Genomic DNA, 57,671 nt, shown 5'->3' with positions numbered 1-57,671 from the left:
CCGAAGGAGGACGGCACGCCCACCCCGGCCCACCGGACGCTCGACCTGTACTTCGACTCCTACGACGACGCGTCGAAAGCGGTCGCCGGCGAGGAAGCGGGCGCCTTCTTCGGCCAGCTCGGCGCCACCGGAGCGACGTTCACCGGGCTCTTCTCCGACGTCGAGAAGGCGTGACCACCACCGTCCTCGTCGCCGGCGCGACCGGTGACCTCGGCGGACGCATCGTCCGGGCACTCCGGCGGCACGACACCCACGTCCGGGTCCTGACCCGGCCCGGATCCACGGCGACCCCACCGAACGAGGGCGACGACCACGTCGAGGTGGTCCGGGCCGACTACGGAGACCACGCCGCCCTGACGGCGGCGCTCGCCGGGGTCGAGGTCGTCGTGTCCGCGGTGAGCGGCACGCGCTTGGTCATCGTCGATGCGCAGCGTGCGCTGCTCCGGGCAGCGGTGGACGCCGGTGTCGAGCGGTTCATCCCGTCGGACTACGCAGCCGACTACCGCTCGATCACCCCGGGGACGAACCGGAACTTCGAGCTCCGGCGCGAGTTCGCCGCCGACCTCGATGCCGCCCGCATCCGGGCCACCTCGGTGCTGAACGGCGCGTTCACCGACATGCTCACCGGGCAAGCACCGCTCATCCTGTTCGACCGGCAGCGGGTGCTCTACTGGTCCTCGGCCGACCAGGTGCTCGACTTCACCACGAAGGACGACGTCGCCCGCACCACGGCGCTCGTCGCGCTCGACCCCGACGCACCGCGGTTCGTCGAGGTCGCGGGGGACCGGGTGACCTCGCGGAGCATCGCCGACACGATGTCCCGGCTCACCGGCAGGCCCTTCCGGCTGCAGTGGGCGGGAACCGCGTCGACGCTCTCGGCGATGGCCCGGGTCGGACGACGCCTGTCGAAGGCCGGCGACGACGAACCGTTCCCGGCGTGGCAGGGCATGCAGTACTTCGTCAGCATGTTCAGCGGCGAGGCCACGCTGCACCACGTCGACGACGAGCGGTACGGTGCAGAGGGCTGGACGACGGTGCGGGACGTGCTCGCCGAACACGTCGGAGCCGGAGCCCTCGACGGAGCCTGAGCCCCGAGCCTGATCCCCAGAACGGAAGCGACCCGATGACCGACACCACCTGCCACATGTCGATCTCCCTCGACGGGTTCGTCGCCGGGCCGGACCAGGGGCTCGACCAGCCACTCGGACGCCGGGGCGGCGAGCTGCACACCTGGCACATGCCCGGCGCCGACGTCGGTGAGGCGGACCGCACCGCCGCCGGGTGGCTCATGCGTCCCCGCGGCGCGTACGTGATGGGTCAGAACATGTTCGGACCGCCCCGCCACGAGCGACCGGACGACTGGACGGGCTGGTGGGGTGACGAACCGCCGTACCACGCCCCGGTCTTCGTCCTCTCGCACGCCGCACACGACCCGATCGCGCTCGACGGCGGCACGACCTTCCACTTCGTCACCGACGGCTTCGACGCCGCCTACGCCCGAGCCGTCGAGGCGGCCGGCGACGCCGGTGTCGACATCGCCGGCGGTGCCGCGACGGTTCGCCAGGCGCTCGCCGCGGGCGTCGTCGACGAGCTCACACTCGACATCGCCCCGGTGCTGCTCGGCTCCGGGGAGCGGATCTTCGAGGACGGCGCCGAGACGTTCGACTTCGTGCCGGTCGACGTCCTGCACTCGCCGCTCACGACCCACATCCGGTACCGCCGCCGCGCCTGAGCACCACCGCAGACCGCACGCGCACGCGACCGCGCGCGCACACGCGCCCGCGCACGAACAACGCACGCGCACGCCGACGCACCGAGCCCGTCACGACCCGTCCGGCACCGTCACGATCCGGTTCTGGTACGCCCAGACGACCGCCTGCAGGCGCGAGCGCACCCCGAGCTTCGGCAGCATCCGGGCGAGGTGCGACTTCACCGTGGACACCTCGACGACGAGCGCGGCGGCGATCTCCTCGTTCGACATCCCCTGGGCGAGCAGCAGGAGGACGTCGCGCTCGCGAGCGGTGAGGACCTCGTCCGCCCGGTCACCGGACACCGGCTGCAGGCTCCGCCGAGCGACGAACTCGCGCAGCACCCGTCGGGTGAGCGCCTGGTCGATGGTGCCGTTGCCCGCCGCGACCTGCCGCACGGCACCGACGATGACGTCCGGCTCGGCGTCCTTCAGCAGGAAGCCGGACGCACCCGCCTCGAGCGCCCCGAACACGAGGTCGTCGAGGTCGAACGTGGTGAGCACGAGCACCGGGACCGCCGGGTCCGCCCCGGGGCCGCAGAGTTCGCGCGTGACCTCGATGCCGTTCCGCACCGGCATCCGGATGTCGAGGCAGGCGACGTCGGGCCGGGTGCTCCGGGCGAGCGCGAGCGCCTCACCGCCGTCGGCGGCGACCGCGACGACCTCGATGTCCGGTTCGGCGGACAGCAGCGCGGTGACGCCGGCTCGCACCAGCGGCTGGTCGTCCGCCACGAGCACCCGGATCACCCGGCCACCTCCGGAGCGTCGGCCGACGCGTCGGCGTCGGGCCGTGCCTCCCGGCCCGTCACCAGCTCGACCGTCCAGCCACCGTCTCCGGTGGGACCGACCTGGAGGCGCGCCCCGACCAGTTCTGCCCGCTCGCGCATGCCACGCAGTCCGTTCCCACCCGCGGGCGAGCTGCCGGCGGACGGTGCGGTGGGCACCCCGTTCTCGACGCGGACCGTCAGCTGGTCGGGGTCGCGGTCGTCGACGGTGACCGTGCACGGCCCACCGGCGGCGTGCAGGGCGACGTTGGCAAGCGCCTCCTGCACGGTGCGGTAGGCGACGAGCTGGGTGAGCGGGCCGATGCCGTCCGCCAGCGGGTGCTCGCCCGGCAGGACGGCGAGGGTCACGGCGCTCCGCAGTCGGGCGTGCTCGACCAGGTCGACGATGCCGGCGACGGTCTCGACCGCGGTCTCGGCGGGGGAGTCGTCGCGGAGGAGTCCGACGAGGCGCCGGAGGTCCTCGAGGACGGCCGTGCTCTGCTCCCGCACCTGCCGGACGCCCTCGTGCGCGCCGTCCGGATCGGTGTCGATCTGGCGGTCGACGACGGCCGACATCAGGGCGATCCCGGACAGGTGGTGGGCGGCGATGTCGTGGAGTTCCCGGGCCATGGCGGCGCGCTCGCGCGACACGGCGGCCTCGACGCGGGCGTCCTGCTCCCGAGCGACGGCGGCGGCTTCGGCGCTGCGCGCGTCGGCTGCCGCGCTCCGGGCGTCGGCCGCTGCGCTGCGGGCGTCCGCCTCGGCACTCCGGGCGTCCGTCTCGGCACGACGGGCTGCGCGGAGCTCGCGGCGGGACCGGACGACGAGCGTCACGACGAGGGGGAGGGCGACCGCTCCGACCGCCTGCAGCACGCCCTGACCGGCCGCGGCTCCGAGCCCGGACGCCAGGCCGCTGCGCACCCCGCCGGAGCCGACGGCCGACGAGGCCCCGGTCCCGATCGCCACGAGGACGGCGGATGCGGTGACCGCCGGCCAGAGCCGGGGCAGCGGGATCCGGAGCGTGGCGAGCACGACGGCCACGACGACGGGCAGCGCGGTGAGGCCGTACGCGCTGCTCGGTGCCACGAGGGCGAGGAGGATCGGCAGGGCGCCGACCACCAGCAGCACGGAGCGGGGCGCCCGGCGGGCGCCGAGCAGCACGGCCGACTGGGCGACCAGGGCGATCGCGAGGAGGGTCCACGCCGTCCCGCCGACGTCGGGGAACCCGGGGCCGGTGCCCGAGGTGCCCGCGGTGTCCGGGTCGAGGGCGTCGAGCGGCGGCAGGCCGAGCAGGAGCCCGAGCGTGACCACGGCGGTGCCGGCGGCGACGAGCAGGTCGGTCCCGCGGCCTCGTCGGACGGGCACGCCGCGTGCGTCGCGTCGGTCGGGCGCGTCAGCGGGTGCCATCGTTCGATCCTACGAGTCGAGGCGTGCCGACGGCGGCGGTCCCGGTCCCGGTGCTGCCGTCGGTGTCGGTGTCGGCGCCGGTTGCGATCCCGCCGCGACCGCCGCGTCCGCCGCCGGGGGAGCCGAGCCGCCCCCGTGTCGCCACGAGCAGGACGAGCGCCGCGACGGTCGACACGATCGCGAGGCCGTGCATCATCGTCCCGGCCGTCATCCCCGGGTACATGTCGGCCCAGAGCGTCGAGATGGTGTTGTTGACGCCGACGTGCAGCAGCAGGGCGACCGGCAGGCTCTCGCCCGTGCGGTTGAACACCCACGTCATGACCACGTTGAAGGTGATCGTGAAGAGGGCGAAGACGAGCGGCTCCGTCCAGTGCGCGTCCGGCCAGCCGCCCCAGTCGCTGAGGTAGAGCGGCATGTGCCAGAGCGCCCACAGCGGACCGAGGACGGCCGCGGCACCGAGCGGGCCGAACCGCTCCTGCAGCCGGGGCAGGGCGAAGTCGCGCCAGCCGGGCTCCTCGGACAGTCCGGTGGAGAACAGCTGCACGACGAGCCCGGGCACGAGGGCGAGCAGCGCGAGCGCACTCGGCGCCTGCACCTGACCGCCCGCGAAGGGCAGCCCGGTGGCGACGATGAGCGCGGGCACGCCGACGAGGGCGAGGGCGTACCAGTACCAGGCGACCCGCCAGCGCCAGAGCCGACCGACCCAGCGGCGGAGACCGGGTCGGCCGTCCGCGATCGCGGTGACGAGGAAGGCGCCGCCGAGCGGGCCGAGCAGCGCCCCCGGCAGGACGCCGGTGAACTGCGCGGTGCCGAGGAACTCGGGGAAGTGCAGGTCCCAGACGCCGAGGCCGTGCGGCGACAGGACGTAGGGGATCCACGCCAGCCAGCTGAGGCCGAGGGCGAGGGTGGCGAACGCGGCGAGCGGGTGCCGTGCGACGACGCCGCCGATCCCCGTCCGACGGGCTGCGCGTGTGCCGGTGGTGTGCCGGTCTTCGGTGCTGATCGTCATGGCGACGACGCTACGAACGGCGCTGCCCCCGGACGACCGACGGAGGGACGCACTCCGCGGGGTTCCTCCGAAAGGATGCACCGCCGTGGACGCGGGACCACATGACGGGAGGCGCGGTGCCAGCTGGCACCGCGCCTCCCGTCAGCACTCCGTCAGTCCCAGATCGAGACCCAGTCGATGTCGACGTGGCCGCTCGCGGACGCCGGCACCTCGCCGCCGATGGCGGTCTCCGCCTGCAGCGTCACGCGCATCGGCTCCGTCGGGACCGCGCTGTGCGTCGTCGAGACGAGCGCGCCGTCCCAGTAGAACCGGACCGCGCCGTGGTCCCACTCGGTGGTCGCGACGTGGTAGCCGCTGCTCTGCGTCGACGCCGAGTGCTGCTGGATCGAGCTGTCGAACGTCATCATGCCGTTGCGCAGCGTGCCCGGGATCGCGGACGCCGGTCGGACCGTGCTGCCGAGGTCGCCCTCGGGCCAGTCGATCTCGCCCTCGTTCCAGTCGTTGCTGCTCGGCCAGAGCATCCCGACGAACTTGTAGCCCTCGGTGTTCGTGGTCTTGTACCGGATCGACACGCGGCCCGTCGTGTGCGGCTGGTAGTCGTCCGGCAACACCGTGGCGACGAGCGGCTGCCCGTCCTCGGAGTGCAGCCAGAAGTCGAGGTTCCCGTTCGACACGCTGAGCACCTTGTCCGGCGCGTAGTACCCGCGTCCGCTGGTGTCGCTGTAGCCCGAGTACGCCCCGAGCCGCGGGTAGGCGCTGAGAACGCTGCCGAGGCCGGCGTCGGTCGTGAAGTCATCGGCGTACGACTGCTTCCACGTCCGCCCGTTCGACGTGACGTCGCCCCGCGGCACCGACGTCGAGTCAGTCGCGGTGGCGGCCTGAGCGGCGGCTGCCGACGTGGCGGTGGCGGTGGCGGTCGGCGTCGGTCGTGCGGTGATCCGAGCCGACGCGGTCGACGACGACGCCGACGGTGACGCCGTCCACGGAGCAGCCGTCGGGGTGGCGTGCGCGGTGCTCGTGGCCGAGGGCTCGCTGGTCGGCGTCCCGGTCGCCGACCGTGCCGTGGCCGCTCCTCTGGTCGCGGCATCGGTCTCGTTCGCGTGCTGCGTGAGCCCGAGCACGAGGGCTCCGCCCGCGACGATCGCCATGCCGGCGACGACCCGCCGCGTCCTGATCCGTCCGTTCTGTTCGCGAGCGCCCCTGCGACGCCCCTTCCCCCTGTTTTCCCCCTGCCCCCCGTGGAGTTCCCTGTCGTTGTCCCTGGTCAACACGTGGCCCTGTTCCTCCTGAGGTTGGTGGTGCGACGCGGAACCGTAACCCGTCCGGTCCGCAGTCCGCCGGTGGATCGTCCAGGCTCGGGATGAGGGCGGCTCGTGGATGCCGCCCGATCGGCCCCCGAACGAGGGACACGTCACTGAATGAACGTTCAGGTGAATTTCCGGCCCCGCCTAGGCTGGGGTCTCGTGTTCGAACTCCACCACCTCACCGCGCAGGAACTCTGGGACTGGATCCGACGGGGCGACGCCACCGCCCTCGAGGTCACCGAGCACTACCTGGCGCGGATCGCCCGGCTCGATCCGGCGCTCGGCGCCTTCGTGACGGTCACCGCCGACGCCGCACGCGACCGTGCCGAGCACCTCGGTCACCGCGTCCCGACGTCCCGACCGCTGTGGGGGCTCCCGTCTGCTGACAAGGACCTGTACGACCGTGCCGGGGTCCGGACACGGCACGGCACCACGAGCCTGCCCGAGCGTCCCGCGCCCGTCGACCACCCGCTCGTCGCGGCGCTCGACGCCGCCGGCGCCGTGAGCCTCGGCAAGACCGCGTCGCCCGAGTTCGGGATGTCGTCGTCCTCCGAGACCCGCTTCGGCGTGACCCGGAACCCGTACGACACGAGCCGCGCGCCCGGCGGGTCGTCGAGCGGCGCGGCGGTCGCCGTCGCCGCCGGACTCCTGCCGGCCGCTGTCGGCACGGACGGCGGCGGATCGGTCCGGATCCCGGCCGCGGCGACCGGGCTCGTGGGGCTCAAGCCGAGCCGCGGGCGTGTGCCGTCGATGCCCGGACGCTCGGGCGTCGGCGGCCTGTCCGTCGCGGGCCCGATCACGCGGACGGTCGCGGACGCGGGCATGCTGCTCGACGCGCTCGTGGCGCCGACCGGACTCCCGGAGCCGCACCCGTACGCGCTCGTCACGCCCGACGTCGGCGAGGGACCGTTCACCGCCGCGGCCGTCCGGGGTGAGGGGCGCTTCGTCGTCGGACTGCTCGAGGGCTCCCCGTGGGACGACACCGTCGACGTGGTGGTCGACCCCGCGGCACGCGCCGCCGTCGAGACCGCCGTCCGGGTGCTCGGCGAGGTCGGACACGGTGTCGAGGACGTCCGGATGCCCCGGGCGCCCTACGCCGACGCGTTCCGGGTGGCGTGGGAGTCGAGCGCCGCCCGGTTGCCGATGGTCCCCGGGATCGACCTGACGGAGTTGACGCCCCTGGTGTCGTGGCTCGTCGACCGCGGCCGCACCCTGACCGGCACGCAGGTGCTCGACGCGATGACGGCGCTCGACACGTTCTCGGCCGCACTCATCGGCACGTTCGACCGGTTCGACGCTGTCCTCACGCCGACCCTCGCGCTCACGCCGCGGCCGCTCGGCTGGTACGGGGACGACCCCGAGGAGGACTTCCGCCGCCAGTGCGCGTACTCACCGTGGACGTCGATGGCGAACGTGGCCGGACTGCCGGCGATCACGCTGCCCGTCGGGGTGACGGACGAGGAGCACCCGGACGGCGCCGGACTGCCGATGGGTGTGCAGCTCATCGGGCGTCCCGGTGGCGAGCGGGTGCTCCTGGCGATCGGCGCGCAGCTCGAGCGGCGGCTCCGGTGGCAGCGGCGGCACCCGGCGGCCTGGACCGCCTGAGCGGACGGCGCCGGGCGCTGGCGTGCGTCGAGCCCCTCGGGGACGGCGAGCCCCTCGGGGGCGGCGAGCCAGTCGGGGGCGGCGAGCCCGTCGGGGGCGCCGAGCCCGTCGGGGCGCCGAGCCGGTGCGACATCGTCGTGGTCGTACGACGTCGGAGATGTCGCTCCTGCGCGTCCGCAACGGTTGCGCGCGCGGGGGAACGACATCGTCGCTGTCGTACGACGTCGACGATGTCGTTCCGAGTCCGCACCCGACGACGCACCACAACCCAGCGCTACGGCAGCGTCGGCGCCGCCTCCACCAGGGCCCGGGTCACCGGGTGCTCCGGCGCGTCGAGCAGGGACACCGGCCCGTGCTCGACGATCCGCCCCGCGGACATCACCGCCACGGTGTCGCACAGCCGCTGCACCACGCCGATGTCGTGCGACACCAGCACCAGGGTCAGCCCGAGGTCGTCGGCAAGCGACCGGAACAGGTCGATGACGCGGGCCCGCACCACGACGTCGAGGGCGCTCATCGGTTCGTCGCCGAACAGGATCCGCGGGGAGTGCACCACCGCTCGTGCGATCGCGATGCGCTGGCGCTGCCCGCCGGAGAACTCGTGCGGGTACCGGTCGACGGCGTCGGCGGGCAGGTCGACCCGCTCCAGGACGTCACGGACCAGCTCGCGGTGGTCGCCGTCGATCCGCAGCGCCCGGAGCGGTTCCGCCACGATCGCACCGACGCGCATCCGCGGGTCGAGCGAGGCGTACGGGTCCTGGAAGACCACCCCGGTCTCGCGACGGAACCAGCGCATCGCGGCCGCTGATGCGGACGCCACCACCGGACGACCGGACGCGGTCACGGTGCCGGCGGAAGGCGCCTCCAGGCCGGCGAGCAGCCGCACCAACGTCGACTTGCCGGAACCGGACTCGCCGACGATCCCGAGACGCGCGCCGGGCGCGACGGACAGGTCGACCCCGTCGACCGCGGTCCGGACGGGGCCTGGCTCGAACGGGCCGCGGCGGGGGAGTCGGTAGGTGCGGTGCAGGCCCTCGGCGTGCAGGACGTCGGTCATGCGGAGTCTCCGGTCCGTGGGGCACGGCGGGCGGTGGCGCGGGCGGCGTCGACGAGCGCGGCCGTCGCGGGGTGCTGCGGCGCCGCGAGGAGTCCGGCGACCGAGCCCTGCTCGACGACCCGGCCGGCGTCGAGGACCACCGCGGTGTCGGCGATCCGTGCGAGGACGGCGAGGTCGTGCGTGACGAACACCATGCCCGCGGTGAGGCCCTCGAACAGCTCGAGGATGCGCGCCTCGGTCGTGACGTCGAGCGCGGTGGTGGGTTCGTCGGCGACGAGGTAGGACGGCTGTCCCGCCATCGCCATCGCGATGCAGATCCGCTGCCGCTGCCCACCGGACAGCTGGTGCGGGTACTGCCGCACGAGCGACTCGGGGTCCGGCAACCCGACCCGGACCGCCAGGTCGAGCGCCCCTGCCGCTGCCGCGCTTCGGTCGAGCCCGCGGTGCAGCCGCAGCGGTTCCGCGATCTGCGCGCCGACGCGACGGAGCGGGTCGAGCGCGGTGCCGGGTTCCTGGAAGACCATCCCGATGCCGGCGCCGCGGTGGCGGGCCCGCTCACGGTCGGGCAGGCCGACGAGCTCGGTGCCGTCGAGCCGGATGCTGCCCGTGACGCTCGCCCCCGCGGGCTCGAGACCCATCAGGGCGAGCGAGGTCATCGACTTGCCCGACCCGGATGCGCCGATGACGCCGACGCGACGGCCGGGAGGCACGGTGAACGTCACGTCGTCGAGGATCGTCCGACGGTCGATGCGGACCGTCAGTCCGCGCACCTCGAGCCCGGAGGCTCGGGTGCCCGACGTGGTCGCGTCGCTCATGCGGTCACCCCCGTGCTCGTCGGCGTCGGGTCGTCCGGCGTGCGGGGCGTCGCCGCACCACCGGCCGCACGGTCGCTCGTGGTCAGGCGCGGGTCGGTCGCGTCGCGGACGGCGTCTCCGAGCAGCGACAGGGCCGCGACGACCAGGGCGATCGCCGCACCGGGCCAGGTCGCGCTCCACGGGTGCACGCCGATGTACGTCTGCAGGTCGGACAGCAGGCTGCCCCACGAGGCCGTGTTCGAGCCGGCGCCGTAGCCGAGGTACGACAGGCCGGCCTCGGCGAGGACGGCGGTCGCCATCGCGAGCGACAGCTGCACGGTGAACAGGGGCGCCGCGTTCGGCACGAGGTGGCGGAACAACACCCCGGCACCGCCGACGCCCGACGCCCGCGCCGCGGTGACGTAGTCGCTCCGGGCGATGCGGCGGATCTCCCCGCGGGCGACCCGGGCGATCGTCACGCCGAAGGACAGGCCGACGCTGACGATCACGACGCCGAGCGACCCGCCGGCGATCGCGGTGAGGAGCATCGCGGTCAGGAGGGTCGGGAACGCCACGAGGATGTCGAGCAGGACCGCGGTGCCCTCGCGGACCCAGCGCGCGGTGAGCGAGCCGATCGCGGTGAGGACCATGCCGACGACGCTCGCGATCACGCCGGAGCCCACCGCGACGAGCACGGTCGTGCGGGTGCCGGCGAGCAGGTAGCTCGCGATGTCCCGACCGGAGGCGTCGGTGCCGAACCAGTGCGCCGGGCTCGGTGGTTCCCACTGGTGGAAGGGGTCGGCGCGGAAGGGGTCCTGCGGCGTCCAGACGAGCGACACCGCGGCGAGGACGAGGAGCAGGCCGAGGACGACCACGGCGAAGACCCCGGTCGGTCGGGCGACGAGTCGGCGGATCACGCGGACACCCCGTTCATCCGGACACCTCGCGCTGGCGGGGGTCGAGCGTGCGGTGCACCACGTCGACGGCGAAGCCCACGAGCAGCACCAGCCCGGTGAGCACGAGCAGCTCCGACTGCACCTTCGTGACGTCCCGTCGGCCGACGTCGGTGACGAGCATCCTGCCGACGCCGGGGAGCGAGAAGAGCTGTTCGACGACGACTGCCCCGACGAGCAGGCCGGCGATCTGCACACCGAGCACGGCCAGCACCGTCAGGGCCACCGAGGGGAGCCCGTGGCGGAGCAGCGCCTGCGTGCGGGTGAGCCCGATCGCCGCGGCCGTCCGGACGTGGTCGGCGTCGAGCACGCTGAGCGTCGCCGACCGGGTGAACCGCAGGATCACGGCACCCTCGACGGCGCCGATCGTCAGCGCGGGCAGCACGAGCGCCGCGAACGCCCGTCCGGGCTCGTCCCACCCGTCGAGCGGGAAGCCCTGCGTCGGCAGCCAGTGCAGCGTCACGGCGAACAGCGCCACGAGGAGCATGCCGGCCCAGACGATCGGGATCGAGGCGACCGCCTGCGCCAGGAACGCGATCACGGCGCCGCCCGGACGCCGACGGAGCACCGCCGCGAGCACGCCGAGCGGCACCCCGATGACGAGCGCGGCGACGAGGGACATGCCCGCGAGCGGCAGCGTGACGCCGAGCTTCTGGGCGATCTCGGGTGCGACCTGCCCGTCGGTGACGAGCGACCGGCCGAGGTCGCCGCGGAGGAGCCCGCCGATCCAGTCGAGGTACTGCACGACGACCGGTCGGTCGAGCCCGAGCTGCTGTCGGAGCTCGGCGACCTGCGCCGGCGACGCCTGCGTGCCCGCGACGATCTGCGCCACGTCCCCCGGGAGCACCCGGAGCGTGGCGAAGATGATGACGCTGGCCACCAGCAGGCCGACGACGAGCAGGAGCACCCGCCCGATCAGGAACCGGGTCACGACACCGGCGCTCCGGGAACCGTGGTCCCTGCCAGGATCACTTGACGGCGAGCTTCGACAGGTCGAGGCGCGAGTTCGTGCCGTCGTAGGGAAACCCGGTGACGCCCTTCCGGACGGCCGTGATCGACGTCGCCGTGTAGAGCCACTCGCCGGCCGCGTCCTCGCTGACGATCTTCGCCGCCTTCTGCAGGTCGGCGACCTTGGTGGCCTGGTCGGTCGCGGCGACCGAGTCGGCGTAGAGCGACTGCACCTCGGCGTTGTCGTACCCGAAGTAGTAGTCCGGGTTCGCCCAGTTGCCGAAGTCGCGCGCCTCGACGTGGTTCACCATCGACAGGTCGAAGTCGCGGGTGCCGCTCTTCGGCGCCTCGAACACCTGCGACAGCCACGTGGCGAAGTCGACCCGCTTGACCGTCAGCGTGATGCCGACGTCGGCGAGCTGGGACTTCAGCACGTCGCCGATCGTGGCGGAGTAGATGTTCGCGTACGTCAGCGTGAGGTCGAGCTTCGGGTGCCCTGACTCGGCCAGGAGCTTCTTCGCGTTCTCGGGGTCGTACGCGTCGATGTCGGTGAGGTCCTGGTAGCCCGGGTCGAGCTCCGGGATCGGACCGCCCTGCTCGACACCGGTGCCGCCGATCGCCTTGATGATCGCCTTGGCGTCGATCGCCTGACGGATCGCCTGACGGACGCGCTTGTCGGTGAAGGGCGCCTTCTGGTCGTTGAACGCGAGCGTGTACTTGTCGGTCGTCTTGCCGGTGTGCAGCGAGATGTCCGAGCTGTTCTCCAGCTGGCTCTTCAGCGTGCCGTCGACGGAGGTCTGCACGTCGAGGTCGCCGTTCGCCATGGCGTTCACCGCGGTGGACGGCTGGGTGATGTAGCGGAAGACGACCTTCGCGACCTTCGCCTTGGTGCCCCAGTAGTCGGCGTTCCGCGCGAAGGTCAGCGAGTCGCCCTGCTTCCAGCTCGCGACCTCGTACGGGCCGGTGCCGTTGGCGGAGTCGGACAGGTCGTTCTTCGCGGCTTTCTCGAGCACGAGGCCGGCGCGCCCGGTCAGGTTCCAGAGCAGGTCGGAGTCGGGCTTGGCGAGCTTGAGCTCCACCACACCGGAGGACGGCGAGGTGATCGACGTCACGTTCGCGAGCTGCGCGGAGTCGACGTACGACGCGTTCGACTTGACCTGCTGCAGCGACCAGACGACGTCGGCGGCGGTGACGTCCTTGCCGTCCTGGAAGGTGGTGCCGTCGCGCAGTGTGAACGTGTACGTCAGGCCGTCGTCCGACACCGCGTGCTTCGACGCCAGCACGTCGCGGACGCCGCCGTCCGCCGTGCGGCCGACGAGCCCCTGGTAGACGTTGTCGATGAGCACCTGGTCGAGGGCGGCACCGGACTGCGTGCGGATGTCGAGGCTGGTGGGTTCGAGGACGAGGCCGACGCGGACGGTGGCGTCGGTGCCGCCGTTCTCCGTCGAGGATCCGGAGCATCCGGTCAGCACGAGGGCCGAAGCGACGACGACCGCGGTGGCGGCGACGACCGCGCGGCCGAGACGTGCGGTGCTGCGGGCGGGGAGCGGACTCATGGGTGGTGGGTTCCTTCCGGCGCGGTGGCGACGGTCGTCGCGCGCGCTTGCACGAGGTTAGCGGCGGCCGGGGTGCTCCGGCGACGGTTGTTCGATCGGATGCAACAAACCGTTACCTTCCGCCCATGCCCGGATCGCTGCGGCCAGTTCGAGGGGTGCCTGGTTCTGGACGGCGTGCCGGGCCGTGACCGTGACGATCTCGGCCTCGGGCAGGCGCTCGGCGAACTGCGTGTGCAGCTTCGGGGACACGTACCCGCGATCGCCCCGGACGAGCAGCACCGGCACGTCGAGGGCCTCGAGGTCGGGCCACGCGTCCGCGAAGCGCCCCACCGACGAGGTGCGTCCGGCGGGCAGGTGCGGGAAGTGGTGGCGCCGGACGAGCCGGCCGTCCGCGCCGAGCCTCGTGGTGTGCCGGGCCTCGCGGAGGAGCACCTGACGGTCGTCCCCGACCCGGGCCTCGACGGCACGCTCGACCACCTGGTCGAGCGACGTGAACGGCTCCTCGTCCTCGAGGGCACGGGCGATCCGGTCGACGGCCCGCTGGGCGAAGTCCGGCGACATGTCGACCAGGACGAGACCGGTGACGCGCTCTGGGGCGGTCGCGGCGAGCCGGGCGGCGAGGATCGCGCCGAGGGAGTGGCCGACGACGATCCCGGGCGGGACGTCGAGCGCCCGGAGGGCCGCGAGGACGTCCGGCGCCGTGGCACCGGCACCGTAGTCCGCGTCCTCGCGCCACCCGGACCGGCCGTGGCCGGGGAGGTCGACGGCGACCGCCGGCTCGCCGACGGCGAGCGCGGTCTGGTCGAAGCTGTGCGCGTCGATGCCGAGCCCGTGCAGGTAGGTGATCCGCGCCTCCCGACCGTCCGCCGTGTCCCACCGGATCGCGGCGATCTCCTGTCCGGCGGTGGTGCGGACCACCTGCCTGGAGGCGCGCATCGGCGCCGTCACGCCGCTCGCGCGAGCGAGGTCGGCCAGGTCGTGGAATTCGTCGTCGGCATCGGGCACGGGGACGATCCTCGCACCGTGCGGACCCTTGGGGCTCTTAGGTAAGGCATGCCATACTTGGGTCGTGGCAGCCCGGTACCGTGTCTTCTCCGTCCGCGTGGCGGCCGTCACGTCGCTCACCCCGCACTTCGTCCGGGTGACCCTGACGGGCGACGTCCTCGCCGAGTTCTCGTCGGTCGGTCTCGACCAGCGCATCAAGATCGTGCTGCCGATCCCCGGCCACGGCTTCACCGACCTGCCCGACGGCGAGGACTGGTACGGGGCCTGGCGTGCCCTGCCGGACGCGATCCGGAACCCGCTGCGCACCTACACGGTCCGGTCGTTCCGGCCGGACGCCCGCGAGCTCGACATCGACTTCGTCGCGCACGGCGACACCGGACCCGCCTCGCGCTGGGTCTCGGCGTGCCGGGTCGGCGACGAACTCCGCATCGTGGGGCCCGCCGTGCCGTCGTCGCCCGCCGAGCTCCCGACCGGCGCGGCCGAGTTCGACCCCGGCGCCGCGGACCGGATCCTGCTCGCCGGTGACGAGACCGCCGCCCCCGCCATCTGCGCCATCCTCGAGGCGCTCGACGTCGCCACCGTCGGCCACGTCTTCATCGAGGTCCCGACCGACGCCGACCGGCTGCCGGTGTCCGCGCCCGCCGGCGTCGAGGTCCGCTGGATCGCTCGGAACGGTGCCTCGCACGGCGTCCGGATGACCGACCACGTGCACGCCTGGGCATCGACGGTCGCCGCCGGGCCCGCGTGCGGCGGCGACGGAACGGACCTGCAGGACGTGGACGTCGACGAGCAGGTGCTGTGGGACGTCCCCGATGCCGAGGCGTCGCGGCCCGTGTACGCCTGGATCGCGGGTGAGGCCGGCTGCGTGAAGGAACTCCGACGCCACCTCGTGCGCGGGGTCGGGCTCGACCGGGAACAGGTCGCGTTCATGGGGTACTGGCGGCACGGCAAGGCCGAGAATTGAGCCCTTCCGTCGACGGTGCCGGGCCTGCGTCGTCTGTGCCGGCGACCGCGCTCGGGGCCCGGGGGCTGACGCTCGCGTACGACGACCGCGTGGTGGTGTCGGCGCTCGACGTCGACATCCCGGACGGTGAGCTCACCGTCATCGTCGGGCCGAACGCGTGCGGAAAGTCGACGCTGCTGAAGTCGTTCGCCCGGACGCTCAAGCCGACGGCGGGCACGGTGTACCTCGACGGGGCCCCGATCTCGTCGCTCCGCCCCAAGGCCGTCGCGCGCCGCATCGGGATGCTCCCGCAGACGCCGATCGCGCCGGACGGCATCACCGTCCGCGACCTCGTGTCCCGCGGGCGCTTCCCGCACCAGGACCTGCTGCACCCGTCCTCGGGGTCGGACCGCCGTGCCGTGCAGGCCGCACTCGAGCAGACGTCGACCGTGTCGCTCGCCGACCGCGGCGTGGACGAACTCTCCGGCGGGCAGCGGCAACGCGTCTGGATCGCGATGGTGCTCGCGCAGGAGACCGACATCGTCCTGCTCGACGAACCGACCACGTTCCTCGACATCGCGCACCAGTACGACGTGCTCGAACTGGCGTCGGCGTTGCACGCGGCCGGTCGCACGGTCGTCGCGGTGCTGCACGACCTCAACCAGGCGGCGCGGTACGCCACCCACGTGATCGCGATGCGGGACGGGTCGATCGTGGCCTCGGGGCCGCCGGCGTCGGTCGTGACCGAGGAGCTGGTCGAGGACGTGTTCGGGCTGCCCTGCGTCGTCGTGACCGACCCCGAGACCGGCACGCCCCTCGTGGTGCCCCGGCGCCGCGCGGCCTGACGCGCGCGGGCGTGCGGCGCGCGCCGCGCGAGCGGGCGCGACACGCGGCTCGCGTCCGCCGAGCGGGCGGAACCTGCCGCTCGCCCTCACCGAACGGGACGTATCCCGCCCGCTCGGGCTCCGCGCGCCGCCGCGCGAGCAGGCACGACATGCGGCTCGCGTCCGCCGAGCGGGCGGAACCTGCCGCTGTCCCGCGTCGAACGGGACGTACTTCGCCCGCTCGGGCCGACGCGTCCGGTGAGCAGGGGACGCCGGACTTGAGGCGAAGGGCGGGCTCGCGCCGTGCCTCCCGTCCGGCCGCGCCTGCCAGCTGAGCGGGCACGACATGCCGCTCGCGCCCGCCGAGCGGGCGGGACCTGCCGCTGGCCCGCGTCGAACGGGACGTATTTCGCCCGCTCGCGGAGGCGGGGGCGGGGCGGGGGCGCGGGCACGGCGCGGGCGCGTCAGCGGTAGTTGCCGTCCTCGAGCCCGGCCTCGATCTCGAACCGGTTCCGCAGGGGGTCCCGCCCCGCCAGCGCGTACACGAGGGGCATGAGCATCCCGTAGCGCCGCCACTGGTCGACGTGCACCCGCTCGTGCCGCAGGACCCGTTCGCCGTCGTTGTCCCGCGTCAGGTACACCGACCCCACGCAGGTGCCACCACGGCGGAAGACCCACCGCGGCAGCCCGGTGCAGACGATCAGCCCGTCGACGACCCGCACCTCCCCGGTGGACAGCGGGACGCCGACGACGAGACCGACCGCGGTCGCGAACGCCCAGCCCGCCCGGGACACGGGGGAGTCGAGCAGGGGGTTCCGCACCGCTACTCCGGGCGGCCGTAGGTCTCGAGCAGCCGCAGCCAGATCTCGTTCATGGTCGGGTAGGCGGGGACGGCGTGCCACAGGCGGTCGACCGGGACCTCGCCCACGACGGCGATCGTCGCGGCGTGGAGCATCTCGGCGACGTCCTGTCCGACGAAGGTCACACCGACCACGACGCCACGGTCCTCGTCGACGACCATCTTCGCGCGCCCGGTGTACCCGTCGGCCTGCAGCGAGGCGCCCGCCACGTTGCCGAGCTCGTACTCGACCGCCCGGACGTTCAGGCCCTGTTCGCGGGCCTTCGCCTCGGTCAGGCCGACGCTCGCGACCTCGGGGTCGGTGAAGGTCACCTGGGGGACCGCCGCGTGGTCGGCGGTGGCGACGTGTGCGCCCCACGGCTCGGTGTGCAGCGGGGTGCCCTGGTGCCGGGCGGCGATCGCCTCGCCGGCGGCGCGGGCCTGGTACTTGCCCTGGTGGGTGAGGAGTGCCCGGTGGTTGGCGTCGCCGACGGCGTACAGCCAGTCGGTGCCCTGCACGAGCATGGTGTCGTCGACCTGCAGCCAGTCACCGGGGGTGAGGCCCACGGTCTCCAGCCCGAGGTCCTTCGTGTGGGCCGAACGACCGGTCGCGGCGAGCACTTCGCTCGTGACGACCGTCGTCCCGTCGTCGAGCGTGGTCGTCACGAGTCCGTGCTCGTCGCGGTCGACACGCGTGGGGTTCACACCGGTGCGGACGTCGACGCCGAGCTCGCGCATGGCGTCGGTGACGAGCTCACCGGCGAACGGCTCCATCCCGCCGAGCAGTCCGTGCCGGGCGACGAGGGTGACCTTCGACCCGAGGGAGGCCCACGCGGTCGCGAGCTCGGAGCCGGCGACACCGCCGCCGATGACGAGCAGGCTCTCCGGGACCTCCTTCGCGCTGGTGCCCTCGCGCGTGCCCCACGGCTTCGCGTCGGCGAGACCCGGCACGTCGGGGAGCGCGTGCAGCGAGCCCGTCACGAGCGCGATGGCCGCCGCTGCCGTGTAGGTCGTGCCGTCGACCTCGAGCGTCTTCTCGCCGGTGATCCGGGCGTGGCCGCGGATCAGGTCGATGCCCGCGGACTCGAGCCACGAGACCTGGCCGTCGTCCTTCCAGTCCGAGGTGAACGAGTTCCGTCGGGCGAGCACGTGCGCGGCGTCGAGGTCGCCCGTGACCGCCTGCTTGGCACCGTCGAGTCGCTTCGCCGCAGCCAGGGCGTGCCCGCTCCGCAGGAGCGCCTTCGAGGGCATGCACGCCCAGTAGGAGCACTCACCGCCGACGAGCTCGGCCTCCACCACGGCGACGCTCAGGCCGCGCTTCTTGGCGTAGTCCGCCACGTTCTCGCCGACTGCGCCGGCGCCGATCACGATGAGGTCGTAGTCCGTCATACGGCCGAGCGTACGCGCGACGGCATGGGTCACGCCGAGCGACGTGTGCCCCGGTGGCGTCCGTCAGGCCGTCCGGGAAGCGCTCGTCAGCGCGCCTAACGCACGGAGGATCACGCCGAGGTCGTCGACCGCGCGGTCGGGGTCCACCGGCGCGAACCCGGTGAGTGCCGCGCCCGCGAGTCGTCGCCCGCGCGTGGCGGCCTGGATCCGCTCGACGAGCCCGGCGCCGTCGAGGCCGAACGGCACGGGTTCGAGCAGTCCGTCGACCTCGGACGGGTCGAGAACGTCGAGGTCGACGTGCACGAAGACCGCCCCGGCGCCGGTTGCGGCGACCGCCGCCGCGATCGCGTCCGGCGTGGCGGCGTCGACGTCGAGGTGCACGATGCCGGCGCGGTCGAGGGCGTTCGTCTCGGCGTCCTCGACACCGCGGACCCCGGCGACGACGACGGACGTCGGTGCGAGGGTGGGCAGCGCGGGGAAGAGGTCGTCCGGACGGTCGACCAGGATCCGGAGCACCGCGGTCTCGGCGGCGAGCGGCTGGGCGCGGTTCAGGGCGCGGAACCCGCTCGACCCCGCGATGCGCACGAAGGCGGTGTCGGCGCCGAGGCCGACCGTCGCGCCGAGGACGCTCGCACCGTCACCGCCGACGACGAGGACCGGTTCGCTCGCGACGGTGGTCTCCTCGGCCACCCGCTCCGCGACCGCGAGCACCGAGGTGTACCGGGCGACGGCGGTCTCGAGCCGGTCGCCGGCTCCGGCGGGGACGTCGACCACGGTGGTGGATGCGCGGGGGAGGTCGGCCGCGATCGCGGCGGCACCGTCCCCGAGGCGCATCGCACGGGACGACGCCGAACCCTGCCACTGACCGACCACGAGGAAGTGCATCGTGCCAGTCTGTCAGGCGCGGTCCGGCGTCGTTCCGAACGGTGTGTCAGAGGCTCGACGAACCGCCGGACTTCAGGGCGGCGAGGCGCGCTTCGACCTCGGCGTCCTTGCCCACGTCCTCGAGGCTCTCGAACTGGGCGTCGAGGCTCGACGACTGCAGCTCCTGCTGGCCGAGGACCTTCGCCTCTTCGCGGCGGACCTTCTCCTCGAAGCGACCGAGGTCGCTCGTCGGGTCGAGGACGTCGATGTTCCCGAGCGCGTCGTTGACCTTGGACTGCGCCTCGGCCGTCTTCGAGCGTGCGACGAGGTTGTCGCGCTTCGAGCGGAGCTCCTCGAGCTTCTGCTCCATGCCGGCGAGCCCGGCCTTGAGCTTCTCCACCGCCTCGTTCTGCGAGGCGAGGTTCGGCTCGGCGTCCTTGACCTCCTGCTCGGCGGCGATCTGCTTGCCGATCGCGATCTTGGCGAGGTTGTCGAACTTGTCCGCCTCGGCCGTCTTGCCCTCGGCGCGGTACTTGTCGGCCGCGGTGGAGGCGTTGGCGGCCTTCTGCCCCCACTCGACCGCGGCCTTCTTGTCCTCTTCGTGGTCCTGCTCGAGCAGTCGGACGTTGCCGATCGTCTGCGCGATCGCCGTCTTGGCGTCGGCGATGTTGTTCGTGTAGTCCCGTACGAGCTGGTCGAGCATCTTCTGCGGATCCTCGGCGTTGTCGATGAGCTGGTTGATGTTCGCCCGGACGAGGGTCGAGATGCGACCGAAGATCGTCTGCTTTGCCATTGCTGTTCCCTTTCCTGGAATGACTGGTGTGGTGCTGTTGGTCTGTGGGTGTCCGCGCTAGAAGCGACCGCCGCCGGAGAAGCCCCCGCCGCCTCCGCCGCCCCCGCCACCGCCGAAGCCGCCGCCGCCCCCGAAGCCGCCCCCGCCGCCGAAGCCCCCGCCCCCGAACGAACCGCCGCCGTAGCTGCCACCGCGACCGCCGAGGAGTCCGCCGAGCACGATGCCGGTGACCAGCCCGCCGAGCTGGGCGCCGTTGCCGCCGCCACCGCCGAAGCCGCCGCCACCGCCCCAGCCGCCCATGTCGTCGTTCGCGGCGTCCATCGCCGCTGCCGCGTACTGCTCGGCCGCGCGTGCCGCCTGGAGTGCCTGTCCGGGATCGGTCGTCGCGAGGTCGACCGCGTCGTCGAGCGCGCGTTGCGCCTCGGACAGCCGGGTGCGTGCGGTCGTCCCGACGGCGCCGCGGTGCAGCGAGATGAACTCGCGCGCCTGGCTGATCCGGTTGCGCGCGTCGCGGAGGGCGTCGTCGAGGGCACGCGCGGCACGGCGCTGCTGTTCCTCGGCTCCGCGTGCGGCGGCGATGGCCTGGTCGATGTCGGTGTTCGCCTTGGTGAGTGCGTCGACCGCGGCGATCGGGTCCTTCGGGTCGAGGCCCTGCCGCAGCACGGTCTCGGCACGGGTGACCGCGGCAGCGAGTTCCGGCCCACCGGCCGTGAGCGTCCGAGCCGCTGCGACGTCGCCCTCGATGTCGACCCGCATGGCCTCGGCGCGTGCGGTGGCCTCGGCGAAGGTGGACTCGGCCGCGCTCGCGCTCTGGGTCAGTTGCTGCACCTGCGCGAGGGCGTGCTGGGCGTCCCGGACGGCGACGACGGCCTCGCCCTTGTCGCCCGCGGCGATTGCGGCGGTGGCGGCCTCGGAGCGTTTGGTCGCGTACGCGAGGACCTGCTGCGCCTGGTCGACGCTGTCGGACACGGTCGCGAGGGTCCGGCCGGTGTACGCCCGGCGGACGCGGTCGAGCGCCGCGCCGGCCTGCTGCACCGATGCCGGGGCAGTGGCGACGTCCTGCGCCAGCTGCGCGGCGGCGTCCTCGACGCCGTCCTCGAGCGAGCGGAGCCGGTCGAACGCCTCGGTCTGTTCCTCGATCGAGGCGTGCGCCTGCTCGCAGATCGCGATGATCTGGTTCGCCCAGTCGGCGCGCTGCTGCGGGGTGTCCGGCACCTCGTCGTCGAGCTGCTGCTGGAACGTGAAGGCTGTGCGGACCGCGCGCTGCGCCTGGGCGACGGCGTCGGCGAAGGGCTTCGCGGCGTCGGCGCCGAACTGGGCGGTCGCGAACCCGACCTCTTGTTCGGCGGTGCGCAGCTCGTCGTCGATCGTCACGAGTGCGCCGCCGGCGGTGCGTTCGAGGTCGGCGAGCGAGGCTTCCTGCGCCTTCGTCGCGGCGGCGGTGCGGCGCTTGTTGCGCGTCCGGATGACGAGGACCGTGACGACACCCGCGACGACCACCACGGCGAGGAGGATCCACAGCCAGGTGAGGTCCGGCGGCGCCTGTGTCGCGGCGAGGCCGTTCGCGAACGCCACGGCCGCACCCGACCAGTCGCTCTGCTTCAGGGCCGGCACCAGGTCGTCGTCCACCGCGCTCTCGACGTCGGACTCCGAGATGCTCGTCTCGTTGGTCTGCTGGACGTCGTAGTTCCGCTCGTCCACGGCGACGGACAGCAGGATCCCGTCCGAGTCGATCTGGTTCGCGGACAGCGTCGCGGTGCCCCACGCGGTGTGGTCGGAGGGGTCGGTGAACTCCGGCACGAACACGACGTAGAGCTGGGTCTTCGTGTCCGCGTAGAGCTTCTGGACGGCGTCCTCGACCTGCGACTGCTGTGAAGAGCTGAGCACGTCGGCCTCGTCGAGCACGTACGCGCCACCCAGGTCGACCGGTGCGGTCGCGTGTGCCGTGGCTGCCGGCGCGAGCACGAGGAACCCTGCCAGGAGCGCTGCGGCGATGCGTCCGATCCGTCCCGGCGTCCCCCTGTCGGTCCTCGTCCTGCCCGTGGCCGATCCGCCCTGGACCGCTCGCATCCGTCCTCCGTCCGTCGCCGTGGTCGCCGTCCGAGCAGCCCCGGAACCGCGCCCCGGAGCGCTGTTGCCCGGAGTCTATCCACGCGGCGCAGCCCTCGGACAGACTCCGGGCGAACCCTCGTGGAACGTCTGGTCTGTGGAAGTGTTGTACCCCGAGCCGGGGTATGCTCGTGGAGCGTTCGACGACGAACGAGACAGGGGAACTGCGATGGAGCGAACAACCAGCACCGAGGTCGTCCCACTCGAGGACGGCTACCACCGCGTGTCGACCCCCGCGAGCGGGGTCATCGGCTTCGTGCGGGAGCACGACGGCCGGTACGAGGTGCTCCGCGGACGCGTGCGACAGGCGACGCGGTCCGAGGGCCTCTACAGCACCATGAACGTCGCGCTCATCGCGCTCACCCACGCCTGAACCACCCACGTAGGCTCACCTGCGTGGGTCTGCCGCTCCTCCAGTCGGTCGTCGTGACGCTCCGTGCGTCCGGTCCGCACCGTGCTGCCGACCGGGAGGCGCTGCTCGCCGCCGTCGCGTCGGCAACGGGTGTCGACGTCGCGGCCGCGCGCGCGGGGCGCGTCTGCCCGCACTGCGCCGCGACGGACCACGGCCGTCCCTGGGCCGAGGTCGACGGCTCCGCCGTCGGCGTGAGCCTCGCGCGGACCACCGGCCTCGTCGCGCTGGCTGTCGGACCACCGGGGATCGGCGTCGACCTCGAGCGCGTGTCGCGGGTCGCGGCAGCCCCGCTCGACGCGTTCACGCCCGGGGAGCTCGCGCGGTCCGGCGACGCCACCGCGCGGGCTGCCTGCTGGGCGGTGAAGGAGGCGGTCCTCAAGCGCGACGGCCGCGGACTCCGGGTCGATCCGTCGCGTGTCGAGGTCGACCTCGTCCGGGGTGCGGCGACGCTCGACGGCGCCGAGCAGTCGGTCACGGTCGTGTTCCCCGGCGAGGACCTCGTGCTCGCCGTCGCGGCGGGCGGATCCCCGGTCAGCGTGCGCGGGTGAGGACCTCGGCGCCGTCCTCGGTGATCGCCACCGTGTGCTCGGTGTGCGCGGTGCGGGCCCCGGTGGCGCTGCGGAGCGTCCAGCCGTCCGGGTCGGTCACGAGCACGTCGGTGTCCGCCATCACCCACGGCTCGAGGGCGAGGAGCAGCCCCGGGCGGAGGGTGTAGCCGCGCCCGGGTCGCCCGGTGTTCGACACGTGCGGGTCCTGGTGCATCGTCGAGCCGATGCCGTGGCCGCCGAACTCGACGTTGACCGGGTAGCCGGCGCCTTCGAGCACCGTGCCGATGGCGTGCGACAGGTCGCCCGTCCGCACTCCGGGGCCGGCGATCGCGATCGCTGCCGCGAGGGCGCGTTCCGTCGCGTCGATCAGGGCGAGGTCGGCGGGGTCCGCGGTGCCCACGACGAAGCTGATCGCCGCGTCGGCCGCGATGCCGTCGAGCGACACGGCCAGGTCGAGCGTCAGCAGGTCGCCGTCCTCGAGCGCCCGGTCGTGGGGGAGCCCGTGCAGGACGGCGTCGTTGACCGCGGTGCAGACGTGGTGGCCGAACGGCCCGCGGCCGAACGACGGGGCGTAGTCGACGTAGCAGGACCGGGCGCCGGCGTCCTCGATCATCGCCTTTGTCCACCGGTCGATCTCGAGCAGGTTCGTGCCCACGCGCGTGCGGTCGCGCAGGGTCTGCAGGATCGTGCCGACGAGGGCTCCGGTGGCGCGGGCACGGTCGACCTCGGCCGGGGTGAGGATCTCGATCACGGGATGATCATACCGGTACTCTCTGGCCGGTATTAGAGTAGGGGGATGGTCCGTCTCCCGCTCAGCCCCGACGAGGTCGCCCGTGGTCGGCGGCTCGGAGCCCTGCTCCGCCGTGCACGCGGGGAGCGCTCGATGCTCGAGACCGCGCTGCGGGCCGGGATCTCGCCGGAGACGCTGCGGAAGATCGAGACCGGCCGCATCGCGACGCCGGCGTTCTCGACGATCGCGTCCGTCGCCGGGGTCGTCGGGCTGTCCCTCGACGCGGTGTGGGCCGAGGTGAACCGTACCCCGGGGACGGCCGACGTCGGCGGCGCTCCGGACCTGGTCGAGACCGCGAGCTGACGCACGCGATGTCGCCGGCGGTGTCCTACAGCGCGGGGACGGACGGCTCCTCGATCCAGGGGGCGGTGACCCGCCGGACCGCGTCGACGTCGGTCCCGGCCGCGTCGGCGAACGCGGCGTGCACGTCCGCCGGGGTGACCGAGCCGTGCCGGTGTCGCTCGGTGATCGTCCGGAGCCCGGCGAAGAAGGCGTCGTCGCCGACCGATCGCCGCACGGCGTGCAGGGCCAGCGCCCCGCGCTTGTAGACCCGGTCGTCGAACATGTCCTTCGGGCCCGGGTCGGCCACGACGAGGTCCTCGGGCTGCTCGAGGAGCCCGTCACGGTACGTCGACGCCAGGGTGTCCGCCGTCGCGCCGCCGCGGTGCTCCGACCAGAGCCACTCGGCGTAGCAGGCGAAGCCCTCGTGCAGCCAGATGTCCTGCCAGCGGGTGACCGTGACGGAGTTGCCGAACCACTGGTGCGCGAGCTCGTGCGCGATCAAGCGGTCGGTGCCGTGCTCGCCGTCGACGTGGTTCCGGCCGAAGACCGCCAGGCCGTGCGCCTCGAGCGGGATCTCGAGCTCGTCGTCGGTCACCACGACGCCGTACGACGCGAACGGGTACGGCCCGAACCGGTCGGCGTACAGCGCGAGCATGTCCGGCACCCGTCCGAAGTCGGTCTTCGCGGCAGTGGCGAGGTCGGCGGGGTGGTGCAGCGTGACGGAGGTGTCCGAGCTGCGGAGCCTCGTCGTGCGGTACCGCCCGATCTGCACGGTCGCGAGGTACGTCGCCATCGGCTCGGTCGTGGCGTACGTCCACGTCGTGCCGGCGCGGGCGCGCTCCTTGCCGAGCAGCTCCCCGTTCGCGACGACGTCGTAGGCGGCCTCGGCGGTGATCTCGAACCGGTAGGTGGCCTTGTCGTCCGGGCGGTCGTTGCACGGGAACCACGACGGGGCACCGGTCGGCTGCGCGGCGACGATGACGCCGTCGGTCAGCTCCTCCCAACCGATCTGGCCCCACGGGCTGCGGAGCGGGTGCGGTGTGCCGCGGTACCGCACGTGGACGGTGAACTCCGTGCCGGCGGCGACGGGCTCGGCCGGGGTCACGGTGAGCTTGTGCGTCGCGGTCGAGTACTTCTTCGCCCGTTTGCCGTCGACGTCCACCCGGTCGACCGTCATGCCGTGCAGGTCGAGGACGATGCGGTCGAGGTCCTCGTGCGCACGGCCGGTGATCGTCGCGGTGGCGTCGAGGCGGTTCGTCGCGACGCGGTACTCCAGTCGGAGCTCGTAGTGGTGGGCGCTCCACCGTCGGTCGCCGCTGTGCGGGGTGTACGGGTCGGCGTCTGGGTTCGTCGAGGCGGGCTTCACGGTGCCGTCGAGTCTGCCACGGCGACGTGCTCGACGGACGACCGCGCCGGCACCCGCGGCGCCGATGTCCACGGAGCGATCGGGTTCCCCGACCAGTGCGTCCCACCGGGCACCTGCTCCCCGCGCATCACGAGCGAGGCCGGCCCCACGGTCGCCCCCGCCCCGATGCCCGCCGCCGGCAGCACCACGCTGTGCGGACCGAGCGTCGCGCCCGGGTCGAGGCGGACCTCGTCGAGCTGCATCACCCGGTCGTGGAACAGGTGCGTCTGCACGACCGTGCCCCGCGCGACGGCGGCACCGGACCCGATCGTCACGAGGTCGGCCTCCGGCAACCAGTACGTCTCGATCCAGGTGCCGCGGCCGATCGTCGCTCCGAGACTGCGGAGCCACGCCGCGAGGGCCGGCGTCCCCGTGGCCTGCTCGGCGAACCACGGACGCGCCACCGTCTCGACGAACGTGTCCTGCACCTCGTTCCGCCACACGAACGACGACCACAGCGGGTGCTCGCGGGCGGCGATCCGGCCGACGAAGGACCACTTCGCGATCGTCGACACCACCGCCGCGACGGCACCGGCGACGATGAGCACCGGCCCGGCGAGCAGCACCGTCCACCCGATGCCCACGGCCGTCCAGAGCGCGAGGAGCGTGCCGACGACCCCGAGCGCGATCCCCGCGGACACCATCGGGGCGACCAGACGCAGGAGTTCCCAGCAGCCGCGCGCGACCTTGAGGGACCGCGGCGGCCGGAACGTGCGCTCCTCGTCGAACTCCGCCGTGGCGCGCCGGAGCCGCACCGGGGGAGAGCCGAGCCACGACGATCCGCGCTTCGCCTTCTTCGGGACGGCGGACAGCACCGCCACCAGCGCCTCGCGAGGCACCGACCGACCGGCACCCGTCATCCCGCTGTTGCCGAGGAACGCCCGACGCCCCACCTTCGACCGGCCGATCCGCACCCGACCACCACCGAGCTCGTACGTCGCCACCATCGTGTCGTCGGCGAGGAACGCCCCGGACGCGATCTGCGTGAGCGCCGGGATGAGCAGGACCGTCGAGATCTCGGTGTTCCGCCCCACCCGGGCCCCGAGCAGTCGGAGCCACAGCGGGGTCACGAGCGACGCGTACACCGGGAACAGCAGCGTCCGCGCGCCGTCGAGGATCCGTTCGGTCGTCCACACCTGCCACCCGATCCGGGAACGGACCGGGTGCCGACCCTCGTGCAGACCGATGCCGAGCAACCGCACCGCGGCCACCACCAGGCCCGCGTACACGACACCCGCGACCACGGTCCCGAGCGGCACCCACGCCAGCGCGCGCAGCACGGCGTCCCCGAGCGAGTCCGCGCGACCGACGAGCAGCCACACCAGCACCACCCCCGCGGCCGCACCGACCACCGGCAACCCGGCCACGGCCAGGGACCCGGCCCCGTACGCCAGCAGCCACCGGCGTCGCGACGGCGGCCGCGCCTCCCGGTCGTGCCGAGCCGACCCGACGCGCTCCGCCGGCGACCCCGCCCACCGTTCCCCGTCCGGCACCCGGTCCGCGACCGCGGACCCCGCCTCGACCTCGGCACCCACCCCGACGTGCGCACCCGGCAGCAGCGTCGTCCGGCTGTGCACCACCGCGTCCGCGTCGATCCGGACCCGGCCCAGCCGGAACACGTCTCCGTCGACCCAGTGCCCGGCCAGGTCCACCTCCGGCTCCACCGACGCACGCTTGCCGATCGTCAACATGCCGGTGACCGGCGGCAACGCGTGCAGGTCGACGTCCCGACCGATCGACGCACCCAGCGCCCGCGCGTAGTAACTGATCCACGGCGCACCCGCGGTCGACGGGCCGTCCACCGCCTCGGCGATCCGCTCCGCCAACCACACCCGCACGTGCACCTGACCACCCCGGGGATGGTCACCCGGTCGGACCCCCGCGAGCACCAGCCGGACCAGGACGACCGTCACGGCCATCTTCCCCGCCGGCGTCACGAACAGCACCAGGGCCACGACGAGCACCGGCCACGGCACCACCGGGACGAACGGCAGGGTCGTCGCGTGCAGCACCGCCGCGACCAACGCCGTCCACGTCAGCACCCGCAGCCCGCGGAGCACCTGCAGCGGCACCCCCAGCAGCGTCATCGCGAACCCCGTCACTGGAGGGACCGGTCGGACGTCACGCGGGACGGAGACCACAGGACCCGAATCGTCCAGCGCATCCGCCAACGCCCCGATCCTCGGGTGGTCGTACACGTCCGCCACCGTCGTCGTCGGGAAGCGCTCACGGATCGCCGACACCAGCTGCGCCGCCGTCAGGGACCCGCCGCCGTGCGCGAAGAAGTCGTCGTCGACGCTCCCCACCGGCACCCCCAGGATCGCCGACCACCGCTCGGCGATCCACGCCACCGTGTCCGGCAGCAGCGCCGCGTCCGACGACCCCGGCAACGGCCACGGGAGCGCAGCCCGGTCCACCTTGCCCGAGGTCCGCGTCGGCAACGAGTCCACCACCGCCAGCAGGGGGACCAGCGCCGCCGGGAGCTCCCCCCGCAACCGCGCGTTCGCCGCCGCCACGTCCACCGGGACACCCGCCGCCGGCGCCACGTACCCGACCAGCACCTGGTTGCCCGCCGGCGTCCGCTGCACCACCGCGGCACCACCGGCCACGTCCGGGAGCGCCTGCAACGCCGCATCGATCTCGCCCAGCTCGATCCGACGACCACCGAGCTTCACCTGGTCGTCCGCACGGCCCTGGAACACCAGCCCCTCGGGCTCGTACCGCACCAGGTCACCGCTGCGGTACGCCCGCTCCCACCCGAGCTCCGGGAACGGCGCGTACTTCTCGGCGTCCTTCGCCGGGTCCAGGTACCGCCCCAACCCGACACCGCCGATCACGAGCTCCCCGACCTCGCCGGGCGCGACCCGGGCCCCCGCCGCGTCCACCACCGCCAGGTCCCAGCCGTCGAGCGGCAACCCGATCCGCACCGGCGTGCTCCCGTCCAGCAACGACCCGCACGCCACCACCGTCGCCTCGGTCGGCCCGTACGTGTTCCAGACCTCCCGGTGGCGGCTCGCGATCCGCGCCGCGAGCTCCGGCGGACACGCCTCACCCCCGAAGATCACCAGCCGCACCTGCTCCAGCGCGTCGTCCGGCCACAGCGCCGCGAGCGTCGGCACCGTCGACACCACCGTGATCCCGTGCGCGATCAGCCACGGACCGAGGTCCACCCCCGTCCGCACCAGTGACCGGGGCGCCGGCACCAGGCACGCACCGTGCCCCCACGCCAGCCACATCTCCTCGCACGACGCGTCGAACGCCACGCTCAGCCCCGCCAGCACCCGGTCGCCCGGACCGATCGGCGCCGCCTGCAGGAACATCCGCGCCTCGGCGTCCACGAACGCCGCAGCGCTGCGGTGGGTGACCGCCACGCCCTTCGGCACACCCGTGGACCCGGACGTGAAGATGATCCACGCATCGTCGTCCTCGTGGGTGAGTGCGGCGCTCGCCGCGGGGTCCGTCACGGGCAGTTCGCCGCCGTCGCGGTCGCGCAGGACGCCGCCGGCTCCGATGACGCCCACGACGTCGGCCTCGCCGAACACCAGGGTCGCGCGTTCCTCGGGATCGTCGGCGTCGACGGGCACGTACGCGGCGCCGGCGGCGAGCACCGCGAGGATCGACACGTACAGGTCGCGTCCACCGGAGGGAATCCGCACGCCGACCCGGTCACCCCGTCGGACCCCGCGTCGGCCGAGCTCGTCGGCCTGCTCGTGCACCCGCCGGACGAGCGTCGCGTAGTCGAGGGTGCCGGCCGGGTCCTCGAGCGCGGTGGCGTCGGGGTGCTCGGCGGCGGTCGCGGTGAGGACGTCGAGCAACGTCCGTGGTGCCGGTGCACGGTCGCCGCGGGCGAGTTCGTGCTGCGGGTTCCCGGTGGCTGCGGTCATCGAGTCCTCTTCCCGGTCGCGTGCGGGGTCGACCGGCCCGTGATCCTAGGGGGTGGAGGTGTCGCGTCCGGAAACTCCCGGGGCGGCTGTGCCCGGACCGAGCGACGCCGGTGCGTCGGGCATCGCTCGCGCCGGACCGAGCGACGCCGGTGCGTCGGGCATCGCTCGCGCCGGATCCAGCGACGCGGGTGCAGCGGGCATCGCTCGCGCCGGACCGAGCGACGCCCGTGCCGCGTCGAGCGTCGCGGCGAGCCCGATCGAGTCGTCGAGGGAGTGCAGCGGCGACTCGGTGCGCCCCTCGGCGACGAAGCCCGCCAGCGCCGCGGCCTGCCAGACGAGGCCCTGCCGGCCCCGCAGGCCGCTGGTGTCCGCCCAGTGCACCGCCTCGGCGCCGTGGTGCAGCGCGAACGACGCCGGGAACACGAAGTGGTCCGTGTAGCGCACGGTGGCGGTGCTGCCCGCGATGACCGCGAGTCCCGGCGTCCACGCCGTCATCGTCGTGGTCACGACCGTCTGCGCGCCGCCGGCGGCCGTCGACACGGTGACCGACTGGAGGTCCACCCCGCGTCCCGAGACCGCACCGGTCGTGCGCCGGGTCACCGGGGCGCCGGTGGCGAAGCGTGCGAACCAGTGTCCGTAGACACCGGCGTCGAGGAGGGCGCCGCCGCCGGCGGCCGGGTCGAACATGCGGTCGGCGGGGTCGGGCTCGTGCGGCCACCCGACGTCGACGGACACGAGGTGGACGTCGCCGAGGACGCCGTCGGCGAGCAGCCTCGCGACGACCGTGGTGCCCGGCAGGTACCGGGTCCACATCGCCTCCATCGCGAACACCCCGGCGCGGCGGGCGGCGTCGGCGAGGGTCCGGGTGTCCGCCTCGGAGGTGGTCATCGGCTTCTCGACGAGGACGTGCTTGCCGGCGGCGATCGCGAGCAGGGCGTGGCCGAGGTGCTGCGGGTGCGGCGAGGCGACGTAGACGACGTCGACGGCGGGGTCGGCGACGAGCGCCTCGTACGAGCCGTGCACCTCGGGGACACCGTGGCGGCGGGCGAAGGCGGCGGCGCGCTCGGGGGAGCGGGAGCCCACGGCGACGACGCGGTGGTCGGACGCGGCGTGGAGCGTGGCGGTGAAGTCGTTCGCGATGGTGCCGGGGCCGATCACGCCCCACCGGAGTGTCGGGCCGCCTCGGAGCGGAGCAACGTCAGGTTCCGGGAACACCATCGTCATGTGCCCGACGCTACCCGAGCACGCGCGCGCCGCGGCGGCCCCGCCCCGACGCCCGTGCCCCAGCCGCTCCCGGAGGGAAGGTCGGCGAAGCCGGCATCGCGGGCCCCGCCCCGACCGGCCCCGGAGGGAAGGTCGGCGAAGCCGGCATCGCGGGCAGCCGCCTGAGCGGAGCGAAGTCGTCTGCTTCCGCGGGAATGTGACTGTGACTGTGCCCCCAGGAGGATTCGAACCTCCGCCCCTGCCTCCGGAGGGCAGTGCTCTATCCCCTGAGCTATGGGGGCCCTGGGTGAGATCAACCGTAGCAGGTCCGCACGGCTGCCCGAGACCACGCGTGTCGCGATCGGTCCTTCCCAGAACGCGCGCGATGGGAGGTGGGAACGGGCGTACCCGGTCGAAAGAATGGACCAGGTACGCCCGTTCCCGGCGGGTGCGCCCGTCTCTGCCAGGTACGCCCGTCTCCGCCTTGTACGCCCGTCTCTGCCAGGTACGCCTATCTCCACCCGGTATGCCCGTTCCCGGCAGGTACGCCCGTTCCCGGCAGGCACGCCCGTTTACGACAGGCACGCCCGTTTACGACAGGCACGCCCGTTCACGGCCGGTACGCCCGATCCCGCCGGGGCCCCCGAGGCCGACGCGGACGCGGACGCGGCAGGTGGTCAGCCGGCCGGGGTTGCGGACGTGGTCGGCTGCAGGACGCCCCGCACCGCGTCGACGACGGGCTGCGCACCGCCGGGCTCGGTGAAGAGCGTCGAGGTCGCGGTGATCCAGTACGGGTCGGCGAAGGCGTCCGCACGGCCGACGCCGTCGGTGAGCGAGAAGTACCCCTCGACCCGGTACGTCGGCACGGACCCGCCCCGTTCGTAGAGCGCGTCCTTGAGGTTCGTGAGCGACTTCTCAGGCAGGTCGGCGACGGCGAGCGTGATGGTCGTCGCGGCGTCGTCGGTCGCGCTCCAGTGGCACACGCGCCCCCGCTGCTCGGCGATCCGGGCGGCCGGTGTGCCCTTCTCCGGCGTGAAGTCGTCGTCGAGGGTGAAGGTCTTCCCGTACACGGCGAGGGACTCGGCGGGCAGGAGCTCGGCGCACGTCTGCGCGACCCGCTCGCCGATCGGACCCGCGGTCGCGCTCGGCGTGGCGCCGCCCGAGCCGCCGCCGGAGCAGCCGACGAGGACGACGGACGCGGACACGGTGAGGAGGGCGACGCTGATCGCCCGGACGCGGCTGCGGGTGGTCATCCCGACATGATGGTGCATCGACCGGGGAGGACCTGTGCGTCCCGGTAGACTCGACCCTCGTGACTCCTGCCGAACTCTCCGCCGCGTACCTGTCGATCCTGACCGGGATCGTCGAGCGACGAGGCGCGTCCGACACCGTGACCGTCGAGGAGTCGCACGCGGCCCTCGAACGTCCGAAGAACCGCGCGCACGGCGACTGGGCCTCGAACGCGGCGATGCAGCTCGCGAAGCGGCTCGGGACGAACCCGCGCGAGCTGGCGACCGAGATCGCCGGCGAGCTGACCGAGCTCGACGGTGTGGCCTCGGTCGACGTCGCCGGACCGGGGTTCATCAACATCACGCTCGAGGCCGCGGCCGCCGGCGAGATCGCGCGCACCATCGTCGAGGGCGGCGAGTCCTTCGGGCACGGCGACCTGTACGACGGCGTCCGCATCAACCTCGAGTTCGTGTCCGCGAACCCGACCGGCCCGATCCACATGGGCGGCGTGCGCTGGGCGGCGGTGGGCGACAGCCTCGCGCGGGTGTTCCAGGCGCAGGGCGGCCTCGTCACCCGTGAGTACTACTTCAACGACCACGGCGCGCAGATCGACCGCTTCGCGCGGTCCCTCGTCGCGAGCGCCCTCGGCGAGCCGACGCCCGAGGACGGGTACGGCGGCGCCTACATCGCCGAGATCGCGGCGCGCGTGATCGCGACGCTCGACCCGTCGGTCGACGTCAAGGACCTGCCGCGCGACGAGGCGCAGGAGCTCTTCCGGCGCGAGGGCGTCGACTTCATGTTCGCGGACATCAAGTCGTCGCTGCACGACTTCGGCGTCGACTTCGACGTGTACTTCCACGAGAACGCCCTGCACGAGTCGAAGGCCGTCGAGCGCGCCATCGACCGACTGCGGGCCTCGGGCGTCATGTACGAGGCCGAGGGTGCCGAGTGGCTCCGCACGACCGACTTCGGCGACGACCGCGACCGCGTGGTCATCAAGTCCGACGGGGAGCCCGCGTACATCGCCGGCGACCTGGCGTACTACCTCGACAAGCGCGAGCGCGGGTTCGAGCGGAACCTCATCATGCTCGGCGCCGACCACCACGGCTACGTCGGCCGGATGATGGCGATGTGCGCGGCGTTCGGTGACGAGCCGGGCAAGAACCTCGAGATCCTGATCGGGCAGATGGTGAACCTGCTTAAGGACGGCGAGCCGATGCGCATGTCGAAGCGCAACGGCACGATCGTCACGATGGAGGACCTCGTCGACGCCGTCGGTGTGGACGCCGGTCGGTACGCCCTCGTGCGGTTCGCCAGTGACACGTCGATCGACATCGACCTCGACCTGCTCACGAAGCGCACGAACGACAACCCGGTCTTCTACGTCCAGTACGCCCACGCCCGCACGCAGTCGGTCGCCCGCAACGCCGCGAACGCCGGGGTGGACCGGTCGGCCTTCGACGCCTCGCTCCTGACGCACGACACCGAGGGGGCCCTGCTCGGCGCCCTGGCGGAGTACCCGCGCGTGGTGCGCCAGGCGGCCGAGCTGCGCGAGCCGCACCGCATCGCGCGCTACATCGAGCAGCTCGCCGGCCTCTACCACCGCTGGTACGACGCCTGCCGGGTCACCCCGCTCGGGGACGAAGCCGTGACCGACCTGCACCGCACGCGCCTGTGGCTGAACGACGCCACCGGCCAGGTCGTCCGCAACGGCCTGGGCCTGCTCGGCGTGACGGCTCCCGAGCGCATGTAGGGTCGCCCCTTCCGAACCACGGATCCGACATCGAACCGGCCTCGCGGCCTGGTTCGATGTCGGATTCGTGGTTCGACGCCGCACCGCACCGCACCACCGCACCGCACCGCACCGCCGCGCCGGGCCGCACCGCCGCACCGCCGCACCGCCGCGCCGGGCGCACGCCGCGCCTCCAGGCTCGCTGCCGGGGCCACCTGGCAAGGTGGGACGCATGTCCGCCGCCACCGTCACCCCCCGGAAGCGCCGTCGCTGGCCGGTCGTGCTCGTCGTCGTCGTGGTCGTGCTCGCCGCGCTGCTCGTGGTCGCCGAGTTCGTCCTCCGCGGAGTCGTCGACCGCATCATCGCGCAGCAGGTCGAGCAGTCGCTGCCGTCCGGCGCCACCGGCGAGGTCCAGGCGCACGCGACGGGCATCGTCATCCCGCAGCTGCTCGGCGGCCGGCTCGACGAAGTGGAGATCTCCTCCGAGAAGCTCACGATCGACGGCATCCCGCTCGCGGCCGACGTCACGGCGCACGACGTGCCCGTGGACGGCAAGGGTGCCGTCCGCGACGTCGACGGCAACGTCCGCCTGGCGGCGTCGTCGGTGAAGGACCTGGCGAAGTACAGCCCGCTCTTCGACCGGCTCAGCCTGGTCGACGGCGGTGTCGAGCTCTCCGGCACGACCGCGGTGCTCGGTTACGACATCACCTACGCCGCCAAGGGCGACGTCGCCGCGCAGGACGACGGCAAGGGCATCACGATCACCCCGAAGACGGTGCGCATCACGAACTCGTCGCTCGGCCTCAAGGTCGACTCGATCCCGGGGGTCACGAACGTCCCCGTCGAGGTCTGCACCGCCCGGTTCCTGCCGTCGCAGCTCCGTGTGCGGTCGCTCGACGTCACGGCGTCCGAGGCGACCGTGCGCGTCACGGCGGACTCGCTGCCGCTCAACGAGGCGGGGCTGCAGACGGTCGGTTCGTGCGGTTGAGCGCCGTCCGGCGTCACACGGCCAGGAGGCGCGGCTCGGCTCGGTAGGATCGGGTCCCGTGAGCGAGAACCCCCTTGCCCCGCAGCACCTGCGGTTCCCGACGGACCCCTCCGCGCTGACCGCGCGGATCTGGCCCGCCTCCGCGACCCGGACCGACGACGGCGAGCTCGTCGTCGGCGGCGTCACGGCGTCGGACCTCGTCGCGGAGTTCGGCACGCCGCTCTACGTGGTCGACGAGCGCGACGTGCAGTCGCGGGCCGTGCGGGTGCGGAACGCCTTCACCGAGGCGTTCGAGCGCATCGGCACCCGGGCGCACGTCTACTACGCCGGCAAGGCCTTCCTGACGACCCAGGTCGCTGCGTGGATGGTCGCTGCCGACCTGCGCGTCGACGTGTGCACCGGCGGCGAGCTCGCGGTCGCACTGGCCGGGGGAGTCGACCCGGCGCTCCTCGGATTCCACGGCAACGACAAGTCGGACGCCGAGATCGCCCGCGCGGTCGAGGTCGGCGTCGGCACCATCGTCCTCGACAGCCACGAGGAAGTGCAGCGCGTCGCCCGTGCCGCGGCCGACGCCGGGGTCGTGCAGCGCGTGCGCATCCGGATCAACAGCGGGGTGCACGCGTCGACGCACGAGTACCTGGCGACGGCGCGCGAGGACCAGAAGTTCGGCATCCCCCTGACCGAGGCCGTGACCGCCGCCGAGGCCGTCCGCGCCGAGCCGTCGCTCGCCTTCGTCGGCCTGCACTCGCACATCGGCTCGCAGATCTTCGACGAGTCCGGCTTCCGCGAGGCCGCGCGGCGCCTGATGGACGTGCACGCCACGCTCGTGGCGACCGGTCCGGTGCCGGAGCTCAACCTCGGCGGCGGCTGGGGCATCGACTACACCGAGTCCGACTCGGCGTTCGAGCCGGAGGACGTCGCCGACGCGCTCGCGACCATCGTCGCCGAGGCCTGCGCGGAGCGGGACATCCCGGTCCCCGAGATCGCGGTCGAGCCCGGCCGGTACATCGTCGGGCCCGCGGGGATCACGCTCTACCGCGTCGGCACGATCAAGCCGGTGACCCTCGCGGACGACGACCACGCGCCCGCCACCCGGACGTACGTGTCGGTCGACGGCGGCATGAGCGACAACGCCCGACCTGCGCTCTACGGCGCCGACTACACGGCCCGGCTCGCCCGGACGTCCGACGCCCCCGCGGTCCTCACCCGGGTGGTCGGGAAGCACTGCGAGTCCGGCGACATCGTCGTGAACGACGAGTACCTGCCCGGCGACGTGCACCGCGGGGACCTCCTCGCCGTGGCCGCCACCGGTGCGTACTGCTGGAGCCTGGCGAGCAACTACAACCACGTCGGACGCCCGCCGGTCGTGGCGGTGGCCGACGGCGAACCCCGTATCCTCGTGCGTGGCGAGTCGATCGACGACCTCCTCGCCCGCGACACCGGGGTGGTCCCGGGGGCCTGAGCCCCTTCGGACGACCCGACTCCCCACGAACAGGACCCGCACCAGATGATCGAATACCGCAACGTCCGCGTCGCGCTGCTCGGAGCCGGCTCGGTCGGTTCCCAGGTGGCGCGGCTGCTCCTCGAACACGGCGACGAGCTCGCCTCGCGCGCCGGGGCCGGCCTCGAGCTCGTCGGCATCGCGGTCCGCGACCTCGACGCCCCTCGTGACGTCGACCTGCCGAAGGAGCTCTTCACGACGGACGCTGCGTCGCTCATCCTCGGGGCGGACATCGTCGTCGAGCTGATCGGCGGCATCGAGCCGGCGCGGACCCTCGTGCTCCAGGCGCTGCAGTCCGGCGCCGACGTCGTCACCGGCAACAAGGCGCTCCTGGCGACCCACGGGCCGGAGCTCTTCGCGGTCGCCGAGCAGGTGGGCGCGCAGCTCTACTACGAGGCCGCCGTCGCCGGTGCGATCCCGATCATCCGGCCGCTGCACGACTCCCTCGCGGGGGACCGCATCGAGCGGATCATGGGCATCGTCAACGGCACGACGAACTTCATCCTCGACTTGATGGACCGCGAGGGCGCGACCTTCGAGGACGCCCTCGCGACGGCCACCGAGCTCGGCTACGCCGAGGCCGACCCGACCGCGGACATCGAGGGCTACGACGCCGCGCAGAAGGCCGCGATCCTCGCCTCGCTCGCGTTCCACACCTCGGTCCCGCTCGCCGCCGTGCACCGCGAGGGCATCACCTCGGTGACGATCGAGCAGGTCCGCGCGGCGCGGAAGGCCGGCTACGTCGTGAAGATCCTCGCCACGGCCGAGCGCCTCACCGACGAGCAGGGCACCGAGGGCGTCAGCGCCCGCGTCTACCCGGCGCTCGTGCCCGAGTCGCACCCGCTCGCGAGCGTCCACGGGGCGAAGAACGCCGTGTTCGTCGAAGCCGAGGCCGCCGGCGACCTCATGTTCTACGGCGCCGGTGCCGGCGGCGTCGAGACGGCCTCCGCCGTCCTCGGCGACCTGGTCTCCGCGGCGCGCCGGCACGTCATCGGCGGTCCCGGCATCGCCGAGTCGACCCAGTCGGCGCTGCCGGTGTTCCCGATCGGCACCGTCCGCACCCGCTACCAGATCACGCTGCACGTGACGGACGCACCCGGCGTGCTGTCCACCGTCGCCGGGGTGCTCGCGAAGCACGGCGTCAGCGTCGAGACCGTCGAGCAGACCGTAGCGACCGGGTCCGACGCGACCGCGACCCTCGTCATCGGCACCCACCTGGCGCGCGAGTCCGACCTCGCCGCGACCGTGGTCGCGCTCCGCAACGAGGACGTCGTCGTCGAGGTCACGAGCGTCCTCCGCGTCGTCGGCGCCTGAGCCCCGCCGACCCACGAACCCAAGAACCGACAAGAAGGGGAGCCTCATGGCCCACCAGTGGCAGGGTGTCCTGCGCGAGTACGCCGACCGTCTCGACGTCACCGGGGCGACGCCCGTCGTCACGCTCGGCGAGGGCGGGACCCCGCTCATCCCGGCGCGCCGGCTCTCCGAGCGCACGGGTGCCGAGGTCTACGTCAAGTACGAGGGCATGAACCCGACCGGGTCGTTCAAGGACCGCGGCATGACGATGGCGATCTCGAAGGCCGTCGAGCACGGTGCGAAGGCGGTCATCTGCGCCTCGACCGGCAACACGAGCGCCTCGGCCGCCGCGTACGCCACGCACGCCGGCATCACCGCCGCGGTGCTCGTCCCCGAGGGCAAGATCGCCATGGGCAAGCTCAGCCAGGCCGTCGCCCACGACGCCCAGCTGCTGCAGGTGCAGGGCAACTTCGACGACTGCCTCGACATCGCCCGCGACCTCGCCGCGAACTACCCGGTGCACCTGGTGAACTCGGTCAACAACGACCGCATCGAGGGCCAGAAGACCGCGGCGTTCGAGGTCGTCGACGTCCTCGGCGACGCCCCGGACTTCCACTTCCTGCCGGTCGGCAACGCCGGCAACTACACGGCCTACTCCCGCGGGTACCGCGAGGACGTCGCCGCCGGTCGCGCGTCGAAGCTCCCGCGCATGTTCGGCTTCCAGGCCGCGGGGTCCGCCCCGATCGTCCGCGGCGAGGTCGTCCGCCAGCCGGACACCATCGCCTCGGCGATCCGCATCGGCAACCCGGCGTCGTGGCAGTTCGCGCTCGAGGCCCGTGACGAGACCGACGGCTACTTCGGCGCGATCACCGACGAGGCCATCCTCGCCGCGCACCGCATCCTCTCGGCCGAGGTCGGCGTCTTCGTCGAGCCCGCATCGGCCATCGGCGTCGCCGGGCTCCTGGAGCGTGCCGACGCCGGGGTCGTCCCGAAGGGCGCCAAGGTCGTCATCACGGTGACCGGCCACGGCCTCAAGGACCCGCAGTGGGCCCTCCGCACACCGGACGGTGGCGAGGTCGCCCCGACGAGCGTCCCGGTCGACACCAAGTCGATCGCCGACGTGCTCGGACTGGTCGGCGCCGAGTGAGCCCCGACCGCTCGTCCGGACCGGGGGAGGGCGTGCGCGCCCAGATCGCTGTACCGGCCGGACGGGCGGTCCGCGTCCGGGTCCCGGCGACCTCGGCGAACCTCGGCCCGGGGTTCGACTCCCTCGGTCTCGCGCTCTCGCTCTACGACGAGGTCGTCGTACGGGTCCGTCCCGGTTCGGGTGCGACCGTCACGGTCGAAGGTGTCGGCGCCGGCGAGGTCGCGACCGACGACACGAACCTGGTCGTCCGTGCGCTCCGCCGCGGCCTCGAGCACGCCGGCGTGACGCAGCCCGGACTCGAGCTGCACGCCGTGAACGCGATCCCGCACGGCCGCGGGATGGGATCATCGGCAGCGGCGATCGTGGCCGGACTGATGGCCGCGCGCGGATTGCTCGACGGCGTCGTCGACCTCGACGCCTCGACCCTGCTCGCGCTCGCGACCGAGATGGAGGGGCACCCCGACAACGTCGCCCCGGCGCTCTTCGGCGGTCTGACGATCGCGTGGATGACGGCCGAGGGGCCGGCGTACAAGCGCCTGCTCGTCCACCGTGGTGTCGCGCCGGTGGTCTTCGTGCCGACCTCGACGCTCTCGACCAAGCTCGCGCGCTCCCTGCAGCCGGCGAGCGTCCCGCACGAGGACGCGGCGTTCAACGTGTCGCGCTCCGCCCTGCTGGTCGCGGCGCTCATCCAGAGCCCCGAGCTCCTGCTGGCCGCGACCGAGGACCGGTTGCACCAGGCGTACCGCGCCAGCGCCATGCCGGAGACCGACGCCCTGATCGGCCTGCTGCGGCAGCACGGACTCGCGGCGGTCGTCTCCGGAGCCGGCCCGAGCCTCCTGGTCCTCGGCAGCGATCCCGCACAGCGACTCACCGCCGCCGACCTCGTGTCACGACACGGGGAATCCGACTGGCGGGCGCTCATGCTGGCCGTCGACCTGGGTGGTGCTACAGTGGTGCCGCACTCGGCGCTCCAAGCCGAACCCGCGTAGGCAGCAGGACTTTCCTCGCCATGCAGGGTCCGGTGCGCGGGGGCAATCTCTTTCAGATCACCGAATCCCGGTCCGTCGTCTGAACGGCGGCCGATGCACACCCATGCATCCGGGACGGTGGAAACTCTCCGCGTTCTGCGGTTCGAAAGGAAACACCGACCTTGACGAACGTCAACGACTCCACCCAGGTGGAGATCCCCAGCGATCTGCGCGCCCTCCGGCTCCCGGAACTCCAGCGCATCGCCTCCTCCCTCGGCATCACGGGGCTCTCGAAGCTCCGCAAGGGCGACCTCATCGCCTCGATCGAGGACAAGCGTCCGGCGACGGACGACGCCACGACCGAGTCGGCCGCACCCGCGGTCGAGGCCCCCGTGGCCGAGCAGCCGACGCTGCCGGAGCCGACCGAGGCACCCGCTGCCGAGGCCGTCGCCGACGCACCGGCGACCACCGAGGCGCAGGCCGAGCAGCCCGCCTCCTCGCGTGCCCGCCGTTCGCGCCGTGCCTCCTCCGGCGGCACCGTGAACGCGGCGCCGACGTCGGCCGCCGAGCACACGAACGCCGGACACACCGGCACCGAGGACCTCCTCGCCGGGCTCGACCAGGTCCGCGCCGAGAAGGACGCGCAGGAAGCCGCGGAGACCGGCGGCCAGCGTCGCGGGCGCGGCCAGCGCGCGCAGCAGAACGGCCAGCAGGCCGAGCGTGCCGAGCGCACCGAGCAGCCGCGGGACCAGGCCGAGCAGCCGGCTCAGCAGGACGCCGCCGCGCAGCAGGACCAGTCCACCGACCAGGGCGACCAGAACGACCAGAACGACCAGGGCGACCAGAACGACCAGCAGGGCGAGGGCGGTTCGCGTCGCGGTCGTCGCAGCCGCGGTCGGGGTCGTGGCCGTGGCCAGAACGCCGAGAACGGCGAGCAGGGCGGCGACCAGAACGGTCGCGACGCCGCGCCGAAGAACGACAACGGCCAGAAGAACGGTCAGAGCGGTCAGAACGGCCAGCAGGGCGACCAGAAGAACGCCCAGCAGGACGACCGGAACGACGCGAACCGGCAGAACGGCCAGCAGAAGCAGCAGGGCCAGCAGAAGCAGCAGCCGGCCCAGCAGGTCGCCGACGAGACCGAGGGCGGCCGCAGCCGTCGTCAGCGTGACCGCAAGCGCGGTCGCGGCGGGCAGAACGACGAGTTCGAGCCGGAGATCACCGAGGACGACGTCCTCATCCCGATCGCGGGCATCCTCGACGTCCTCGACAACTACGCCTTCGTCCGCACCACCGGGTACCTGCCCGGGCCGAACGACGTCTACGTCTCGCTCGGCCAGGTGAAGAAGTACCACCTGCGCAAGGGCGACGCGGTCGTCGGCGCGATCAAGCAGCCGCGGGACAACGAGCAGCAGAGCCGCCAGAAGTACAACGCGCTCGTCAAGGTCGACTCGGTCAACGGGCAGACCGCCGACGAGGCCGCCGCGCGCGTCGACTTCCAGGACCTCACGCCGCTGTACCCGAACGAGCGCCTGCGTCTCGAGACCGAGCCGTCGAAGCTCAGCACCCGGATCATCGACCTCGTGTCGCCGATCGGCAAGGGCCAGCGCGGCCTGATCGTGTCCCCGCCGAAGGCCGGCAAGACCGTCGTGCTGCAGGCCATCGCGAACGCGATCGCCAAGAACAACCCCGAGGCGCACCTCATGGTCGTCCTGGTGGACGAGCGGCCCGAAGAGGTCACCGACATGCAGCGCACGGTGAAGGGCGAGGTCATCGCCTCGACCTTCGACCGTCCCGCCGAGGACCACACCACGGTCGCCGAGCTCGCCATCGAGCGTGCGAAGCGCCTCGTCGAGCTCGGGCACGACGTGGTCCTGCTCCTCGACTCGATCACCCGTCTGGGCCGCGCCTACAACCTGGCGACGCCGGCCTCCGGTCGCGTGCTCTCCGGTGGCGTCGACTCGTCGGCCCTGTACCCGCCGAAGCGCTTCTTCGGCGCCGCGCGCAACATCGAGGACGGCGGCTCGCTGACCATCCTCGCGACGGCGCTCGTCGAGACCGGGTCGAAGATGGACGAGGTGATCTTCGAGGAGTTCAAGGGCACCGGCAACATGGAGCTCCGCCTCAACCGGCACCTCGCCGACAAGCGGATCTTCCCGGCCGTGGACGTCAACGCCTCCGGCACCCGTCGCGAGGAGCAGCTGCTCTCCGCCGACGAGGTCAAGATCACGTGGCGACTGCGCCGTGCCCTCGCCGGGCTCGACCCGCAGCAGGCCCTCGAGATCGTGCTGCGGAACCTCAAGGAGACGCAGTCGAACGTCGAGTTCCTGGTCCAGGTGCAGAAGTCGGTCCCCACGACCGGTGGGCACCACAACGGCCACCAGGAGTAACGCGTGTTCGAGTCGGTGGCAGGGCTGCTGGCGGAACACGAGGACCTGACGCAGCAGCTGTCGGACCCCGCGCTCCACGCCGATGCGGCCCGCGCGAAGAAGGTGAACCGGCGGTACGCCGAGCTCAACCAGATCAAGTCCGCGTACGAGTCCTGGAAGGCGGCGGGGGACGACCTCGCCGCCGCCCAGGAGCTCGCGCGTGAGGACGAGGCGTTCGCGGACGAGGTCCCGGCGCTCGAGGAGCAGCTGACGGAGCGCCAGGAGCGTCTCCGCCGGCTGCTCATCCCGCGCGACCCCGACGACGGGCGCGACGTGATCATGGAGATCAAGGGCGGAGAGGGCGGCGAGGAGTCGGCGCTGTTCGCGGCAGACCTCCTGCGCATGTACTCGCACTACGCCGAGTCCAAGGGCTGGAAGATCGAGATGCTCGAGCGCACCGAGTCCGACCTCGGCGGCTACAAGGACGTCCAGGTCGCGATCAAGTCGAACGCGACCGACCCGTCCCAGGGTGTCTGGGCGCACCTGAAGTACGAGGGCGGCGTGCACCGCGTGCAGCGCGTGCCGGCGACCGAGTCGCAGGGGCGCATCCACACCTCGACGACCGGCGTCCTCGTCTTCCCCGAGGTCGACGAGCCCGAAGAGGTCCAGATCAACCAGAACGACCTCAAGATCGACGTGTACCGGTCCTCGGGCCCCGGCGGGCAGTCCGTCAACACGACCGACTCCGCGGTCCGCATCACCCACCTGCCCACGGGCATCACGGTGGCGATGCAGAACGAGAAGTCGCAGCTGCAGAACCGCGAGGCCGGCATGCGCGTGCTGCGCGCCCGCATCCTCGCGAAGCAGCAGGAGGAGCTCGACGCCATCGCCTCGGACGCGCGCAAGTCGCAGATCCGTGGCATGGACCGTTCGGAGCGCATCCGCACGTACAACTTCCCGGAGAACCGCATCGCGGACCACCGCACCGGGTACAAGGCGTACGACCTGGACCGCGTCATGAACGGCGCCCTCGAGCCCGTCATCCAGTCCGCCATCCAGGCGGACGAAGAAGCACGACTGGCCGCCATCGGCGACCAGGACGCGTAGCCCTGGAGGCACGGATCACCTCCGACACGCCCGTCGCGTTCGCCGCGGACCGCCTCCTGCGTGAGGCGGCCGCGGCGTTCGACGCGGCCGGCGTCCCGACCCCGCAGGTGGACGCCGAGCTGCTGCTCGCCTGGGCGACCGACACCTCGCGCGGCGCCGTGCAGGCCCGCGCGATGACCGGGGGTGCGATCGCTCCGGAGCACGTCGAGCGCTTCCGGCACGCCGTCGCCCGACGTGCCACCCGCGAGCCGCTCCAGCACATCACCGGCGAGGCGCACTTCCGCGCGCTCACGCTGGCCGTCGGACCCGGTGTGTTCGTCCCGCGGCCCGAGACCGAGGGTGTCGTGCAGTTCGGCATCGACGCACTCCGCGCGGTGGCCGTGCCGGCACCGGTCGCGGTCGACCTCGGTTCCGGCAGCGGCGCGATCGCGATCGCCATGGACACCGAGGTGCCGAACGCGGTCGTGTACGCGGTCGAACGCTCGACAGAGGCACTGCCGTGGACCCGGCGCAACGTCGCGGCCCACGGTGGGACGGTCCGCCTGGTGGAGGGCGACCTCGCCGACGCGCTGCCGGAGCTCGACGGCACGGTGTCGGTCGTCGTGTCGAACCCGCCCTACGTGCCGGACGACGCGGTGCCGATCGACCCAGAGGTCCGCGACCACGATCCCGCGATGGCGCTCTACGGCGGGCCGGACGGCCTCGACGCGGTGCGTGCCCTGGCGGACACCGCCTGGCGCCTCCTGGTGCCCGGGGGAGTGCTCGTCATCGAGCACGCCGAACCGCAGGGCGCCGGCGTGCGCGAGGTCCTGACGCGCCGTGGGTTCCGGTCCCCGGAGACGCACGTCGACCTGACCGGCCGCGACCGCACGACCACCGCGACCCGCTAACCGGGGCCGAGCCGCGCCTCCTGGCCGCCGTCGACGTGCGCTCCTGTGAGCCGTTCCGCGCGTGGTCGGTCTCTTCGCGCGTACCGGGTCGTTCCGTTCGGCCCGGTACGCGTGATTCCGCTTTCCACCGCGCGCGTGATGGCAAGGATCGCGCGGCGGTCCGGACCTGGAGGCGCAGATCACGTTCGACGGTCAGCTCACGGCCGTCAGCCAGAGCCATTCGGCGCGTGGTCGGCCTCTTCGCGCGTACCGGGTCGTTCCGTTCGGCCCGGTACGCGCGATTCCGCTTCCCACTGCGCGCGTGATGGGAAGGATCGCGCAGCGGTCGGGGACCTACGCGACGGGTGCGGCGATGTGCTGCTCCGCGACGAAGGCGAGGACGGCTTCGCGGAGGTCCGTGTGCTCCTCGACGAGCACCGCGTGGATGCCCACGCTCCGGGCGCCCTCGACGTTGATCGGCATGTCGTCCGCGAAGAACGTGCGCTCGGCGGGCACGCCGTGGTGCCCGAGGGCCCGGCGGTAGACCTCGGGCTCGGGCTTCCGCGCACCGAAGTTGCTCGTCGTGTCGAGGTGCTCGCCGAAGAGCGGCGCGAGCGACGGCGTCCAGCGGTGGATCCACCGGCCGGCCAGCGGCCCGTTGTTCGTCAGCAGCCCGACCCGTCCGTGCTCGCTCGCGACGCGCACCGCCTCGATGCGGTCGGGCAGCTCGGTCATCGCGGCGCCGCGGATCCGCGCCCACTCGGCCTCGGGGACGTCGCAGTCCATCGCCTCGGCGAAGGCGGCCAGGTACTCGTCGCCGTCGGCGTACCCGCCGGCCTCGGCGCGCTGTTCGTTGCCGCAGTCCCACCACCGCCGACGGAGCTCGTCGAAGTCGTGCCCGGTGAACTCGGCGAGGGCGGCCATCCGCACCTTCCAGTCGTACCGGACGAGGACCTCGTCCATGTCGAAGAGGAACAGGAGGCGGGGCGCAGGGGTCTCGTTCACGATGCCACCCATTGTGTCGCACTATCATCGTCGAGTCATGGCATCCCGATACGACTGCACCGACTCCGACGGGCTCCTGACCGGGATGCGGCTCGCACGTGCCGCTCTCGGACGCGGGGAGCTCGTCGTCGTCCCCACCGACACCGTCTACGGCGTGGCCGCGGACGCCTTCAGCGCGGCCGCCGTCCAGCGCCTGCTCGACGCGAAGGGCCGGACCCGGCAGTCGCCGCCGCCGGTCCTCATCCCCGGTCCGCCCACCCTCGACGCGCTCGCGAGCGACATCCCGCAGCAGGTGCGGGACCTCGTCGACGAGTTCTGGCCGGGTGGCCTCACCGTGATCCTCCGCGCCCAGCCGTCGCTCGACTGGGACCTCGGCGAGACCCGCGGCACCGTCGCGCTCCGCATGCCGGACTCCCGCATCGCCCTCGAGCTCCTGCAGGAGGTCGGGCCGCTCGCGGTGTCCTCCGCGAACTCGACGGGGGACCCGGCCGCGATGGACGCGGACCAGGCCGAGGCGATGCTCGGCGACAGCGTCGCCGTGTACCTCGACGGCGGTCCGATCACCGCGCACGAGGGCTTCGAGGCATCCACGGGCTCCACGATCGTCGACGCCACCGGGCTGTCCGACGGCGGGAAGCTCCGGATCGTGCGCCACGGTGTGATCCCCGACGACGAGATCACCAGGGTCGTCGGAGCCGACCTGGTCCGATGAAGTACTACCTGCTCGCCGGGGCCATCGCGGCCGTGGTGAGCTTCTGCGTCAGCTGGGTCGTCTGGAAGCTGGGGCTGAAGTACAAGTGGTACCCGAAGGTCCGCGAGCGTGACGTGCACCGCACGCCCACCCCGCGGCTCGGCGGCATCGCGATGTACCTCGGCGTCATCGTGGCGATGCTCGCGGCGTGGTTCCTGTTCCCGTCGATCGCCGGCACCGACTACTTCCGGCTGGTGTTCTCGGAGCCGGGGCGCGTGATCGCCGTCCTCGCGGGGGCGACCATCATCGTGGTCCTCGGCGTCGCCGACGACATCTGGGACCTCGACTGGATGACGAAGCTCGCCGGGCAGATCATCGCCGCGGGCATCCTCGCGTGGCAGGGCGTGGCGATCGTGTCGCTGCCGATCGGCAACACGCTCGGCGTCGGCTCGTCGTACATGAGCCTGATCTTCACGGTGCTCGCGGTCGTGCTCGTGATGAACGCCGTGAACTTCATCGACGGACTCGACGGGTTGGTCGCGGGCGTGGCGATCATCGCCGGTGGCGTGTTCTTCCTCTACACGTTCTTCATCAACCGCGTGGTCGTGCAGACCGAGTTCTTCTTCAACCTGCCCTCGCTGCTGACCGCGGTGCTCGTCGGCGCCTGCTTCGGCTTCCTGATCCTGAACTGGCACCCCGCGAAGCTCTTCATGGGGGACGCCGGTGCCCTCCTCGTGGGCTTCCTGATGGCCACGAGCGCGGTCTCCGTCACCGGGAACATCGACCCGGCCGCGGTGCAGACGCGCCAGGCGCTGCTGCCGGCGTTCATCCCGATCCTGCTGCCGTTCGCGATCCTCATCGTGCCGATCCTCGACTTCGGGCTCGCCGTCACGCGCCGGCTCAGCGCCGGGAAGTCACCGTTCTCGGCCGACCGGAAGCACCTGCACCACCGCCTGCTCGACATGGGGCACTCGCACTTCCACGCCGTGCTCATCTTCTACGCGTGGACGGCCACCGTGGCGGTCGGCTGCCTGCTGTTCCTCTTCGTGGACTGGTACTGGGTGGTCGTCTTCGTCGCCGTCGGCTTCGCCGTCTGCGCGGTGGCCACGTTCGCCCCGCTCGGCCGCAAGCGCGCCGAGTTCGCCGCTCAGGTCGCCACCCGGTCCACCGCCGTGGTGGACGCCAGCCTCGACCCGCTCGACCGGGCCGCCAACGACCGATCGATCCCAGGAGACAACTCGTGACCGCACCGAACGCGCTCGACCACGTCCGGCCGGTGTTCCGCCGCATCATCACCTGGGGCGCGCTGCTGGCCGTCGGGCTCGCCGTCGTCGGGGGAGTCGTGGGCCTGCTCGTGGCCGGCGGCCCGGGGCTCGCCGGCGGGCTGCTCGGCGCCGTGCTCAGCGTGGTGTTCCTCGGCCTCACCGCCGTGAGCGTGCTCGTGGCGCTGCGCGTCTCGAAGGGACAGATGATCTCCGGGGCCTTCTTCGGCATCGTGATGGGCACGTGGCTGCTCAAGTTCGTCGTCTTCATCGTCGTGCTCGTGCTGCTGCGGGACCGCGACTGGGTGGACTTCCCGGTGCTCGCGGTCGCGATCATCGTCGGGGTCGTCGGCTCGCTCTTGATCGACGTCGTCGCGGTCGCCAAGGCCCGCATCCCGATCGGGGTCTCGCTCCCCGGAGACTCCGCGTCTCCTGAGAAGCGCGACCCCCGCAACTGAGAGCCCGGGAAGCCTCCAGCACCTGATAGGCTTCTCGGAGTCCGCGTCCGGAGCACAGCTCGGAGCGGACGAGCCTCCACAACGTCCACCATCGCGTGCCATGCGTGCGCGCGCCGACACAGGAGACAGCGCTGCTATCCCACGCTCTTCCCCTGTCCCTCACCGCTGCGGGTAACACCGTCGCGGCGGGGAGCAGCAAGGCCGCCGAGTTCCATGGTCCGTCGATCAACGAGTTCTTCCCGGAAGCGATCTTCTTCGCCGGGACGCCCTTCGAGATCGACCGACTCGTCATCATCCGGTTCATCGCCGTCGCGGTCCTGCTGCTGATCGGCATCATCGGGACCCGTTCGCTCAAGCTCGTCCCCGGCCGCGGCCAGGCGCTCATCGAGTACGCGTTCGACGTCGTCCGCCGGAACACCTTCGACAACCTGGGTGAGAAGGACGGCAAGCGGTTCCTCCCGCTGCTGGCGACGATCTTCTTCTCCGTGCTGTTCCTGAACCTCACGGGTCTCATCCCGGGGTTCAACCTCCAGGGCACCAGCCGCATCGCGTACCCGATGATCCTCGCGATCGTCGCCTACGTGGCCTTCATCTACGCGGGTCTGCGCAAGCACCCGGGCACCTTCCTCCGGAACTCGCTGTTCCCGCCGGGGGTCCCGTGGTACCTGTACATCATCGTGACGCCGATCGAGCTCGTCTCGACCTTCGTGCTCCGACCGGTGACGCTGACCCTGCGACTCCTGATGAACATGGTCGTCGGCCACCTGCTGCTCGTCCTGTTCTTCGCTGCCACGCAGTTCTTCTTCGTCGACGCCTCGCTCGGTTTCAAGGCCTTCGGAGTCGGGACGCTCGCGTTCGGCATCGCGTTCAGTTTCTTCGAGATCCTGGTCGCGCTGCTGCAGGCGTACGTCTTCATGCTGCTGACCGCTGTGTACATCCAGCTCGCGCTGGCTGACGAGCACTGACCAACGACCTGCACTGACCCCCAATACGGCACGGCATCCGTCGGGCCGCATCCTGAAAGGAAAACACGTGGACGCAACGACCGTTCTCGCGGCAATCTCCGGCAACATCGCGACCGTGGGCTACGGCCTCGCGGCGATCGGCCCGGCCATCGGCGTGGGCATCGTCGTCGGCAAGACGATCGAGTCCGTCGCTCGCCAGCCGGAGCTCCAGGGCCGTCTGACGACCCTCATGTACATCGGTATCGCCTTCACCGAGGCCCTCGCCTTCATCGGTATCGCGACGTACTTCATCTTCACCAACTAAGGCCTCTCGATGCAGAACGCACTGATCCTCGCGGCGGAGGAGACGCACAACCCGCTGATCCCTCCGCTGTACGACATCCTGTGGTCGGCGGTCGCGTTCGTCGTCATCTTGCTGGTCTTCTGGCGGGTCATCATCCCGCGGATCACGAAGATGCTCGACGAGCGCACCGAGGCCATCGAAGGTGGCATCAAGAAGGCGGAGGCTGCTCAGGAGCAGGCCGCTGCCGCGCTCGACGAGTACAACAAGCAGCTCGCCGAGGCTCGCGCCGAGGCGTCCCGCATCCGTGAGCAGGCTCGTTCCGACGCGAACGCGATCGGAAGCGAGCTCCGTGAGCAGGCGCAGGCCGATGCAGCACGCATCACCGCCAACGCGCAGGCGCAGATCGAGGCCGAGCGCCAGAGCGCGCTCCAGTCGCTCCGTGCCGAGGTCGGCACGCTCGCGCTCGACCTCGCCTCCGGCGTGATCGGTGAGTCCCTCAAGGACGACGCGAAGTCGACCGCGGTCGTGGATCGCTTCCTCGCCGACCTCGAGGCCTCGCAGGGTTCGTCGGCATCGGCCGGGGAGCGCTGAGCATGCGCAGCGCCACCAGGGAAGCACTGGCGTCCACGAGGGCGGTGCTCGCCGACCTCGGCGGTGCAGCCGACCTCGCCGCCGGTGCCGAGATCCTCGCCGCAGGGCGTGCGATCGCCGGTGCGCCGCAGCTGCTCGGTCTGCTGTCCGACCCGACGGCCGACCCGGCCGGCAAGAAGGTCGTCATCGACCGCGTCTTCGCCGGCCAGTCGGTTGCGACGCGTGCGGTCCTGACCGCGGTGGCCGGCTCGCGCTGGTCCTCGCACCAGGACCTGCTCGTCGGCATCGAGGACGCGGGCATCCGCGCCGTCGCCGCCACCGCCCCCGCGGGCACGCCGATCGAAGCCGAGCTGTTCTCCTTCGAGACCGCCGTCCGCTCGGACGCCGACCTCGAACTGGCACTGGGCACCAAGCTCGGCAGCCCGTCGGAGAAGAGCGCCCTCGTCGAGCGGCTGCTCGGCGGCAAGGCGACGGAGCAGACCATCGTGATCCTGTCGCACCTCGTGCAGCAGCCGCGCGGTCGGCGCATCGGTGAACTCGTCCGCGACGCCTCGCGCATCGTGGCCGAGCAGGCCGGCAAGCTCGTCGCGACGGTCATCACCGCGACGCCGCTCACCGACGGCCAGGCGGCTCGCGTCGCCCGGGCGCTCGCGCAGCAGCACGGCAAGGACATCAGCATCAACCACGTCGTCGACCCCTCGGTCGTCGGCGGGGTCCGGGTGCAGATCGGCGGCGACGTCATCGACGGCACCGTCTCCACGCGTCTCTCGGAGCTCCGGCTCCAGCTCGCCGGCTGAGCGTACGGTCGAAGCCGCCCCTCCCAAGTCCACAACGGGAACTGCCGAGTCAGGCAGCGTCACCCTCTCGGAGCCGTACGGCCCCGGAAACCAACAAGGAAAATCCCATGGCAGACATCACCATCAGCCCCGATGAGATCCGTGATGCCCTGAAGGACTTCGTCTCGAACTACGAGCCGACGAAGGCCTCCACGGCCGAGGTCGGGCACGTCATCGACGCCGGCGACGGCATCGCGCACGTCGAGGGCCTCCCCGGCGTCATGGCGAACGAGCTCATCCGCTTCGAGGACGGCACGCTCGGCCTCGCGCAGAACCTCGACGAGGACGAGATCGGCGCCATCGTGCTCGGCGAGTTCGCCGGTGTCGAAGAGGGCCAGGAAGTCACCCGCACCGGCGAGGTCCTCTCGGCTCCCGTCGGCGACGGCTTCCTCGGTCGCGTCGTCGACCCGCTCGGCGCCCCGATCGACGGTCTCGGCGAGATCCAGGCCGAGGGCCGCCGCGCCCTCGAGCTGCAGGCGCCCGGCGTCATGTCCCGCAAGTCGGTGCACGAGCCGCTCCAGACCGGCATCAAGGCCATCGACGCGATGATCCCCGTCGGCCGCGGTCAGCGTCAGCTGATCATCGGCGACCGCCAGACCGGCAAGACGGCCATCGCGATCGACACGATCATCAACCAGAAGGCCAACTGGGAGTCGGGCGACGAGGACAAGCAGGTCCGCTGCATCTACGTCGCCATCGGTCAGAAGGGCTCCACGATCGCCTCCGTCAAGGGTGCGCTCGAGGACGCCGGTGCGATGGAGTACACCACCATCGTCGCCGCCCCGGCCTCCGACCCGGCCGGCTTCAAGTACCTCGCCCCGTACACCGGCTCGGCCATCGGTCAGCACTGGATGTACCAGGGCAAGCACGTCCTGATCATCTTCGACGACCTGTCGAAGCAGGCCGAGGCCTACCGTGCCGTGTCGCTCCTCCTGCGTCGTCCGCCGGGCCGCGAGGCCTACCCGGGTGACGTCTTCTACCTGCACTCCCGTCTGCTGGAGCGTTGCGCGAAGCTGTCCGACGAGCTCGGCGCCGGTTCGATGACGGGTCTCCCGATCATCGAGACCAAGGCGAACGACGTCTCGGCGTACATCCCGACCAACGTGATCTCCATCACCGACGGCCAGATCTTCCTGCAGTCGGACCTGTTCAACGCGAACCAGCGTCCGGCCGTCGACGTGGGCATCTCGGTGTCGCGCGTCGGTGGTGACGCGCAGGTCAAGTCGATCAAGAAGGTCTCCGGCACGCTCAAGCTCGAGCTGGCGCAGTACCGCTCGCTCGAGGCGTTCGCGATGTTCGCGTCCGACCTCGACCAGGCGTCGCGTCGCCAGCTGGAGCGCGGTGCCCGTCTGACCGAGCTCCTCAAGCAGCCGCAGTACTCGCCGTACCCGGTCGAGGAGCAGGTCGTCTCGATCTGGGCCGGCACGAACGGCAAGCTCGACGAGGTCCCCGTGGCCGACGTCCTGCGCTTCGAGTCGGAGCTGCTCGACCACCTGCGCCGCAACTCGGACGTGCTCACCACCCTGCGTGAGACGAACCAGCTCAGCGACGACACCGTCGCCGAGATGACGAAGCAGATCGACGAGTTCTCCAAGAGCTTCCAGACGAGCGACGGCAAGACGCTCGGGTCCGAGCAGTTCGAGGCCGCTTCGGCCGAGGACGTCGACCAGGAGCAGATCGTCAAGGGTCGTCGCTAGATGGCAGCGCAGGTCCGGGTCTACCGCCAGCGAATCAAGTCCGCGAAGACCACGAAGAAGGTCACTCGCGCGATGGAACTGATCTCGGCGTCGCGGATCCAGAAGGCGCAGGCCCGCATGGCTGCGTCGGGTCCGTACTCGCGGGCCGTGACGCGTGCGGTGTCGGCCGTGGCGACGTTCTCGAACGTCGACCACGTGCTGACCACCGAGCCGGAGTCGTCGACGCGCGCAGCCGTCGTGCTGTTCACGTCGGACCGCGGTCTGAACGGCGCGTTCAGCACGAACGTCCTCAAGCAGGGCGAGGAGCTCGCCTCCCTGCTCCGCAGCGAGGGCAAGGACGTCGTGTTCTACCTGGTCGGCCGCAAGGCCGTCGGGTACTTCGCGTTCCGTGAGCGTTCGTCCGAGCAGCAGTGGGTCGGCAACACCGACCAGCCGGAGTTCTCGACCGCGAAGTCGATCGGCGACGCCGTCGTGGCGAAGTTCCTGCAGGACACGGCCGAGGGCGGCGTGGACGAGATCCACATCGTCTTCAACCGCTTCCTGAGCCTCGCCACGCAGGAGCCGCAGGTCGTCCGGCTGCTCCCGCTCGAGGTCGTCGAGGGGGTCGAGGCCCCGTCGAACGACGAGCCGCTCCCGCTCTACGAGTTCGAGCCGGACGCCGACGCGGTGCTCGACGCGCTGCTGCCGGTCTACATCGAGAGCCGCATCTTCAACGCCATGCTCCAGTCGGCTGCCTCCGAGCACGCCGCCCGGCAGAAGGCGATGAAGGCGGCGAGCGACAACGCCGACTCGCTCATCCGCGACTTCACGCGTCTCGCGAACAACGCCCGACAGGCCGAGATCACCCAGCAGATCTCCGAGATCGTCGGCGGCGCCGACGCCCTCTCGTCGAAGAAGAAGTAGTCCGCGTCGTTCGCGGACAGTTACCCACCCTCAGGAAGGCACCAGCCATGACCGACACCGCAACCACCGCGGTCGAGACGTCGTCGGCGCCCGGTGTCGGCCGGATCGCCCGTGTCACGGGCCCCGTCGTCGACATCGAGTTCCCGCACGACGCCATCCCCGAGATGTACAACCTCCTGTTCACGACCATCACCATCGGTGACTCGTCGCAGGAGATCGGCCTCGAGGTCGCGCAGCACCTCGGCGACGACCTCGTCCGCGCCATCTCCCTGAAGCCGACCGACGGTCTGGTCCGTGGCCAGGAGGTCCGTGACTCGGGCGCTCCGATCTCGGTCCCCGTCGGCGACGTCACCAAGGGCAAGGTCTTCGACGTGCTGGGCAACGTGCTCAACACCGACGAGAAGCTCGAGATCACCGAGCGCTGGCCGATCCACCGCAAGGCCCCGGCCTTCGACCAGCTCGAGTCGAAGACCTCCATGTTCGAGACCGGCATCAAGTCGATCGACCTCCTCACCCCGTACGTGCAGGGTGGCAAGATCGGCCTCTTCGGTGGTGCGGGCGTCGGCAAGACGGTCCTCATCCAGGAGATGATCCAGCGCGTCGCGCAGGACCACGGTGGTGTGTCGGTGTTCGCCGGTGTCGGCGAGCGCACCCGTGAGGGCAACGACCTCATCGGCGAGATGGAAGAGGCGGGCGTCTTCGACAAGACCGCCCTCGTGTTCGGCCAGATGGACGAGCCGCCGGGAACGCGTCTGCGCGTGGCCCTGTCGGCGCTGACGATGGCGGAGTACTTCCGCGATGTCCAGAAGCAGGACGTGCTCCTCTTCATCGACAACATCTTCCGCTTCACGCAGGCCGGCTCCGAGGTCTCCACGCTGCTCGGCCGCATGCCGTCCGCGGTGGGCTACCAGCCGAATCTCGCCGACGAGATGGGTGTGCTCCAGGAGCGCATCACCTCGACGCGTGGTCACTCGATCACCTCGCTGCAGGCGATCTACGTCCCGGCCGACGACTACACCGACCCGGCGCCGGCCACCACGTTCGCGCACCTGGACGCCACGACCGAGCTGTCGCGTGAGATCGCTTCGCAGGGTCTCTACCCGGCGATCGACCCGCTGACGTCGACCTCGCGGATCATGGACCCCCGGTACCTGGGTGCCGACCACTACGAGACGGCCACGCGCGTCAAGCAGATCCTCCAGAAGAACAAGGAACTGCAGGAGATCATCGCCATCCTCGGTGTCGACGAGCTCTCCGAAGAGGACAAGATCACGGTCGAGCGCGCTCGTCGGATCCAGCAGTTCCTCTCGCAGAACACGTACATGGCGAAGAAGTTCACGGGCGTCGAGGGTTCGACCGTTCCGCTGAAGGACACCATCGAGTCCTTCCGCGCCATCGCCGACGGCGAGTTCGACCACGTGGCCGTGCAGGCCTTCTTCAACGTCGGTGGCATCAACGACGTCGAAGAGAAGTGGGCGCAGATCCAGAAGGAGAACCGCTGACATGGCGGCACTCACCGTGAGCGTCGTCTCGGCCGACCGCGAGGTCTGGTCGGGCGACGCCACCATGGTCGTGGCACGCACGACGGAAGGCCAGATCGGTATCCTCGCGGGACACGAGCCGCTGCTCGCGACCCTCGCGCAGGGACAGGTCCGCATCACCCGAGCCGACGGCTCGACGGTGGCGGCGGACGCCGAGGACGGCTTCCTGTCGGTCGAGCACGACACGGTCACGATCGTGGCGCGGCAGGCCGCGCTGTCGTCCTGACCGGACTGACCGTCCTCCTCCCGCCTTCGGAGACGAAGCGGGAGGGTGGGGACACGGAGCACACGCTCGACCTGCGTGCGCTCTCGTTCCCGGAGCTGGCTGCTGAACGGGCCGCGGTGATCACCGCGGCCCGTTCCGTCAGTTCCGAGGAGTCCTCTGCCCGGACGGCCCTCAAGCTCGGCCCGAAGTCGATCGGGGAGCGCGTGCGCAACCTCGAACTCGAGACCTCGGGCACGATGGCGGCGATCGACCGGTACACGGGCGTGCTCTACGACCCGCTCGGCGCGCTCGACGCCGACCTCGCGACCCGGACGTGGTGGTTCGACCACGTCGTGGTGCAGTCCGCCATGTTCGGCCCGATCCGGGGCGGTGACCTCGTCCCTGCCTACCGCCTGTCCCACGACTCGCGGCTCGGTTCCGTGCGGCTCGCGTCGCTCTGGCCGGAGCCGGCCGCTCGGGCGCTGGCGGAGCACACGGCCGACGGTCTCGTGCTCGACCTGCGGTCCGAGGGGTACCGCCAGCTCGGTCCCGTTGCCGGTGCCGTGGTCCCGCGTGTGGTGAGCGTGGACGCGTCCGGTCGCCGCAAGGCCCTGAACCACTGGAACAAGACCGCCAAGGGACGGCTCGTCGCACTCCTCGCCCGGTCGGGCGCGGCGATCGCGACGTCGGACGACCTGCTCGACTGGGCCGCCGCGCACGGGGTCGTCCTCGAGCGCCACGACGGCGCCTGGGACCTCGTCGCCGAGAGCCTCGAACCCGCGACGGTCTGATCCGCCACGCCGCCCCCCTCGTCCTCCACAGCACGGGTGGGGCGGTTCCCGTTCCACAGGTGCTCCCGATCACGGGGCCTGGAGGCGCGGCATGCGTTTCGATGACGTGCATGATCCCCGTCACGACACGAAGCCGTCCCGATGCCGCAGTGCGCTACCCGCGCGAGATCGCGGCCGCCGTCACCCTCCCCGCCGCCTGCGCGGCGCTCGTCGCGCCGCCGGACGCGCCGACGTCACGCGCCGGGTCCATCGCGATCATCACGGCCTGCGCCGCCCTGTCGACCCGGCTCGGGGTGATCCGGTTCCTCGCCGAACGGTCCCCGGTCGACCCGCGGGCGGCACGGCCGTTCGACCCCTTCCGCGACCTGACGCCACCGGCGCTCCGCGGGTTCGGGCCCGCTCCGGAGAGCGGTCGACTCCGGACCGCCGGAGATCGGTGCGCCGACGCGTGGCGGCTCTGGCGCGCCGAGGACGCCGGTGCCGACTCGGCCGCCGGTGCCGCCGGGGCGTTGGCGGTGGCGGCGTGGTGCTCCTGGGCGCTCGGGTCGACCGCTCGGGCACAGACCCGTGCGCAGCACGCGCTCGACACCCGGGCGGACGACCCCCTGGCGGCACTCGTGCTCCGGTCGGTGCGGGCACGGAGCGGGCCCGCGTGGGACCGCGGATGACGGACGGCGGACAGGATCGTCTACGGTTGTCTCGACCACGCTTGGAGGGCTCGGGTGCGCGACGACGACATCGACGACACCGTCGTCCGTCGACCCCGTACGGAGCACTCCGTCGATCGTCTCGACGATGCACTCGGGGACACGGTGATCCGTCCGGTCCCGCCCCTCCCGGGCATGCCGAGCGGGCCGGACCCGTCGCACGATCCGTTCGGGGACACGGTGATCCGCCCGGTGCCGCCGATCCCGGGCACGAACGCCTCGCCGCCGTCGTCGGATGACGTCGACGACACGGTGATCCGTGCGGTGCGTTCGGTGCCCGCCGCGCCCGGAGCGTCCCGTTCCGCGACGTCGGACCAGGCCGACGACACCCTGGTGCGACCCGGTCGGGCGCCGCGCCCGGCGGACGACGCGGTCGACGACACCCTGGTGGGCGGCCGGACGCAACCGGGCGACCAGGCCGGCGTGCCTGCCCAGGGCGACCCGCGCCTCCCGTCCGAGCGTCCCGGACCCTCGACCAGGGTGCCGTCCGTGCGGATCGGCGGCCGTGTCATCCGACTCGACCACCCGGTGATCGTGGGCCGACGGCCCGCGCTGCCGCGGATCCTGCGCGGCCCGTCGCCGGAACTGGTGTCCGTCCCGTCGCCGAGCGGCCAGGTGTCGTCCTCGCACGTGCTCCTGCACGCCGAGGGCGAGGCGGCCGTGGTCGACGACCTCCGCTCCACCAACGGCACCGTCGTCCGGCCCGCCGGCTCGGCACCGTTCCGGATGCCGTCGGGTGCGTCGAACGTCGTGCTGACGGGTACGGTTGTCGAGATCGGTGACGGCAACGTGATCGAGGTCCTCTCGCCACACCTGCGGGTCGCACCGTCGTCGAGGGACCTCCCACCCCTTCCCACGTGGCCGACCGACCCACCCGCCGGCACGCCCCGAACCCCCAGAGAGCGATCCTGAAACGTGACCGAACTCGGCCGAGCAGCGACTGCGCACGCCATCGACGTCCCCGGTGCCGACGGCGCCACCCTGACGCTCTCGTGGGGAGCGGCGACCGACGTCGGTCGGCGTCGTGACCACAACGAGGACAGCTACATCGTCGGCGCCCCCTTCTTCGTGGTCGCCGACGGCATGGGCGGCCACCTCGCCGGCGACCGTGCGAGCGATGCCGTGGTCCGTCGGCTCGAACAGGCGACCGAGAGCCCGTTCACGACGCGGCAGTCGATCCAGCGGGCGCTCCTGCTCGCCACCGCCGACATCGAGCGGGCCGCCGGCGGCAACGCCATCGGTGCCGGGACGACCGTGACCGGCATCGCGCTCGTCGCGGCCCAGGGACAGCCCGCCGCGCTGGTCTTCAACGTCGGCGACTCGCGCACCTACCGCATCGAGGGCGGGGTGCTCCGACGCGTCACCGTCGACCACTCGGTCGTCCAGGAGATGGTCGACGCCGGTCTGCTCCGCGCCGAGGACGCCGAACGCCACCCGGACAGCAACGTCATCACCCGGGCCGTGGGCTTCGGCGAGCCGCCGGAGCCGGACTGGTGGACCCTGCCGCTCCGTGCGGGGGACCGGTACATCGTCTGCTCGGACGGGCTCACCAAGGAGCTCGGCGACGCGGGCATCGCCCGGATCGCCGCACGCGTGCCGGCGGCACAGGACCTCGCCGAACGACTCGTCGGCGACGCGGTCGTCGCGGGCGGTCGTGACAACGTCACCGTCGTCGTGCTGCAGGTGGACGCGGCCCCCGACGACGGCGACGTCGAGGACACGTTGCCCCGACACTGAGTGCCCCCCGAACTGGGGGGCGGGTGGCCAGCGGCCGTGCGCGGAGTGCGGAATGTCGGTCACCCACGGTTCGTACAATGGCATGGCCGTGACGAGAGAGCTGGCCGCTCGGCCGGGGAGGAGTGACGATGGCGCGACGCCTGCCGTCCACCCCGCCCGTCATCGCGGGCTTCAGCCCCGTGCACGTCCTCGGTTCCGGCGGCTTCGCCGACGTCTTCCTCTACGAGCAGGACATGCCGCGCCGGCAGGTCGCGGTGAAGGTGCTGCTCGACGAGGTCGTCGACGACCGCGTCCGGCAGATGTTCCAGGCCGAGGCGAACCTGATGGCACGCCTCAGCACGCACCCGTCGATCCTGACGGTGTTC

The 57,671-nt window shown here is 72.2% G+C and carries 55 protein-coding genes and 1 tRNA gene (2 of these 56 running past the window's edge); 34 read left to right on the top strand and 22 right to left on the bottom strand.

The genetic code is table 11. The features are described from left to right. The 3 genes in view from ACQXVK_RS09120 to ACQXVK_RS09110 are tightly spaced (at most 35 nt apart) and all read left to right on the top strand, a layout consistent with a single transcriptional unit that may run on beyond the window. Positions 1–174: the 3' portion of an EthD family reductase gene (locus ACQXVK_RS09120; RefSeq protein ID WP_430853343.1), read on the top strand. 132 nt of this gene lie to the left of the window's left edge; the window shows 174 of its 306 coding nt (coding positions 133–306); its start codon lies beyond the left edge, outside the window; it ends in the stop codon at positions 172–174. After that, positions 171–1,088: an NmrA family NAD(P)-binding protein gene (locus ACQXVK_RS09115; RefSeq protein WP_430853342.1), complete on the top strand. Its 918-nt coding sequence runs from the start codon at positions 171–173 to the stop codon at positions 1,086–1,088. The genes ACQXVK_RS09120 and ACQXVK_RS09115 overlap by 4 nt, the downstream gene beginning before the upstream one ends. A 35-nt stretch (positions 1,089–1,123) precedes the next feature. Next, positions 1,124–1,732, top strand: coding sequence for a dihydrofolate reductase family protein (locus ACQXVK_RS09110; RefSeq protein WP_430853341.1), 609 nt, complete (start codon positions 1,124–1,126; stop codon positions 1,730–1,732). Positions 1,733–1,822: 90 nt separating this feature from the next. Here ACQXVK_RS09110 and ACQXVK_RS09105 read toward each other — a convergent pair whose 3' ends face one another. The 4 genes from ACQXVK_RS09105 to ACQXVK_RS09090 form a co-directional block, all read right to left on the bottom strand. Next, positions 1,823–2,494, bottom strand: coding sequence for a response regulator (locus tag ACQXVK_RS09105; protein WP_430853340.1), 672 nt, complete (start codon positions 2,492–2,494; stop codon positions 1,823–1,825). Then, positions 2,491–3,918 (bottom strand): sensor histidine kinase, encoded by a 1,428-nt coding sequence (locus ACQXVK_RS09100; protein WP_430853339.1) that lies wholly within the window; start codon positions 3,916–3,918, stop codon positions 2,491–2,493. The genes ACQXVK_RS09105 and ACQXVK_RS09100 overlap by 4 nt, the downstream gene beginning before the upstream one ends. Then, a complete protein-coding gene (locus ACQXVK_RS09095) occupies positions 3,905–4,927 on the bottom strand; it encodes a CPBP family glutamic-type intramembrane protease (protein WP_430853338.1) in 1,023 nt (340 codons plus the stop codon). The genes ACQXVK_RS09100 and ACQXVK_RS09095 overlap by 14 nt, the downstream gene beginning before the upstream one ends. A gap of 152 nt (positions 4,928–5,079) precedes the next feature. Continuing rightward, on the bottom strand, positions 5,080–6,075 hold the full coding sequence (locus ACQXVK_RS09090) for a glycoside hydrolase family 16 protein (RefSeq protein WP_430853337.1): 996 nt from the start codon (positions 6,073–6,075) through the stop codon (positions 5,080–5,082). A gap of 315 nt (positions 6,076–6,390) precedes the next feature. Between ACQXVK_RS09090 and ACQXVK_RS09085 the strand changes: the two genes are divergently transcribed. Continuing rightward, positions 6,391–7,836, top strand: a complete 1,446-nt coding sequence (locus ACQXVK_RS09085) for an amidase (RefSeq protein WP_430853336.1) — start codon at positions 6,391–6,393, stop codon at positions 7,834–7,836. A gap of 274 nt (positions 7,837–8,110) precedes the next feature. Here the strand turns inward: ACQXVK_RS09085 and ACQXVK_RS09080 are convergent, their stop codons facing one another. The 6 genes from ACQXVK_RS09080 to ACQXVK_RS09055 are packed head-to-tail and all read right to left on the bottom strand — an operon-like array spanning position 8,111 to position 14,149. Then, positions 8,111–8,893: an ABC transporter ATP-binding protein gene (locus ACQXVK_RS09080; protein WP_402263396.1), complete on the bottom strand. Its 783-nt coding sequence runs from the start codon at positions 8,891–8,893 to the stop codon at positions 8,111–8,113. After that, positions 8,890–9,708 (bottom strand): ABC transporter ATP-binding protein, encoded by an 819-nt coding sequence (locus tag ACQXVK_RS09075; RefSeq protein ID WP_430853335.1) that lies wholly within the window; start codon positions 9,706–9,708, stop codon positions 8,890–8,892. The genes ACQXVK_RS09080 and ACQXVK_RS09075 overlap by 4 nt, the downstream gene beginning before the upstream one ends. Continuing rightward, positions 9,705–10,604, bottom strand: coding sequence for an ABC transporter permease (locus tag ACQXVK_RS09070; RefSeq protein ID WP_430853334.1), 900 nt, complete (start codon positions 10,602–10,604; stop codon positions 9,705–9,707). Before ACQXVK_RS09070 ends, ACQXVK_RS09075 begins: the two co-directional genes overlap by 4 nt. 13 nt (positions 10,605–10,617) lie before the next feature. Continuing rightward, positions 10,618–11,571, bottom strand: a complete 954-nt coding sequence (locus tag ACQXVK_RS09065) for an ABC transporter permease (protein ID WP_430853333.1) — start codon at positions 11,569–11,571, stop codon at positions 10,618–10,620. 37 nt (positions 11,572–11,608) lie between these two features. Continuing rightward, positions 11,609–13,144, bottom strand: a complete 1,536-nt coding sequence (locus tag ACQXVK_RS09060; protein ID WP_402263386.1) for an ABC transporter substrate-binding protein — start codon at positions 13,142–13,144, stop codon at positions 11,609–11,611. Positions 13,145–13,201: 57 nt separating this feature from the next. Continuing rightward, on the bottom strand, positions 13,202–14,149 hold the full coding sequence (locus tag ACQXVK_RS09055; RefSeq protein ID WP_430853332.1) for an alpha/beta fold hydrolase: 948 nt from the start codon (positions 14,147–14,149) through the stop codon (positions 13,202–13,204). A gap of 64 nt (positions 14,150–14,213) precedes the next feature. Between ACQXVK_RS09055 and ACQXVK_RS09050 the strand changes: the two genes are divergently transcribed. Together ACQXVK_RS09050 and ACQXVK_RS09045 are read left to right on the top strand one after the other, a co-directional pair. Continuing rightward, a complete protein-coding gene (locus tag ACQXVK_RS09050) occupies positions 14,214–15,113 on the top strand; it encodes a siderophore-interacting protein (protein WP_430853331.1) in 900 nt (299 codons plus the stop codon). After that, entirely contained in the window at positions 15,110–15,937 is an 828-nt protein-coding gene (locus tag ACQXVK_RS09045) for an ABC transporter ATP-binding protein (protein ID WP_430853330.1), read from the top strand. Before ACQXVK_RS09050 ends, ACQXVK_RS09045 begins: the two co-directional genes overlap by 4 nt. A gap of 443 nt (positions 15,938–16,380) precedes the next feature. On the opposite strand, the gene ACQXVK_RS09040 is transcribed toward ACQXVK_RS09045, so the two are convergent. The 5 genes from ACQXVK_RS09040 to ACQXVK_RS09020 form a co-directional block, all read right to left on the bottom strand. Further along, entirely contained in the window at positions 16,381–16,737 is a 357-nt protein-coding gene (locus ACQXVK_RS09040) for a Fe-S oxidoreductase (protein WP_430853329.1), read from the bottom strand. Positions 16,738–16,739: 2 nt separating this feature from the next. Beyond that, positions 16,740–18,143: a dihydrolipoyl dehydrogenase family protein gene (locus tag ACQXVK_RS09035; protein ID WP_430853328.1), complete on the bottom strand. Its 1,404-nt coding sequence runs from the start codon at positions 18,141–18,143 to the stop codon at positions 16,740–16,742. A 63-nt stretch (positions 18,144–18,206) separates the two neighbouring features. Continuing rightward, complete coding sequence (locus ACQXVK_RS09030; RefSeq protein ID WP_430853327.1) at positions 18,207–19,028, bottom strand: arginase family protein; 822 nt, start codon at positions 19,026–19,028, stop codon at positions 18,207–18,209. Between the two features lie 46 nt (positions 19,029–19,074). Next, entirely contained in the window at positions 19,075–19,800 is a 726-nt protein-coding gene (locus tag ACQXVK_RS09025) for a PspA/IM30 family protein (protein ID WP_402263368.1), read from the bottom strand. Between the two features lie 57 nt (positions 19,801–19,857). Continuing rightward, entirely contained in the window at positions 19,858–21,870 is a 2,013-nt protein-coding gene (locus tag ACQXVK_RS09020; RefSeq protein WP_430853326.1) for a TPM domain-containing protein, read from the bottom strand. A 208-nt stretch (positions 21,871–22,078) separates the two neighbouring features. On the opposite strand from ACQXVK_RS09020, the gene ACQXVK_RS09015 reads away from it, so the two are divergent. Together ACQXVK_RS09015 and ACQXVK_RS09010 are read left to right on the top strand one after the other, a co-directional pair. Further along, on the top strand, positions 22,079–22,282 hold the full coding sequence (locus ACQXVK_RS09015; protein ID WP_022905704.1) for a hypothetical protein: 204 nt from the start codon (positions 22,079–22,081) through the stop codon (positions 22,280–22,282). Between the two features lie 23 nt (positions 22,283–22,305). Continuing rightward, on the top strand, positions 22,306–22,869 hold the full coding sequence (locus ACQXVK_RS09010) for a 4'-phosphopantetheinyl transferase family protein (RefSeq protein WP_430853325.1): 564 nt from the start codon (positions 22,306–22,308) through the stop codon (positions 22,867–22,869). Here the strand turns inward: ACQXVK_RS09010 and map are convergent. Continuing rightward, positions 22,853–23,620 (bottom strand): type I methionyl aminopeptidase, encoded by a 768-nt coding sequence (gene map, locus ACQXVK_RS09005; RefSeq protein ID WP_430853324.1) that lies wholly within the window; start codon positions 23,618–23,620, stop codon positions 22,853–22,855. The genes ACQXVK_RS09010 and map overlap by 17 nt on opposite strands. Before the next feature lie 45 nt (positions 23,621–23,665). Between map and ACQXVK_RS09000 the strand changes: the two genes are divergently transcribed. Then, complete coding sequence (locus tag ACQXVK_RS09000) at positions 23,666–23,962, top strand: helix-turn-helix domain-containing protein (RefSeq protein WP_430853323.1); 297 nt, start codon at positions 23,666–23,668, stop codon at positions 23,960–23,962. Positions 23,963–23,987: 25 nt separating this feature from the next. Here ACQXVK_RS09000 and ACQXVK_RS08995 read toward each other — a convergent pair whose 3' ends face one another. The 5 genes from ACQXVK_RS08995 to ACQXVK_RS08975 all read right to left on the bottom strand — a co-directional run bounded on the left by ACQXVK_RS08995 (position 23,988) and on the right by ACQXVK_RS08975 (position 31,686). Next, positions 23,988–25,307 (bottom strand): M1 family metallopeptidase, encoded by a 1,320-nt coding sequence (locus tag ACQXVK_RS08995; protein ID WP_430853322.1) that lies wholly within the window; start codon positions 25,305–25,307, stop codon positions 23,988–23,990. Continuing rightward, positions 25,304–29,230 (bottom strand): Pls/PosA family non-ribosomal peptide synthetase, encoded by a 3,927-nt coding sequence (locus tag ACQXVK_RS08990; protein ID WP_430853321.1) that lies wholly within the window; start codon positions 29,228–29,230, stop codon positions 25,304–25,306. Before ACQXVK_RS08990 ends, ACQXVK_RS08995 begins: the two co-directional genes overlap by 4 nt. Before the next feature lie 45 nt (positions 29,231–29,275). Further along, a complete protein-coding gene (locus tag ACQXVK_RS08985) occupies positions 29,276–30,454 on the bottom strand; it encodes a Gfo/Idh/MocA family protein (protein ID WP_430853320.1) in 1,179 nt (392 codons plus the stop codon). Positions 30,455–30,663: 209 nt separating this feature from the next. Then, positions 30,664–30,735 (bottom strand) — tRNA-Arg (locus ACQXVK_RS08980). A 375-nt stretch (positions 30,736–31,110) separates the two neighbouring features. Further along, positions 31,111–31,686: a hypothetical protein gene (locus tag ACQXVK_RS08975; protein WP_430853319.1), complete on the bottom strand. Its 576-nt coding sequence runs from the start codon at positions 31,684–31,686 to the stop codon at positions 31,111–31,113. 59 nt (positions 31,687–31,745) lie between these two features. Between ACQXVK_RS08975 and argS the strand changes: the two genes are divergently transcribed. From argS to prmC, 9 genes are all read left to right on the top strand, one after another. After that, positions 31,746–33,416, top strand: coding sequence for an arginine--tRNA ligase (gene argS / locus ACQXVK_RS08970; RefSeq protein WP_022908076.1), 1,671 nt, complete (start codon positions 31,746–31,748; stop codon positions 33,414–33,416). Between the two features lie 211 nt (positions 33,417–33,627). Next, on the top strand, positions 33,628–34,383 hold the full coding sequence (locus ACQXVK_RS08965; RefSeq protein WP_022908077.1) for an LmeA family phospholipid-binding protein: 756 nt from the start codon (positions 33,628–33,630) through the stop codon (positions 34,381–34,383). A gap of 58 nt (positions 34,384–34,441) precedes the next feature. Next, positions 34,442–35,845 carry a diaminopimelate decarboxylase gene (gene lysA, locus ACQXVK_RS08960; protein WP_430853318.1) on the top strand — a complete coding sequence of 468 codons (1,404 nt, stop codon included), beginning with the start codon at positions 34,442–34,444 and terminating at the stop codon, positions 35,843–35,845. A 45-nt stretch (positions 35,846–35,890) separates the two neighbouring features. After that, positions 35,891–37,198 carry a homoserine dehydrogenase gene (locus ACQXVK_RS08955; RefSeq protein WP_022908079.1) on the top strand — a complete coding sequence of 436 codons (1,308 nt, stop codon included), beginning with the start codon at positions 35,891–35,893 and terminating at the stop codon, positions 37,196–37,198. A gap of 46 nt (positions 37,199–37,244) precedes the next feature. Then, positions 37,245–38,324, top strand: coding sequence for a threonine synthase (thrC, locus tag ACQXVK_RS08950; protein WP_022908080.1), 1,080 nt, complete (start codon positions 37,245–37,247; stop codon positions 38,322–38,324). 32 nt (positions 38,325–38,356) lie between these two features. Next, on the top strand, positions 38,357–39,313 hold the full coding sequence (gene thrB, locus ACQXVK_RS08945; protein ID WP_430853317.1) for a homoserine kinase: 957 nt from the start codon (positions 38,357–38,359) through the stop codon (positions 39,311–39,313). A 161-nt stretch (positions 39,314–39,474) separates the two neighbouring features. After that, a complete protein-coding gene (rho, locus tag ACQXVK_RS08940) occupies positions 39,475–41,679 on the top strand; it encodes a transcription termination factor Rho (RefSeq protein WP_430853316.1) in 2,205 nt (734 codons plus the stop codon). A 3-nt stretch (positions 41,680–41,682) separates the two neighbouring features. Continuing rightward, a complete protein-coding gene (gene prfA / locus ACQXVK_RS08935) occupies positions 41,683–42,765 on the top strand; it encodes a peptide chain release factor 1 (protein ID WP_022908084.1) in 1,083 nt (360 codons plus the stop codon). 14 nt (positions 42,766–42,779) lie between these two features. Next, the gene (prmC, locus tag ACQXVK_RS08930; protein WP_402263839.1) at positions 42,780–43,655 is read left to right on the top strand and encodes a peptide chain release factor N(5)-glutamine methyltransferase; all 876 of its coding nucleotides are present in this window, start codon (positions 42,780–42,782) and stop codon (positions 43,653–43,655) included. Positions 43,656–43,988: 333 nt separating this feature from the next. On the opposite strand, the gene ACQXVK_RS08925 is transcribed toward prmC, so the two are convergent. Further along, positions 43,989–44,639 (bottom strand): HAD family hydrolase, encoded by a 651-nt coding sequence (locus ACQXVK_RS08925; RefSeq protein WP_430853315.1) that lies wholly within the window; start codon positions 44,637–44,639, stop codon positions 43,989–43,991. A 37-nt stretch (positions 44,640–44,676) separates the two neighbouring features. Here ACQXVK_RS08925 and ACQXVK_RS08920 point away from each other — a divergent pair, with 37 nt between their 5' ends. From ACQXVK_RS08920 to ACQXVK_RS08845, 16 genes are all read left to right on the top strand, one after another. After that, complete coding sequence (locus ACQXVK_RS08920) at positions 44,677–45,351, top strand: L-threonylcarbamoyladenylate synthase (protein WP_430853314.1); 675 nt, start codon at positions 44,677–44,679, stop codon at positions 45,349–45,351. Then, the gene (locus ACQXVK_RS08915; protein ID WP_402263324.1) at positions 45,348–46,574 is read left to right on the top strand and encodes an MraY family glycosyltransferase; all 1,227 of its coding nucleotides are present in this window, start codon (positions 45,348–45,350) and stop codon (positions 46,572–46,574) included. Before ACQXVK_RS08920 ends, ACQXVK_RS08915 begins: the two co-directional genes overlap by 4 nt. Next, the gene (locus tag ACQXVK_RS08910; protein ID WP_430853313.1) at positions 46,571–47,050 is read left to right on the top strand and encodes a hypothetical protein; all 480 of its coding nucleotides are present in this window, start codon (positions 46,571–46,573) and stop codon (positions 47,048–47,050) included. The genes ACQXVK_RS08915 and ACQXVK_RS08910 overlap by 4 nt, the downstream gene beginning before the upstream one ends. Positions 47,051–47,154: 104 nt before the next feature. Further along, complete coding sequence (gene atpB / locus ACQXVK_RS08905; RefSeq protein WP_022907196.1) at positions 47,155–48,015, top strand: F0F1 ATP synthase subunit A; 861 nt, start codon at positions 47,155–47,157, stop codon at positions 48,013–48,015. A gap of 67 nt (positions 48,016–48,082) precedes the next feature. Next, positions 48,083–48,319: an ATP synthase F0 subunit C gene (gene atpE, locus ACQXVK_RS08900; RefSeq protein WP_022907197.1), complete on the top strand. Its 237-nt coding sequence runs from the start codon at positions 48,083–48,085 to the stop codon at positions 48,317–48,319. Positions 48,320–48,328: 9 nt separating this feature from the next. After that, a complete protein-coding gene (locus ACQXVK_RS08895; protein WP_430853312.1) occupies positions 48,329–48,889 on the top strand; it encodes a F0F1 ATP synthase subunit B in 561 nt (186 codons plus the stop codon). Positions 48,890–48,891: 2 nt separating this feature from the next. Then, complete coding sequence (locus ACQXVK_RS08890; protein WP_402263315.1) at positions 48,892–49,686, top strand: F0F1 ATP synthase subunit delta; 795 nt, start codon at positions 48,892–48,894, stop codon at positions 49,684–49,686. Between the two features lie 107 nt (positions 49,687–49,793). Beyond that, positions 49,794–51,422: a F0F1 ATP synthase subunit alpha gene (gene atpA, locus ACQXVK_RS08885; RefSeq protein WP_416393324.1), complete on the top strand. Its 1,629-nt coding sequence runs from the start codon at positions 49,794–49,796 to the stop codon at positions 51,420–51,422. Further along, positions 51,423–52,325 carry a F0F1 ATP synthase subunit gamma gene (locus tag ACQXVK_RS08880; RefSeq protein WP_402263309.1) on the top strand — a complete coding sequence of 301 codons (903 nt, stop codon included), beginning with the start codon at positions 51,423–51,425 and terminating at the stop codon, positions 52,323–52,325. 47 nt (positions 52,326–52,372) lie between these two features. Then, positions 52,373–53,827: a F0F1 ATP synthase subunit beta gene (gene atpD, locus ACQXVK_RS08875; protein WP_022905457.1), complete on the top strand. Its 1,455-nt coding sequence runs from the start codon at positions 52,373–52,375 to the stop codon at positions 53,825–53,827. A 1-nt stretch (position 53,828) separates the two neighbouring features. Further along, positions 53,829–54,092 carry a F0F1 ATP synthase subunit epsilon gene (locus ACQXVK_RS08870; RefSeq protein WP_430853311.1) on the top strand — a complete coding sequence of 88 codons (264 nt, stop codon included), beginning with the start codon at positions 53,829–53,831 and terminating at the stop codon, positions 54,090–54,092. After that, positions 54,089–54,862, top strand: a complete 774-nt coding sequence (locus ACQXVK_RS08865) for a YaaA family protein (RefSeq protein WP_402263836.1) — start codon at positions 54,089–54,091, stop codon at positions 54,860–54,862. Before ACQXVK_RS08870 ends, ACQXVK_RS08865 begins: the two co-directional genes overlap by 4 nt. A 110-nt stretch (positions 54,863–54,972) precedes the next feature. Next, on the top strand, positions 54,973–55,530 hold the full coding sequence (locus ACQXVK_RS08860) for a hypothetical protein (protein WP_430853310.1): 558 nt from the start codon (positions 54,973–54,975) through the stop codon (positions 55,528–55,530). A gap of 54 nt (positions 55,531–55,584) precedes the next feature. After that, positions 55,585–56,481 carry a hypothetical protein gene (locus ACQXVK_RS08855; RefSeq protein ID WP_430853309.1) on the top strand — a complete coding sequence of 299 codons (897 nt, stop codon included), beginning with the start codon at positions 55,585–55,587 and terminating at the stop codon, positions 56,479–56,481. Positions 56,482–56,484: 3 nt separating this feature from the next. Continuing rightward, positions 56,485–57,306 (top strand): PP2C family protein-serine/threonine phosphatase, encoded by an 822-nt coding sequence (locus ACQXVK_RS08850; protein ID WP_022905462.1) that lies wholly within the window; start codon positions 56,485–56,487, stop codon positions 57,304–57,306. Positions 57,307–57,434: 128 nt separating this feature from the next. Further along, positions 57,435–57,671: the 5' end (the start) of a serine/threonine-protein kinase gene (locus ACQXVK_RS08845; RefSeq protein WP_430853308.1), read on the top strand. The gene runs 1,176 nt beyond the window's last position; the window shows 237 of its 1,413 coding nt (coding positions 1–237); the start codon lies at positions 57,435–57,437; its stop codon lies beyond the right edge, outside the window.

The sequence above is a fragment of the Curtobacterium sp. AB451 genome, assembly GCF_050585845.1.
Taxonomy (GTDB): domain Bacteria; phylum Actinomycetota; class Actinomycetes; order Actinomycetales; family Microbacteriaceae; genus Curtobacterium.
The sequence above is the reverse complement of the archived record's forward strand: the minus strand, read 5'-3'. Positions and strand labels throughout refer to the sequence as shown.

Coding starts and splice junctions, on each gene's coding strand:
- ACQXVK_RS08975 (WP_430853319.1), bottom strand. CDS start 31,686: ATGACCACCCGCAGCCGCGTCCGGGCGATCAGCGTCGCCCTCCTCACC.
- ACQXVK_RS09035 (WP_430853328.1), bottom strand. CDS start 18,143: ATGACGGACTACGACCTCATCGTGATCGGCGCCGGCGCAGTCGGCGAG.
- atpD (WP_022905457.1), top strand. CDS start 52,373: ATGACCGACACCGCAACCACCGCGGTCGAGACGTCGTCGGCGCCCGGT.
- ACQXVK_RS08915 (WP_402263324.1), top strand. CDS start 45,348: ATGAAGTACTACCTGCTCGCCGGGGCCATCGCGGCCGTGGTGAGCTTC.
- ACQXVK_RS09000 (WP_430853323.1), top strand. CDS start 23,666: ATGGTCCGTCTCCCGCTCAGCCCCGACGAGGTCGCCCGTGGTCGGCGG.
- ACQXVK_RS09020 (WP_430853326.1), bottom strand. CDS start 21,870: ATGCGAGCGGTCCAGGGCGGATCGGCCACGGGCAGGACGAGGACCGAC.
- ACQXVK_RS09090 (WP_430853337.1), bottom strand. CDS start 6,075: ATGGCGATCGTCGCGGGCGGAGCCCTCGTGCTCGGGCTCACGCAGCAC.
- ACQXVK_RS09080 (WP_402263396.1), bottom strand. CDS start 8,893: ATGACCGACGTCCTGCACGCCGAGGGCCTGCACCGCACCTACCGACTC.
- ACQXVK_RS09060 (WP_402263386.1), bottom strand. CDS start 13,144: ATGAGTCCGCTCCCCGCCCGCAGCACCGCACGTCTCGGCCGCGCGGTC.
- ACQXVK_RS09095 (WP_430853338.1), bottom strand. CDS start 4,927: ATGACGATCAGCACCGAAGACCGGCACACCACCGGCACACGCGCAGCC.
- ACQXVK_RS08890 (WP_402263315.1), top strand. CDS start 48,892: ATGCGCAGCGCCACCAGGGAAGCACTGGCGTCCACGAGGGCGGTGCTC.
- ACQXVK_RS09110 (WP_430853341.1), top strand. CDS start 1,124: ATGACCGACACCACCTGCCACATGTCGATCTCCCTCGACGGGTTCGTC.
- atpA (WP_416393324.1), top strand. CDS start 49,794: ATGGCAGACATCACCATCAGCCCCGATGAGATCCGTGATGCCCTGAAG.
- ACQXVK_RS09025 (WP_402263368.1), bottom strand. CDS start 19,800: ATGGCAAAGCAGACGATCTTCGGTCGCATCTCGACCCTCGTCCGGGCG.
- ACQXVK_RS08965 (WP_022908077.1), top strand. CDS start 33,628: ATGTCCGCCGCCACCGTCACCCCCCGGAAGCGCCGTCGCTGGCCGGTC.
- ACQXVK_RS08870 (WP_430853311.1), top strand. CDS start 53,829: ATGGCGGCACTCACCGTGAGCGTCGTCTCGGCCGACCGCGAGGTCTGG.
- ACQXVK_RS09100 (WP_430853339.1), bottom strand. CDS start 3,918: ATGGCACCCGCTGACGCGCCCGACCGACGCGACGCACGCGGCGTGCCC.
- ACQXVK_RS09075 (WP_430853335.1), bottom strand. CDS start 9,708: ATGAGCGACGCGACCACGTCGGGCACCCGAGCCTCCGGGCTCGAGGTG.
- ACQXVK_RS08990 (WP_430853321.1), bottom strand. CDS start 29,230: ATGACCGCAGCCACCGGGAACCCGCAGCACGAACTCGCCCGCGGCGAC.
- ACQXVK_RS08985 (WP_430853320.1), bottom strand. CDS start 30,454: ATGACGATGGTGTTCCCGGAACCTGACGTTGCTCCGCTCCGAGGCGGC.
- ACQXVK_RS09015 (WP_022905704.1), top strand. CDS start 22,079: ATGGAGCGAACAACCAGCACCGAGGTCGTCCCACTCGAGGACGGCTAC.
- ACQXVK_RS09030 (WP_430853327.1), bottom strand. CDS start 19,028: ATGCACTTCCTCGTGGTCGGTCAGTGGCAGGGTTCGGCGTCGTCCCGT.
- ACQXVK_RS08955 (WP_022908079.1), top strand. CDS start 35,891: ATGATCGAATACCGCAACGTCCGCGTCGCGCTGCTCGGAGCCGGCTCG.
- thrC (WP_022908080.1), top strand. CDS start 37,245: ATGGCCCACCAGTGGCAGGGTGTCCTGCGCGAGTACGCCGACCGTCTC.
- ACQXVK_RS08880 (WP_402263309.1), top strand. CDS start 51,423: ATGGCAGCGCAGGTCCGGGTCTACCGCCAGCGAATCAAGTCCGCGAAG.
- ACQXVK_RS08860 (WP_430853310.1), top strand. CDS start 54,973: ATGATCCCCGTCACGACACGAAGCCGTCCCGATGCCGCAGTGCGCTAC.
- ACQXVK_RS08920 (WP_430853314.1), top strand. CDS start 44,677: ATGGCATCCCGATACGACTGCACCGACTCCGACGGGCTCCTGACCGGG.
- ACQXVK_RS08895 (WP_430853312.1), top strand. CDS start 48,329: ATGCAGAACGCACTGATCCTCGCGGCGGAGGAGACGCACAACCCGCTG.